This is a genomic window from Methanomicrobium sp. W14 (assembly GCF_017875315.1).
Classification (GTDB): domain Archaea; phylum Halobacteriota; class Methanomicrobia; order Methanomicrobiales; family Methanomicrobiaceae; genus Methanomicrobium.
Map to the genome: position 1 here is coordinate 686,812 of NZ_JAGGMM010000001.1, position 56,015 is coordinate 742,826.

The 56,015-nt window shown below is 39.8% G+C and carries 64 protein-coding genes and 2 tRNA genes (2 of these 66 only partly in view); 33 read left to right on the top strand and 33 right to left on the bottom strand.

Annotated elements, in window-relative coordinates:
* The 5 genes in view from J2128_RS03610 to J2128_RS03630 are tightly spaced (at most 51 nt apart) and all read right to left on the bottom strand, a layout consistent with a single transcriptional unit that may run on beyond the window.
* Positions 1-237 carry the beginning of a hypothetical protein gene (locus J2128_RS03610; protein WP_209689716.1) on the bottom strand. Its footprint begins 348 nt before the window's first position, so 237 of the gene's 585 nt are visible here — the first part of the coding sequence; it begins with the start codon at positions 235-237; the stop codon falls past the left edge of the window.
* A complete protein-coding gene (locus tag J2128_RS03615) occupies positions 234-1,667 on the bottom strand; it encodes an RtcB family protein (protein WP_209689717.1) in 1,434 nt (477 codons plus the stop codon). Before J2128_RS03615 ends, J2128_RS03610 begins: the two co-directional genes overlap by 4 nt.
* A gap of 21 nt (positions 1,668-1,688) precedes the next feature.
* Positions 1,689-2,099: an archease gene (locus J2128_RS03620; RefSeq protein ID WP_209689718.1), complete on the bottom strand. Its 411-nt coding sequence runs from the start codon at positions 2,097-2,099 to the stop codon at positions 1,689-1,691.
* A 51-nt stretch (positions 2,100-2,150) separates the two neighbouring features.
* Positions 2,151-2,420: a hypothetical protein gene (locus tag J2128_RS03625; RefSeq protein WP_209689721.1), complete on the bottom strand. Its 270-nt coding sequence runs from the start codon at positions 2,418-2,420 to the stop codon at positions 2,151-2,153.
* 50 nt (positions 2,421-2,470) lie between these two features.
* Positions 2,471-2,785, bottom strand: coding sequence for a DUF2551 domain-containing protein (locus J2128_RS03630; RefSeq protein WP_209690197.1), 315 nt, complete (start codon positions 2,783-2,785; stop codon positions 2,471-2,473).
* Between the two features lie 183 nt (positions 2,786-2,968).
* Between J2128_RS03630 and J2128_RS03635 the strand changes: the two genes are divergently transcribed.
* From J2128_RS03635 to J2128_RS03650, 4 genes are all read left to right on the top strand, one after another.
* Positions 2,969-3,835: a protein translocase subunit SecF gene (locus J2128_RS03635; protein ID WP_209689723.1), complete on the top strand. Its 867-nt coding sequence runs from the start codon at positions 2,969-2,971 to the stop codon at positions 3,833-3,835.
* Positions 3,825-5,306 carry a preprotein translocase subunit SecD gene (locus J2128_RS03640; protein ID WP_209689725.1) on the top strand — a complete coding sequence of 494 codons (1,482 nt, stop codon included), beginning with the start codon at positions 3,825-3,827 and terminating at the stop codon, positions 5,304-5,306. Before J2128_RS03635 ends, J2128_RS03640 begins: the two co-directional genes overlap by 11 nt.
* 76 nt (positions 5,307-5,382) lie before the next feature.
* Positions 5,383-5,652, top strand: coding sequence for a thioredoxin (gene trxA, locus J2128_RS03645; RefSeq protein WP_209689727.1), 270 nt, complete (start codon positions 5,383-5,385; stop codon positions 5,650-5,652).
* Positions 5,653-5,873: 221 nt separating this feature from the next.
* Positions 5,874-6,419, top strand: coding sequence for an aldolase (locus J2128_RS03650; protein ID WP_209689729.1), 546 nt, complete (start codon positions 5,874-5,876; stop codon positions 6,417-6,419).
* On the opposite strand, the gene aglJ is transcribed toward J2128_RS03650, so the two are convergent.
* Positions 6,383-7,309 carry an S-layer glycoprotein N-glycosyltransferase AglJ gene (gene aglJ, locus J2128_RS03655; RefSeq protein WP_209689731.1) on the bottom strand — a complete coding sequence of 309 codons (927 nt, stop codon included), beginning with the start codon at positions 7,307-7,309 and terminating at the stop codon, positions 6,383-6,385. The genes J2128_RS03650 and aglJ overlap by 37 nt on opposite strands.
* Positions 7,310-7,348: 39 nt before the next feature.
* Between aglJ and J2128_RS03660 the strand changes: the two genes are divergently transcribed.
* The gene (locus tag J2128_RS03660; protein WP_209689733.1) at positions 7,349-7,930 is read left to right on the top strand and encodes a DUF99 family protein; all 582 of its coding nucleotides are present in this window, start codon (positions 7,349-7,351) and stop codon (positions 7,928-7,930) included.
* A gap of 39 nt (positions 7,931-7,969) precedes the next feature.
* Here the strand turns inward: J2128_RS03660 and J2128_RS03665 are convergent, their stop codons facing one another.
* The 6 genes from J2128_RS03665 to J2128_RS03690 all read right to left on the bottom strand — a co-directional run bounded on the left by J2128_RS03665 (position 7,970) and on the right by J2128_RS03690 (position 11,697).
* Positions 7,970-8,485 (bottom strand): archaellin/type IV pilin N-terminal domain-containing protein, encoded by a 516-nt coding sequence (locus J2128_RS03665; RefSeq protein WP_209689735.1) that lies wholly within the window; start codon positions 8,483-8,485, stop codon positions 7,970-7,972.
* Between the two features lie 115 nt (positions 8,486-8,600).
* The gene (locus J2128_RS03670) at positions 8,601-8,954 is read right to left on the bottom strand and encodes an Lrp/AsnC family transcriptional regulator (RefSeq protein ID WP_209689736.1); all 354 of its coding nucleotides are present in this window, start codon (positions 8,952-8,954) and stop codon (positions 8,601-8,603) included.
* A gap of 17 nt (positions 8,955-8,971) precedes the next feature.
* A complete protein-coding gene (locus J2128_RS03675) occupies positions 8,972-9,208 on the bottom strand; it encodes an LSM domain-containing protein (protein ID WP_209689738.1) in 237 nt (78 codons plus the stop codon).
* A gap of 70 nt (positions 9,209-9,278) precedes the next feature.
* The gene (locus J2128_RS03680) at positions 9,279-10,169 is read right to left on the bottom strand and encodes a class 1 fructose-bisphosphatase (protein WP_209689740.1); all 891 of its coding nucleotides are present in this window, start codon (positions 10,167-10,169) and stop codon (positions 9,279-9,281) included.
* 140 nt (positions 10,170-10,309) lie between these two features.
* Positions 10,310-10,849 (bottom strand): ferritin, encoded by a 540-nt coding sequence (locus J2128_RS03685; RefSeq protein ID WP_209689742.1) that lies wholly within the window; start codon positions 10,847-10,849, stop codon positions 10,310-10,312.
* 107 nt (positions 10,850-10,956) lie between these two features.
* Positions 10,957-11,697 (bottom strand): hypothetical protein, encoded by a 741-nt coding sequence (locus tag J2128_RS03690; RefSeq protein WP_209689744.1) that lies wholly within the window; start codon positions 11,695-11,697, stop codon positions 10,957-10,959.
* A 184-nt stretch (positions 11,698-11,881) separates the two neighbouring features.
* Here J2128_RS03690 and J2128_RS03695 point away from each other — a divergent pair, with 184 nt between their 5' ends.
* Positions 11,882-12,349, top strand: coding sequence for a hypothetical protein (locus tag J2128_RS03695; RefSeq protein WP_209689747.1), 468 nt, complete (start codon positions 11,882-11,884; stop codon positions 12,347-12,349).
* 22 nt (positions 12,350-12,371) lie between these two features.
* Here J2128_RS03695 and J2128_RS03700 read toward each other — a convergent pair whose 3' ends face one another.
* The 3 genes from J2128_RS03700 to J2128_RS03710 all read right to left on the bottom strand — a co-directional run bounded on the left by J2128_RS03700 (position 12,372) and on the right by J2128_RS03710 (position 14,231).
* The gene (locus J2128_RS03700; RefSeq protein WP_209689749.1) at positions 12,372-13,058 is read right to left on the bottom strand and encodes a 2,5-diamino-6-(ribosylamino)-4(3H)-pyrimidinone 5'-phosphate reductase; all 687 of its coding nucleotides are present in this window, start codon (positions 13,056-13,058) and stop codon (positions 12,372-12,374) included.
* A gap of 353 nt (positions 13,059-13,411) precedes the next feature.
* Positions 13,412-13,750, bottom strand: a complete 339-nt coding sequence (locus J2128_RS03705) for a hypothetical protein (protein ID WP_209689751.1) — start codon at positions 13,748-13,750, stop codon at positions 13,412-13,414.
* 16 nt (positions 13,751-13,766) lie between these two features.
* Positions 13,767-14,231 carry a hypothetical protein gene (locus J2128_RS03710; protein ID WP_209689753.1) on the bottom strand — a complete coding sequence of 155 codons (465 nt, stop codon included), beginning with the start codon at positions 14,229-14,231 and terminating at the stop codon, positions 13,767-13,769.
* Between the two features lie 133 nt (positions 14,232-14,364).
* On the opposite strand from J2128_RS03710, the gene J2128_RS03715 reads away from it, so the two are divergent.
* Positions 14,365-14,901 (top strand): hypothetical protein, encoded by a 537-nt coding sequence (locus J2128_RS03715; protein ID WP_209689755.1) that lies wholly within the window; start codon positions 14,365-14,367, stop codon positions 14,899-14,901.
* 259 nt (positions 14,902-15,160) lie between these two features.
* On the opposite strand, the gene J2128_RS03720 is transcribed toward J2128_RS03715, so the two are convergent.
* Positions 15,161-15,328 carry a hypothetical protein gene (locus tag J2128_RS03720; protein ID WP_209689757.1) on the bottom strand — a complete coding sequence of 56 codons (168 nt, stop codon included), beginning with the start codon at positions 15,326-15,328 and terminating at the stop codon, positions 15,161-15,163.
* Positions 15,329-15,561: 233 nt separating this feature from the next.
* A tRNA-Phe gene (locus J2128_RS03725) sits at positions 15,562-15,635 on the bottom strand.
* Between the two features lie 181 nt (positions 15,636-15,816).
* Here J2128_RS03725 and J2128_RS03730 point away from each other — a divergent pair.
* The gene (locus J2128_RS03730; RefSeq protein WP_209689758.1) at positions 15,817-16,788 is read left to right on the top strand and encodes a DHH family phosphoesterase; all 972 of its coding nucleotides are present in this window, start codon (positions 15,817-15,819) and stop codon (positions 16,786-16,788) included.
* 12 nt (positions 16,789-16,800) lie between these two features.
* On the opposite strand, the gene J2128_RS03735 is transcribed toward J2128_RS03730, so the two are convergent.
* Positions 16,801-17,592 carry a hypothetical protein gene (locus J2128_RS03735; protein WP_209689760.1) on the bottom strand — a complete coding sequence of 264 codons (792 nt, stop codon included), beginning with the start codon at positions 17,590-17,592 and terminating at the stop codon, positions 16,801-16,803.
* 44 nt (positions 17,593-17,636) lie between these two features.
* Between J2128_RS03735 and metG the strand changes: the two genes are divergently transcribed.
* Positions 17,637-19,637, top strand: a complete 2,001-nt coding sequence (metG, locus tag J2128_RS03740) for a methionine--tRNA ligase (protein WP_209689762.1) — start codon at positions 17,637-17,639, stop codon at positions 19,635-19,637.
* 155 nt (positions 19,638-19,792) lie between these two features.
* Here the strand turns inward: metG and J2128_RS03745 are convergent.
* The 3 genes from J2128_RS03745 to J2128_RS03755 form a co-directional block, all read right to left on the bottom strand.
* Positions 19,793-19,867, bottom strand: a tRNA-Arg gene (locus tag J2128_RS03745).
* A gap of 91 nt (positions 19,868-19,958) precedes the next feature.
* Positions 19,959-20,351 (bottom strand): DUF473 domain-containing protein, encoded by a 393-nt coding sequence (locus J2128_RS03750; RefSeq protein WP_209689764.1) that lies wholly within the window; start codon positions 20,349-20,351, stop codon positions 19,959-19,961.
* Between the two features lie 5 nt (positions 20,352-20,356).
* Positions 20,357-21,079: a proteasome assembly chaperone family protein gene (locus tag J2128_RS03755; protein ID WP_209689765.1), complete on the bottom strand. Its 723-nt coding sequence runs from the start codon at positions 21,077-21,079 to the stop codon at positions 20,357-20,359.
* Positions 21,080-21,493: 414 nt separating this feature from the next.
* Between J2128_RS03755 and J2128_RS03760 the strand changes: the two genes are divergently transcribed.
* The 9 genes from J2128_RS03760 (at position 21,494) to J2128_RS03800 (ending at position 30,336) form a co-directional block, all read left to right on the top strand.
* Positions 21,494-22,012, top strand: coding sequence for a hypothetical protein (locus J2128_RS03760; protein WP_245323293.1), 519 nt, complete (start codon positions 21,494-21,496; stop codon positions 22,010-22,012).
* A gap of 1,182 nt (positions 22,013-23,194) precedes the next feature.
* Positions 23,195-23,626 carry a hypothetical protein gene (locus J2128_RS03765; protein WP_209689767.1) on the top strand — a complete coding sequence of 144 codons (432 nt, stop codon included), beginning with the start codon at positions 23,195-23,197 and terminating at the stop codon, positions 23,624-23,626.
* Positions 23,627-23,766: 140 nt separating this feature from the next.
* Positions 23,767-24,870 carry a hypothetical protein gene (locus J2128_RS03770; RefSeq protein WP_209689769.1) on the top strand — a complete coding sequence of 368 codons (1,104 nt, stop codon included), beginning with the start codon at positions 23,767-23,769 and terminating at the stop codon, positions 24,868-24,870.
* A 39-nt stretch (positions 24,871-24,909) separates the two neighbouring features.
* Complete coding sequence (locus J2128_RS03775) at positions 24,910-25,833, top strand: ABC transporter ATP-binding protein (protein ID WP_209689771.1); 924 nt, start codon at positions 24,910-24,912, stop codon at positions 25,831-25,833.
* 3 nt (positions 25,834-25,836) lie between these two features.
* Positions 25,837-26,853: an ABC transporter permease subunit gene (locus tag J2128_RS03780; protein WP_209689773.1), complete on the top strand. Its 1,017-nt coding sequence runs from the start codon at positions 25,837-25,839 to the stop codon at positions 26,851-26,853.
* A 12-nt stretch (positions 26,854-26,865) separates the two neighbouring features.
* Positions 26,866-27,855, top strand: a complete 990-nt coding sequence (locus J2128_RS03785) for an ABC transporter permease subunit (protein WP_209689774.1) — start codon at positions 26,866-26,868, stop codon at positions 27,853-27,855.
* 169 nt (positions 27,856-28,024) lie between these two features.
* Positions 28,025-29,140 carry a PepSY domain-containing protein gene (locus J2128_RS03790; protein ID WP_209689775.1) on the top strand — a complete coding sequence of 372 codons (1,116 nt, stop codon included), beginning with the start codon at positions 28,025-28,027 and terminating at the stop codon, positions 29,138-29,140.
* A 144-nt stretch (positions 29,141-29,284) separates the two neighbouring features.
* Entirely contained in the window at positions 29,285-29,464 is a 180-nt protein-coding gene (locus J2128_RS03795) for a hypothetical protein (RefSeq protein WP_209689776.1), read from the top strand.
* Positions 29,465-29,991: 527 nt separating this feature from the next.
* Positions 29,992-30,336 carry a DUF5611 family protein gene (locus J2128_RS03800; RefSeq protein ID WP_209689777.1) on the top strand — a complete coding sequence of 115 codons (345 nt, stop codon included), beginning with the start codon at positions 29,992-29,994 and terminating at the stop codon, positions 30,334-30,336.
* 17 nt (positions 30,337-30,353) lie between these two features.
* Here the strand turns inward: J2128_RS03800 and leuS are convergent, their stop codons facing one another.
* From leuS to J2128_RS03820, 4 genes are read right to left on the bottom strand one after another with little or no spacing between them, the layout of a single operon-like run.
* Positions 30,354-33,134, bottom strand: a complete 2,781-nt coding sequence (gene leuS / locus J2128_RS03805; RefSeq protein WP_209690198.1) for a leucine--tRNA ligase — start codon at positions 33,132-33,134, stop codon at positions 30,354-30,356.
* Positions 33,135-33,187: 53 nt separating this feature from the next.
* Positions 33,188-35,116 (bottom strand): PINc/VapC family ATPase, encoded by a 1,929-nt coding sequence (locus J2128_RS03810; RefSeq protein ID WP_209689778.1) that lies wholly within the window; start codon positions 35,114-35,116, stop codon positions 33,188-33,190.
* 33 nt (positions 35,117-35,149) lie between these two features.
* The gene (gene hisI / locus J2128_RS03815) at positions 35,150-35,509 is read right to left on the bottom strand and encodes a phosphoribosyl-AMP cyclohydrolase (protein WP_209689779.1); all 360 of its coding nucleotides are present in this window, start codon (positions 35,507-35,509) and stop codon (positions 35,150-35,152) included.
* On the bottom strand, positions 35,510-36,301 hold the full coding sequence (locus tag J2128_RS03820; protein WP_209689780.1) for an A24 family peptidase C-terminal domain-containing protein: 792 nt from the start codon (positions 36,299-36,301) through the stop codon (positions 35,510-35,512).
* Between the two features lie 219 nt (positions 36,302-36,520).
* Here J2128_RS03820 and J2128_RS03825 point away from each other — a divergent pair, with 219 nt between their 5' ends.
* From J2128_RS03825 to J2128_RS03840, 4 genes are read left to right on the top strand one after another with little or no spacing between them, the layout of a single operon-like run.
* Positions 36,521-37,135, top strand: coding sequence for a hypothetical protein (locus tag J2128_RS03825; RefSeq protein WP_209689781.1), 615 nt, complete (start codon positions 36,521-36,523; stop codon positions 37,133-37,135).
* 17 nt (positions 37,136-37,152) lie between these two features.
* Positions 37,153-40,284 carry a type II/IV secretion system ATPase subunit gene (locus J2128_RS12955; RefSeq protein WP_348632357.1) on the top strand — a complete coding sequence of 1,044 codons (3,132 nt, stop codon included), beginning with the start codon at positions 37,153-37,155 and terminating at the stop codon, positions 40,282-40,284.
* Positions 40,277-41,200, top strand: coding sequence for a type II secretion system F family protein (locus J2128_RS03835; protein ID WP_209689782.1), 924 nt, complete (start codon positions 40,277-40,279; stop codon positions 41,198-41,200). Before J2128_RS12955 ends, J2128_RS03835 begins: the two co-directional genes overlap by 8 nt.
* A 3-nt stretch (positions 41,201-41,203) precedes the next feature.
* Entirely contained in the window at positions 41,204-42,217 is a 1,014-nt protein-coding gene (locus tag J2128_RS03840; protein ID WP_245323296.1) for a type II secretion system F family protein, read from the top strand.
* Positions 42,218-42,300: 83 nt separating this feature from the next.
* Here J2128_RS03840 and yciH read toward each other — a convergent pair whose 3' ends face one another.
* Positions 42,301-42,606 carry a stress response translation initiation inhibitor YciH gene (gene yciH, locus J2128_RS03845; RefSeq protein WP_209689783.1) on the bottom strand — a complete coding sequence of 102 codons (306 nt, stop codon included), beginning with the start codon at positions 42,604-42,606 and terminating at the stop codon, positions 42,301-42,303.
* Between the two features lie 347 nt (positions 42,607-42,953).
* Here yciH and J2128_RS03850 point away from each other — a divergent pair, with 347 nt between their 5' ends.
* The gene (locus tag J2128_RS03850) at positions 42,954-44,402 is read left to right on the top strand and encodes a cobyric acid synthase (protein ID WP_209689784.1); all 1,449 of its coding nucleotides are present in this window, start codon (positions 42,954-42,956) and stop codon (positions 44,400-44,402) included.
* Between the two features lie 19 nt (positions 44,403-44,421).
* Here the strand turns inward: J2128_RS03850 and J2128_RS03855 are convergent, their stop codons facing one another.
* Together J2128_RS03855 and J2128_RS03860 are read right to left on the bottom strand one after the other, a co-directional pair.
* On the bottom strand, positions 44,422-44,688 hold the full coding sequence (locus J2128_RS03855) for a hypothetical protein (protein ID WP_209689785.1): 267 nt from the start codon (positions 44,686-44,688) through the stop codon (positions 44,422-44,424).
* Entirely contained in the window at positions 44,681-45,130 is a 450-nt protein-coding gene (locus J2128_RS03860) for a hypothetical protein (protein ID WP_209689786.1), read from the bottom strand. The genes J2128_RS03855 and J2128_RS03860 overlap by 8 nt, the downstream gene beginning before the upstream one ends.
* Positions 45,131-45,274: 144 nt before the next feature.
* On the opposite strand from J2128_RS03860, the gene J2128_RS03865 reads away from it, so the two are divergent.
* Positions 45,275-46,438 (top strand): NDP-sugar synthase, encoded by a 1,164-nt coding sequence (locus J2128_RS03865; protein ID WP_245323298.1) that lies wholly within the window; start codon positions 45,275-45,277, stop codon positions 46,436-46,438.
* 15 nt (positions 46,439-46,453) lie between these two features.
* Here the strand turns inward: J2128_RS03865 and J2128_RS03870 are convergent, their stop codons facing one another.
* Together J2128_RS03870 and J2128_RS03875 are read right to left on the bottom strand one after the other, a co-directional pair.
* Complete coding sequence (locus tag J2128_RS03870) at positions 46,454-47,239, bottom strand: CBS domain-containing protein (RefSeq protein WP_209689788.1); 786 nt, start codon at positions 47,237-47,239, stop codon at positions 46,454-46,456.
* 117 nt (positions 47,240-47,356) lie between these two features.
* Positions 47,357-47,827 (bottom strand): Hsp20/alpha crystallin family protein, encoded by a 471-nt coding sequence (locus J2128_RS03875; RefSeq protein ID WP_209689789.1) that lies wholly within the window; start codon positions 47,825-47,827, stop codon positions 47,357-47,359.
* Positions 47,828-47,978: 151 nt separating this feature from the next.
* On the opposite strand from J2128_RS03875, the gene J2128_RS03880 reads away from it, so the two are divergent.
* The gene (locus J2128_RS03880; RefSeq protein WP_209689790.1) at positions 47,979-48,659 is read left to right on the top strand and encodes a hypothetical protein; all 681 of its coding nucleotides are present in this window, start codon (positions 47,979-47,981) and stop codon (positions 48,657-48,659) included.
* Between the two features lie 198 nt (positions 48,660-48,857).
* Here the strand turns inward: J2128_RS03880 and J2128_RS03885 are convergent, their stop codons facing one another.
* Positions 48,858-49,442 carry an HVO_0476 family zinc finger protein gene (locus J2128_RS03885; protein WP_209689791.1) on the bottom strand — a complete coding sequence of 195 codons (585 nt, stop codon included), beginning with the start codon at positions 49,440-49,442 and terminating at the stop codon, positions 48,858-48,860.
* A 74-nt stretch (positions 49,443-49,516) separates the two neighbouring features.
* Between J2128_RS03885 and J2128_RS03890 the strand changes: the two genes are divergently transcribed.
* Positions 49,517-50,023, top strand: coding sequence for a DUF371 domain-containing protein (locus J2128_RS03890; protein WP_209689792.1), 507 nt, complete (start codon positions 49,517-49,519; stop codon positions 50,021-50,023).
* Here J2128_RS03890 and xseB read toward each other — a convergent pair.
* Both xseB and xseA read right to left on the bottom strand, forming a co-directional pair.
* Complete coding sequence (gene xseB, locus J2128_RS03895) at positions 49,959-50,174, bottom strand: exodeoxyribonuclease VII small subunit (protein ID WP_348632358.1); 216 nt, start codon at positions 50,172-50,174, stop codon at positions 49,959-49,961. The two genes, J2128_RS03890 and xseB, sit on opposite strands and share 65 nt — an antisense overlap.
* Complete coding sequence (xseA, locus tag J2128_RS03900; RefSeq protein ID WP_209689794.1) at positions 50,122-51,363, bottom strand: exodeoxyribonuclease VII large subunit; 1,242 nt, start codon at positions 51,361-51,363, stop codon at positions 50,122-50,124. The genes xseB and xseA overlap by 53 nt, the downstream gene beginning before the upstream one ends.
* A 221-nt stretch (positions 51,364-51,584) precedes the next feature.
* On the opposite strand from xseA, the gene J2128_RS03905 reads away from it, so the two are divergent.
* The 7 genes from J2128_RS03905 to J2128_RS03935 all read left to right on the top strand — a co-directional run.
* Positions 51,585-52,409, top strand: coding sequence for a sugar phosphate isomerase/epimerase (locus J2128_RS03905; protein ID WP_209689795.1), 825 nt, complete (start codon positions 51,585-51,587; stop codon positions 52,407-52,409).
* 149 nt (positions 52,410-52,558) lie between these two features.
* A complete protein-coding gene (locus tag J2128_RS03910; RefSeq protein WP_209689796.1) occupies positions 52,559-53,815 on the top strand; it encodes a hemolysin family protein in 1,257 nt (418 codons plus the stop codon).
* A gap of 36 nt (positions 53,816-53,851) precedes the next feature.
* Positions 53,852-54,454 carry a phosphoribosylglycinamide formyltransferase gene (gene purN / locus J2128_RS03915; RefSeq protein ID WP_209689797.1) on the top strand — a complete coding sequence of 201 codons (603 nt, stop codon included), beginning with the start codon at positions 53,852-53,854 and terminating at the stop codon, positions 54,452-54,454.
* 101 nt (positions 54,455-54,555) lie between these two features.
* Positions 54,556-54,876: a ribonuclease P protein component 4 gene (locus J2128_RS03920; protein WP_209689798.1), complete on the top strand. Its 321-nt coding sequence runs from the start codon at positions 54,556-54,558 to the stop codon at positions 54,874-54,876.
* Positions 54,873-55,118 (top strand): YhbY family RNA-binding protein, encoded by a 246-nt coding sequence (locus J2128_RS03925; RefSeq protein WP_245323300.1) that lies wholly within the window; start codon positions 54,873-54,875, stop codon positions 55,116-55,118. Before J2128_RS03920 ends, J2128_RS03925 begins: the two co-directional genes overlap by 4 nt.
* Before the next feature lie 195 nt (positions 55,119-55,313).
* Positions 55,314-55,763 (top strand): 30S ribosomal protein S19e, encoded by a 450-nt coding sequence (locus tag J2128_RS03930; RefSeq protein WP_209689799.1) that lies wholly within the window; start codon positions 55,314-55,316, stop codon positions 55,761-55,763.
* A gap of 14 nt (positions 55,764-55,777) precedes the next feature.
* Positions 55,778-56,015, top strand: partial view of a DNA-binding protein gene (locus J2128_RS03935; protein ID WP_209689800.1) — the 5' portion only. 101 nt of this gene lie beyond the right edge of the window; the window shows 238 of its 339 coding nt (coding positions 1-238); its start codon is at positions 55,778-55,780; the stop codon falls past the right edge of the window.

Sequence of the window (56,015 nt, forward strand, 5' to 3'; positions counted from 1 at the left end):
CCCTCCTTTCATAACGAACTTCTTTATCCTGTCCGATGAAGCCCGTAAAGCCGGAAGAAGATTAGAATACATCTTGTTTCCAAAACCGGTAGGCACAATAAGAGTTACGATATCCCCTTTAAAAAAGGGTGTACTCAGCATATTGGGCGTTACAGGCTCACAGCCTACACCGCACTTTTCGATGTACCTGTTCATAAAACCTGAACATTCCCATGCAACTCCTGCCCTGCACTTCATCCTTTTATCACTCCAAGCGGTTCCAGTCTTGCAACTTCCCTGGAAATCCCTGAATCATGTACAACTCTTACAACTTCGCTGCTTGATTTGTATGCACCGGGCGCCTCTTCTGCAATTACGTTATTGCTGGTGGCTTTTACGAATATTCCTTTCATTTCAAGCTCCTCCTTTATTTTGAGACCGTCAATATTTTTTTTCGCACGTGATCTGGAGTATACCCTTCCGGAACCATGACACGTACTTCCGAAAGTCTTCTCCATAGCAACAGATGTTCCCTTAAGAAGATATGAAGATGTGCCCATGCTTCCCGGAATTATTACTGGCTGTCCTATATCCGATAGATCAGGCGGGATATCCGGACAGTCCGGGCCAAAAGCACGTGTTGCACCTTTCCTGTGAACACATACCTTCATTTTTCTTCCGTCCACGAGATGATCTTCATATTTTGCAACATTATGAGAAACATCGTAGATAAGCTTTAAGTCTTCATATTCAGTTTTATATATCCTGGAGAATACTTTCCTGACAAAATGCGTTATCATCTGCCTGTTGGCCCAGGCATAGTTTGCCGAGGCTGCCATTGCACCGAAATAAGCCTCTCCTTCAGGACTTTTTACAGGAGCGCAGGCCAGCTGTCCGTCAGGGATTTCAATGCCGTACTTCTTAGTCGCCGCTTCGACTTCCTTAAGGTGATCAGTACATACCTGATGCCCCAGGCCCCTTGAACCGCAATGAACCATTATACAGACGCTGTCTTTAGATACGCCGAACCTTGACGCTGCCTCCTCATCCATTATTTCCCTGACTGCCTGAACCTCAAGGAAATGATTCCCGGAACCCAGGGTTCCGCACTGTGGCATCCCTCTCTGTCTGGCCTTTGAACTTACAAAATCAATATCAGCACCACTCATGCAGCCATTGTCTTCGCATCTGACGAGGTCCTCTTTTACTCCAAAGCCTTCACGAACCGCCCATCCGGCACCTTCGAGCATCATTTCATCAATTTCGGCATTGGAATATTTTTTTTCTGCCTTTGTACCTACTCCTGTAGGAACTGCATGAAACAGCTCGGTAACAACCCTTTTTATTTTTCCTATGTCAGAGACATGCAGGGGTGTCGAGATAAGGCGGACACCGCAGTTTATATCAAAACCAACACCTCCAGGTGAGATTACACCTTCATCCATATCAAAAGCTGCAACTCCACCAATTGGAAAACCGTAGCCCCAGTGAATATCCGGCATAGCAAGGGAATATTTGACAATGCCCGGAAGCATCGCAACGTTTGTAAGCTGTTTTACAGCTCCTTCCTCCAGAGTTCCTGAAAGACTGTCAGAGATAAATAGACGCGCAGGAACACGCATACCGGGCGCAAAACCCTTCTTTATCTCCCATTCTACCTCACTGATTCTGTCAATACCTTCTCTCATAAAACACACCTGACCTTGTTTTCAGACATCAAAAATAATATCCGTCTGGTACATATTATCTGACTTTACAAGTTTAAGGCCTGACCTGGATATCCCCTTTATTTCCGTGCCTCCGGAATGACGGGAGATGTTAAACTCTTCACCGTAAACTACGGCAGAAAGGGAGTTATCCCTGATATCCACATCAGCCCTTGAAAAAGCAATATCATCTATTTCAAACACAAAAAGAAGCTCTGAAAGAAAATCAACCAGAAGGTTCTCCGGGGAGTCAGACGACAATGTAATTTCCTTTTTAATTAAGCAGCTTTTAACATCAGAACCAAACATCACGGAAAACATAGCCGACGCTGCTTCAGAGAATAATTCATTTAATGTTTTTCCCCTGCACCGGAAAAGGAAATCTGCCGTATGATCAAGTTCTTCAAAGGACATACAAAGATATTACATCAAAACACTTATCTCTTGCACGCATAACTTTTTTCGTTATACGTAATCGCCGAATTTTGGAAACATATTCATATCAATCCTGTCAATAAAGCGCGCCTGGTACATTGATACATACAATATGTAATCTCCAATATATATCTCAAGGTCCGAAGGTTTAGGTGGTTTTGCATGGGTTGATAAGATAATTGGTCCGCCACATGATGTACACACCCTGAAATTGCACTTTTTTCCCAGAATATAACGCCGGACTTCTTCTGAAACTGATATATCAGCGGATTTTGGATCTTCAAAAATATCTGTATTCATTCTTTAAAGTTTGGAAACCAAAATAAAAATAGATTGTGATAAGGCAATAATCAGGTTGTTTTGACGATACGCGCCACCAGATCTGCGTACTGGTCTTTCAGCCTGTAGCAGTTCTGATCATTGTCTTTTGACTTTATAACGTGAAAAATTCCAATTTTTGAAGCTATCGTCCCCACCATCGAAGCCACGGACTGGTAACTTACGTTAAATTTTTCCTTAAGCTTTGCGTGCGTCTCCGCAATGGTCATTGATTTCGTTTTTACAAAAATATTCAGCAGCGTCCGGCGAATGCCGTTCTTATCTCTGGATAGATAATTACGGAGACGTTTTTCTATCTCTTTTTTTAGATCTGCCGCTGATCTCATAGCTTTCATTATTTACCGGCATTTATATATATCTTTTGCCTGTTAAACATGGATAAAAAACAAATGTCAGTCTTCGGTGAAGATATCTCATACAACACATTATCTATTGCAAAAAAGAAGAATCTGTGTTTCATTTAAATTATTATCATAACAATTAATCATAAAGGATACAAACTTTAATGCATGGGTAAATATACCTATGACATAAACAGGTACAAACCCAGGCAGATGGTTGCTCTGCCTGTCGGTCTTCTTATTGTATCCATAATCTTTCTGGCATTTAATACTGTAACTACCGGAATGCCGGTGGAGCCAGGAATAGATTTTGCGGGGGGAGTTGCAGTGACTCTTTTTACAAGCGACTCCCCGGAGGATGTCTTGACTTATTTTAGTGATTATCCTCTGAAAAGTATAGGAGAAAGCATCAACAACGGGTATTACATCGTCTTTGACTATCTTGACGACGACTCATTTAAGGACCTTACTGAGCATGTCCTTGAAAAATATCCTGATGCAAAAGTGGATCAAATAGGTGAAACATTTGGAAAAACCCTTCAGACACAGGCATTGTGGGCCATATTTATAGCTTTTATTCTGATGGCTGTTGTAGTTTTTTTTGCCTTCAGAAACTTCGTTCCGTCGGTTGCTGTTGTCCTTTCGGCATTTTCAGATATTGTGATAACGGCATCTATCATGGATGTCCTGGGAATCACACTGTCTCTTGGAACAACCGCCGCACTTCTGATGCTTATAGGATATTCAGTAGACAGTGATATCCTGCTTACAACAAGGCTTCTTAAAAGGCAGGGCAAACTTGACGACAAAATGTCAGGTGCATTCCGCACCGGGGTTATTATGACAACAACAACAATAACCGCTGTTGCGGCGATGTTCATTGTAACAGCCATAGGTCAGGTTACTATTATACGGGATATGTCTGCTGTTTTACTGATAGGTCTTTTTGTTGATCTTATGAATACATGGATGCTTAATGCAGGGCTTTTAAAGCATTATATTCTCAAATCAAAGGGTGTTAAACATGTCAGATGAGGAGAGCACATTCAAAAAAATCTTCAAAGACTGGCGTGTCATGGTAATGATGGCACTGATAATATTCTCTTTGCTGAGCATATACGTTATACCTCCGGCATTTGACAAAGGCATAGAGGGCAACCTTCAGCTTGGACTCGACCTCCAGGGAGGGTCATGGATTCAGATATCATTCCAGTCAGAAGTCGCTAGATTCTCTTCAGATAATATGTCAGCTTCGGAAGTTGCCGAAGCACTCTCAAACGAGATTGGTGCAGACGTAATTGTTGTCAGCAATGATCAGGTCGAGATAAGGAAATATTATACTGAAGAAGAATTAAGACAGATATTCAATGATATCGGGGTCAAAATGGTATCCTACGAACAGGGTGTATCAAAGGATACGGCTGAAGATATCAAGCGCATTCTGGAAGACAAAGTAAACAACCTTGGAACACAGGACGCAAAGATAAACACTCTGAGCGGTATCAATGACGTAACCAGTTATATACGCGTTGAACTCGCGGGAACAGATATAAACACCGCACAGGATCTTGTCAGTTCACAGGGTAAATTCGAGATCAGGATCATAACTGAAGGAAACAAAACTGAACATGTCCTTTACGGAGACTCAGTAACAAGCGTATCCACACCAAGCCAGAGTCCTGCGGGAAGCCAGAACTGGGGAGTAGGATTCACACTTGACGAGGTTGGAGCTGAAGCGTTCAGGGAAGCTGCAATAAAATACGGTGCTGTAGACGATCCCAAAAACCATAATCTTGTAATGCTTCTTGACGGAAACGTCGTTTATTCCGCACCTCTTTCGGATACTCTTGCAAACAAACTGATGTCAGGGACTGTCCGTGACCTCAGCGCATCAACAGGTACAGGTGAAGACGCACTCGAAGAAGCCCAACTCCTGGAAATTCACCTGCGCGCAGGGGCTCTTCCTGTGGACGTATCGATTGCAGGTTCTGGCTCTGTTCCTGCCGAACTTGGAGAGTACTTTAAGATTGTATGTATCGTTGCCGCGATACTGGCACTGATAGCTGTCGGAATTACGATTTATTTCCGTTACAGGGAACCTTCAATTGTACTTCCGATGATGCTGACAAATGTATCAGAAATAATAATCCTTCTTGGAATTGCAAGATATATTCAGCAGCTTGATCTTGCAAGTATAGCAGGTCTTATTGCAGTTATAGGAACAGGAATCGATCAGCTGGTAGTAATAACGGATGAAGTTCTTCATGAAGGAAAGGTACCATCACCTAACGTCTATCTGAAAAGATTCAAACGTGCACTGGGTATCATAACGGTTTCAGCGTGTACCACGATATTTGCTATGCTGCCTCTTGCAATGATGGACCTCTCGACACTGAAAGGATTTGCAATAATTACAATCCTTGGTGTTCTCGTGGGGGTTATTATAACAAGACCGGCATATGGAAAGATCATAATGGCTATACTGTCCAAAAAACCGTCAAAATGATCTGAATTCTTTATCCCAAAAACAAAATTATATATCTTTTTCTGACCTTTTCTCTGTAAAGAGGTACAACAAGATTATGTCAAAACCAGTATTAATGGACTTTTTCGCAGAATGGTGCGGGCCATGCAAAATGCAGACACCGATTATTGAACAGCTGAAAGATATGATGGGAGACTCGGTCGAGATCAAAAAAATAGATGTCGACTCAAATATGCAGCTTGCAATGAAATACGGGATTCAGGTTGTTCCGACTATAATAATTGAAAAGGACGGAAAAATCGAACACAGGCTTGAAGGTGTAACTCCTGCCGATACATTGCAGGCACTGCTTAATCCTCTCTTATAGACCGGATATTAATAGTAATTTAATGTCCTGACTTAAAATACAAAATTTCGTTTTTTTAAACTTCTCAATCTTTTTATAAAACTGCATCAGGCTTTCCTGTCGATTTCTAAATTAAACCAATTGCAAATGAAAACCAAAGACAAAAAACAATTAAAAAACAGCATAAATATATTTTATCTGAAACATTAATTTTACAAAAAAAGTTGAAAAAAGGTATTTTAATGCAGAATAATGAATTTGAAAAAATCGGGAAAAGACTCCTGCAGGAACGCCTTCTGGGCGGAAATTTTGGGAATATGAGTATCAGATCAGAAACCGGATTTTATATCACGAAATCAGGCTCATTTATGGACGAACCCGGAGATCTTAAATACGTATCAATGGACAAGATTCCCGAAGAAGGAGCCTCCAGCGAGTGGCGCGTTCATTTTGATATCTACAACAAAACCAACAAAAAGGCTATAATTCATGCACACCCTGTTTTTTCTGTGGCGGCGTCTTTTTGCTATCATGAAATAATCCCTGAAGACAGTGAAGGAAAAATGCTATGCCCTGTAATACCTGTAGTCACTGGAGAACCGGGAACTGATGATCTTGCATGGAATATATCAGAAGCGCTAAAAAAATCATCTGTTGCAATTGCAAAAGGCCATGGAACATTTGCAGCCGGAAAAGATCTCACCGAAGCGTACCTTCTGACATCCATTGCGGAGTACTGCTGCAAAATTATTTATTTAAGGGGAGGTTTGGGAGGTTTAAGTCCCTGAATTTCAAGCCTTAACTCCCTGTTAAAGGAAACAATCATGTCGCCAATAACGCCAAACATAAAAATCTGAAATCCCAAAATTACCAAAAGGACAGTGACAATGGCAAGCTCAGTGTGTGTGATGTCTTTAAACCAGTCATAAGTTACATAAATTCCAAGACATATCCCTGCAAGGGATACAAAAATTCCTATGACTCCAAAATAAAAAATTGGATTGCTGACCCTTGCAAGTCTCCACAATGCAGATATTATTTTTGCCCCGTCTCTTACCGGGTGAAGCTTTGTAGGAGTACCCGGTCTGGGTTTATAGCTTACAGGAACAACCGTTATCTTCTGGCGGTTCCTTACAGCTTCAACAGATATCTCCGTTTCAATCTCAAAGCCTTTCTCACGAAGATTCATACCTTTAAGGGATTCAAGATTAAATGCCCTGTAGCCTGAGAGGATATCACTGAGGTACTGACCGTGGGCCACTTTAAAAAGATAATTAATTACTTCATTGCCAAAATGATTGAACCTGCTTAAGGATCCCGGATCATAAGAGTCAAGGCGGTTACCTATAACATGTTCATACCCGTCAAAAAGCGGACTGAGCATTTTTTCCGCTTCTTCAGGCAGATAAGTCCCGTCACCGTCAAGCATGAGAACATACGGCCTGTCAATATAAGAAAGAGCTTCAATTATTGCCAGACCCTTTCCTTTCCCCTTCTGAATTATTACATTTGCACCTTCGGACCGGGCTATTTTAACTGTATCGTCGGTACTGTTGCCATCCACTACGAGTATATGTTCATACCCCATGTCCCTGAAAGAACTTATGAGATTTCCTATTGTCGGGGCTTCATTAAGTGTCGGGATGAAGATGCATACTTCATCCTTTATAACATCCATTGCTACATTATATTAAAATCTACATTCATAAGTGCTTTCATGCAGACTGCAAAATCCGGAATAAGAGTATTAGGTATAGCAGAAAGCTTTGTAAGGGGCGCAAAAAAATCCGTTTTTGCCGGAGTGGTTATGAGAAAGGACCTCATAACTGACGGTGTATCCTTATCCACTGCAACCATAGGAGGATACGATGCTACCCAGGCAGTCACCAAAATATACAGAACCCTCAAAAGGAAAGATATCCACTGTATTTTTCTCTCAGGATGCATTGTATCATGGTTTAATGTAATCAACATCGAGGAGGTAAGAAAGGCTACAGATATACCTGTTATATGCGTTACATATGAAGATTCTGAAGGTATCGAAGATAAAATAAAGCATTATTTTCCAGAAGATGACAGAAGGATTCAGGAATACAAAAGAGTTGGAGGAAGATTTTCAGCCAGGCTAAAAACAGGTTATGATGTCTTTCTGCGCACTTCAGGAATATCTGTTGAGGAAGCTGAATGGCTGTGCAACGAATTTGTAAAAGACGGAAGAGTGCCTGAACCTCTGAAAGTTGCAAGACTTACCGCAAGAGCTGCTTTAAAATTCATAACAGGCGAAGGTTACTCTATTTAATTAATTGAATATTAAAGATTTGCTGAACTGTCTGTCTAATCAGTTGAAATCATAAGTATCCGTTGATATAACCTTATCGTCCGGCTTGGTAAGGATCTCAACTTTTATTCTGTCACCTGGTTTTATCAGCCCGTCGGTCAGGTCCAGCCCTGTTTTCTCTCCCGGATTCCAGTAAAAATCGCTGCACCCTAGGCCCCACATGGTTTTGACGAAAAAATGTCTTGTCGGTATAAAATCATGCCCGTGCATTGTATTAATTACGCACCCTAAAAGATTACCATTAGAGTAAATCTCTGCTTCAAGAAGTGAGTTGTCGTATGGTTTCATCCCGCTGTTGATAAGAATTATTTTACTCTCGTACTTGGGTGGATCGCTTGAGATTTTTCTTATCTCAAATATCGTGGGAACCTCATCAGAAGGCGTATATCCAGGTATATGAATATTCATACAAAAGAGATATACCAGAACAGCAAGAATTACTGTTATAGCCACAATAAGAATAACTGCAACAACCGGTGAAATTCCGGATTCTCTTTCGTAATTAAAGGACAACAATTATATTCTATATGTAATGAAAAAAGAATTTGTCGTTTTATACCTGTTTGTGCACTGTAAATAGAAAAACCGTGCACAACACGTTATTAATAATTTTAAATTAAAAAAATAAAATTTAATCAGGATTCTTTTCTGAAAATTCATCAATTGCAAGCTGATACATCCAGTCCATAAGGTGCGGACATTCTTCAACACTGCATTCCTCCTCGCATCCTATGCATGGAAGAAGTTCTCCGCCCGCAAGGAGAAGTTCAGGTTCAATTGCCCTTCTCTTCGCTTTTAGAAGATATGTCTTCACACCGTCCGACTTGTATTCAATTCTCTCAACCTGATCGGAATCAATCAGCTTCTTTACAATTCTCGAACATTTCCTGCTGTCTATATTCAGAAGTTTCCATAGTTCACTCTGAAGTACTCCTTCCGGTTTAGACTGGATAAGCCTGAATGCTTCCTCTTCAATTTCTGACATAAATACCCGGGTAATTTTCAGATTAAAGGAGCGATGGTCAGAATATTGCTCCCGCGGATAACTACGGTTCCAAGATTTCTGCCCCTTTCACCGTTAAAATATTCTGTAGCCTGATCCATCTGAATGTTTAAATGCTCGTCAACTGCAACAAGCTTTCCCTGAAGTTTTTTGCTCTCATCCTTTATTTCTACAACAATTTTGGAATCAACAAGAGCTGACACTTTTTTAATTGGAAGAACAATGCTGTTAACCATCGTCATTTATATGGTCTGCAATGTAATTAATCATTTTCCCTGATATAAAAATCTGTTAAAAAGAGTATAATTATTTCATTATTCTTTCAAGATCTTTTATTATCCCCCTGCTTCCCACATAAATTGGTGTTTTGTGATCAGGTTTTTGCGGAACTATATCCAGAAGGTCGTTTTTCCCGTCAGAAATTAAGCCCCCGGCCTGTTCTGCTATAAAACCTATGGGGTTGGCTTCATAGACAAGTCTTAACTTACCCTCAGGCTTATCTTTTGTTGCAGGGTAACAATAGACTCCGCCATATTTAAGAATCTGGTGAAAGTCAGCCACAAATGAACCGGAATACCTTAATTTGCCGCCGTCTTTTTCAATCGCAGAGATAAACTCACTGTGTTTTTCAGTCCAGTCCTTCTTTAATGCCCCGCTTCCGTAAAGATTTCCTTCCGGCATTTTAACAGGGCCGTCAAGAAGCGTATATACTCCTGATTTCAGCGCGAAAATATAAACTCCTTTTCCGACTGATACTGTAAGAACAGTCATAGGCCCGTAAAGCATGTACATGGCCGCTTTCAGGTCTCTGCCCATGCTCAGAGCATTGCTGTTATCATAAATTCCTACAATCGTTCCTACACAGAGATTCACCTGAATCAGCGACGACCCGTCAAGAGGATCCATAACGACTGCAAAACCTGTTCCGGCTTTTGGATTTCTGACGATATCAGGCTTTTCCTCCGATGCAATCTCACTGACAAGACCTGATCTCATTAAAGCATCTGTTATATGCTCGTCCGACCATACGTCAAGTGCAGCCTGCCTGTCACCGGATGTATTCTCAGTACCTGAATATGACTGGTTATTTATGAAAGCTTCCCGGATTGGTACGGCCTGCATCGAAATAAGACCTATCAGTTCCTTTAACTCACTGCTGCAACCGGCAGAATCAAGGTATTCATTTAAAGTTGTCATAACGGATTCAACCAAACCTTATCTCTTTTCAGGATATTTGGATGTTGTCCGGTAAATTTGTTTTGTAAATATATTGCCGCTCCAGAAATATCCGGCTTTATATCCCCTGAAAAGACTACAAAAAAGAATAGAGAGATAAATTACTGGGATGCAGGAGGAGTTGTTGCAGTAAGAGGCGTATAAACTCTTGTTGCAAGTTCCTTGTCCAGCATATATAAAAGACCTGAGCCCCCGCCATCCTTTTCAATCATTTTGAGCTGTTCTACAATCTGGCCCGCATCACTCTCTTCTTCTATCTGTTCATCAACAAACCACTGCAACATATTGTTTGTCGCGTGGTCCTTTTCCTTTATTGCCAGATTGACAAGCTCATTTATCAGTGAGGTTACTTTCTGTTCATGCTCCAGAGCCATTTCAAACGCTTCAAGCGGAGATTTCCACTCAAAGGGCGGTGCCTCGACAGGTTGCAGTTTCACCCTTCCTCCTCTTGAAATGACATACTGGTAGATCTTTATTGCATGGTCCCTTTCTTCCTGGGCCTGAACATACTCCCAGTTGGCAAATCCGCGAAGACTCCGGGACTCATACCACGAAGACATTGAGAGATACAGATACGAGGAATAAAACTCCCAGCGAATCTGATCATTCAAAGCTTTTTCAATACTTGGTTTAAGAGCCATAATAACACCTAAATTTTCTATTCTCAGTTTCAAACTGATCAATTTTATGCTATTTTTACTTTTTGGTAATGTCAAGGTTATAAAGTCTTTAAAAAAAGTAGAAATGATCAGTCATTTATTACAGGCGAGGCTTCTGGACTGAAAGGGTTCATTCTCATCTCCAGCGAAAAAAGGTATGGATAGTTTCTCTTCAGGTACCTCATATAATCCAGCCACTCAACGACAATTGATTCATATACACGCCTGAGGTCTCCTGATAGATGATCATAGTCCGCAACAGGAAGACAGTCGAATTCTCCCCTGCACTTTAGTTCTTCCGCCATATGAAACACAGCTCTTAAAAGCTCGGTGAATGATTCATGCTCAAGTAAAACCGGGTTTTCAAGCATACGAAGCAGAAAGTCCCTTTTTACCGATAAAAAATCGTTCAGCTTTGGTATATCTATTCGTGAGATATCTGCTGAGCTGTTATAAGAGAGAAGAAAATTCCTTACACGTGCAAAATCACCGTCATTCCACTCATTTTTCACCAGAAGTAAACTGTTGAATTTTTCAGAGCCGGAATCACTCTCTGATAAAACCTTTATCAGATGATTTCCGACTTCAGTAAAAAATGTGCCTATCACCATGTTCAGCTTATCGAGTTTCTCCCGCTTTGCACGCATTGTAAGCAGATCATTTATTACAATCGTAACAAGCAGGACGTTCAAAGGTAAAAATCCAAGAGAATTGAATATATAATTCAGAGTGTCCCCCATGTTGTGGAATACAAGATATTTCAGGGAATAAATCACAATAGTTACTCCGACAAGGAGTAAAGACAGTTTCATTACCCATCTGCGATCCATAAATAAACCTACATAGACAGCATATAATAAAAGGTCTCTGTTTTTTTAATTTTGAACGGTTTCTGTTTCTTTGAGACTTTAAAGCAATAATAGTTATAACGGATGCTGACCTGCACCGGCATTTAACGTTATGGATATAACAAACCAAAAAAATCATATATATTTTCAGAGCAATTCATCACTTATGAAAAAAATTTTCTTCACGGCTGTTCTGGTGGTTCTGGTTATGTTCGTATTCTTATCGGGATGTACCGGAGACAGTAGTTCAGGCTCGAAGCCTGCGGCGACGCAGACCCCGGAACAGACCACACCTTCAGCCACATCTACGGAATCAGATTTCTCATTGACTCCTACAGCTACTGATAAAATGCCATCAGGCCTGGGAGTAGTCGTAAACGCGGAAAAAGATCCGATTGACGGCAAAGTTACGGTAATCTCAAGAGGAGGACCAGGACTTTATATGGCAAACAACATCAACGTAAAATTATATCTATCTACAGGTGAGACAGTAGAGAAAAATATATCGCCTGACGTCAATTCAGAGGCTGTATTTACAGAAGGAACGAAGGGCGACGACAGGGTGGTTGCAGTAGTCTCTATGGACAACGGGGAATCGTATAAGATTCTTGATGAAGTCTTAAAGTACAGATAAAGATCAAATAACAAATAAAATATTAAATCTCTTTTGAGATTACTTTCCATCTCAGCAGGACACCGTCGTCAATTTTGTCCATGTCTATGAGAGAGAGCTTTGGAAACTCTTCTTCCTTTAAATATCCGTCCCCGTCAACCGGAGTGGGAGACTTTTCGCCTCCGATTATTACATTTCCTATACATGTGTAGATCTCATCAACAAGACCTTCCCTAAAAAGTGACCATATGAGAGTGCCGCCACCTTCGACCATAACTGACCTGACACCGTTTTCATACAGAGCCTCCATAAGACATGCAATGTCAACTCTATTTTCTCCTCCGACAAATATATCCGCAAATTCATTTAATGACTTAAGATTCTCTCCCAAGGCATTTTCAGATACTGCTATGACCCTTGGTCCTTCCCCCTTGTGAAGGATTTCAGCATCAACCGGAGTCCTCGCGTTGCTGTCAATAACAATTCTCAGCGGGTTCTCATCACGCCCTCTGGCGATTCTCCTGTCTTTATGGGACTGCGATTTCACAGTAAGAGAAGGATTGTCCGCAAGAATTGTCCCGACCCCGACCATAATGGCGTCTGCATCCGATTTAATGACATCAACACGGGAAAAGTCATCATTTCCTGATATTTTTACCTGCCTTCTTTCTACAGTAGAGAGTTTCCCGTCTGCACTCATTGCTAAATTCACAAAAACAAAAGGGCGCATAATAACCTGTTTAATTAATAGGGCATTATCTTTATCAATCTTTGTTACCCGGACTAAAAAATAATCTAGGGGAATATCAAAAAAATCCACAATAAAAAAGAAGGTAATTATAACATTTTTTGAAATTAGATTTAATGTAAAAATTATTTTCTGAATTCAGGGTTATGTAAATAAATTACAATAGGCCTTCGCAGGGATAGACTGGCATCCCTGCAGAAGACTGAGATAGATATTATATAATGGATAATGGAGATTCTTGAGAAGATTACAAACAGAAGCTATCTATAATAATCTCTTAAAAACACATGAGATTATTTTTAGAGAACACTAAATAAGAATTATCCAGAATAAATTTATTTATTTAAGGATGTATCATTTTCTTGTAATCTTTTTAAATTGTTTATTTTTAGATTATTCAATATCTGTTCTGCCAAAATTTTGGCATTTTCACTATTCATCATGATTCTATTTACAGAAACTATTCTTTCTCCGTTTACTACTATACCGGGCAATGTTAAAAAGTCAATAAAAAAATCATTGCCTGTATTCAAAGTTGAACTCCCGTTACTATAAATAATATTTTCGTATTTTGGAGTGAAATCCTCTGAATCTGTAAGGTATAATTTTTCAGTAGATATTTTGAATAGACCTGTTCTTAGTTCCTTTAGATTTTTCTCATTTTCCTTTGCCATATATAATCACCCGTTCTTAAGGACTGCATCCTGCAATATTCGGATCATATTGCATAGTTTTATCCAGTTCCTGTTTAGTGAATCTATACTCACTACCCAGTACAGGATTAAATTGAATCGAAATCTCCTTTTTAGTCCTCTCAATGTTTGGTTTTACTAATAGTTCCTCCAATATTCCTCGAATTAATTTTTTTCCAATATTTGTTGATTGATAATATGACTTTTCTGAAATGCCAATGTCATCCATATTTTTTGATATTCTTCTAACTAATCCTGCTCTTGAAAGTTCCTTGAGATAACGATCTATTTCACCCGATGATGAAGTACCAAAGCATTTTTTAATCTCATTAAATTTCAACTCCTCATTTTTCAGAATTGCAATGTATATTGCAAATGCTTTATCCTTCGCTAATGGCTTTAATGAATTTCTAATCTCTAACGGAATCTCCGATAGGTACTCCTCAATTGCCTCATCTTTCATAATAATCACCTCTTTACTATGAAATGTTCTTCCCACAGAAATCTATAGATTGAAGTCTCAAAATTGAGACTTCTTACATATATGTAAGTTAACAAGAGATAAAAATATTATCACATGGTATTAATGGTATATCATGCCAGATAGAAAAGAGGATTTCTTTTCTCCATATAAATCTGATAAAATTTTCTTAGCAAGGGATAAATCAAAAGTAAAAATAGGTATATTTGGCTCATTTGATGACGATAAAAAATATGTTCTAGTATCAGTTAGAGATTTCCTAAAAAAAGAAGGATATAAAAATACAAAAATGTCATTGGATTGTCCACAACCCAAATCAAAAATAACAGACGAAGAAAATCTAGAGATTAGCGAAAAATTAATAGAGTATTCTAACATTCACATAATATTCTTTTTTCATGATGATAAAAATCCCCAATGCAATGAATCCGCAAAAATAGAATTATCAAAGATCGATGAGAGGCATAAAAAAAACGTTTTAATTTTCGCAGAGAATGGAACAACAAACGGTTCATTATGCAGAGGGATAATTGCACGGGGAAAACAAAATTCATGGGACAATGAAGACTTCAAAAAAGGAGATCTTGATTTTGTATTTGATACTGCAATTTCTTATTGTTATAATTGCCTATTAGAAGATTGCAGTGGATAAAAATTTAAAATTTGTATTTACTATTTAGTTAAAAGACCGAATTATGATTTATTTAAATCACGACTTTCGCCTTATTATAACGATTTTTACCGACTTTGAGCCTTATTTTTTTCAATCAGATTTTTCTGAACAAGCGTTAACGCCTAGGCTACAGAATCAGGGTCCGTTGCCATCTTTTTGTTCATAATGTAGATTTTGGCACCATATTTATCGAAGACGATATCACACCAGATCAGGGCGGCAGACTATGAAATCCTTGTCACGGACCATGCAATGCCGAAATAATCACACGGTCACGCGCAGGAACAGCCTTTTTGATAAGGTCCTTAACCTCACCGTAGGATTTCATCAGGTCCAGTTGTGTCCCTGTTGACGTCAGGCACTCTAGTATCCCTTCAGGATCTATATTCCCGGAAATCCGGGTCATGGAAGGTCTTTCCTGTCAGGATATAATCATGCTACATATTCTCTGCATACAGTTTACCAATGTTAAATGATTTTTTGCGGACTGCATTATCCCTATTTATAGATTTCAAAGGTATTCTGAAATCAGAACAAAAAATATTTAGAAGAAATCCTTTAACGGTTATTCTTCTAACAAACAGACATAAAAAAATTGCGAAGTTAAAACCGATAAGGCTTTAGACCTCAGAATCCTGATGCCTCAACCCGGATTTGAACCGGGGACAACCAGATCTTCAGTCTGGCGCTCTCCCAGGCTGAGCTATTGAGGCACTCAAATACCATTTGAGCAAATAATATTGGATATTCTGACTAATAAATGATTTGATTTGATGAAGATATAATAGTCAGGGAATTAATCTGTGTAAAAGATCTGACATTTTACCTGATTGAACAGACATAAATTTACATTATCTATAAATTATACTGAGATTGAAATATACAGGAATACCGATGTGCAGCAACAGAAGTAACAAAAAGGACAAAAACAATTTTTTTAAAGCGATAAACGAGAGAAAATCAAAGATTGTCCATCTGACACATAATGACCTCGATGCAGCCGGGTGCGATGCCATACACAGGATAAAATACGGTAAAACATTTACGATATGGTCCTCTGTCGGAAAATTTCTGACAAATCTGTCAGCCGTAAGCAAGGTCTCAGGAAAAGGAGATACCCTCAGTATATCCGATCTCGGGTACCAGAAAGGAGCGGCTGAAATAATAAAAAGCGCAAAGAAAAACGGTTGGGTTATAGAGTGGCGCGACCACCACAGGTGGAGTGACGAAGAAATATCTGAAATAAGTAAAATTTCAGATTACCTGTGCGTTGACACCGGGACATGTGCAACAGGGGTTGTTGCGCGTGATCTTATGCCGGAGGACAAATGGTCAAAAGATATCGCCCATGTAGTCTGCGACTACGACCTGTGGAGACACAACGACCCCAACTCGAAAATACTCGGGGAGGTCTGCACAAAAAGGAAATACCTCGACATGGTAAGGGACTGCCTTGAAAAAGGTAGTGTCACAAACGAAAAGATCCTGGAAATATATGAAAGTATATCGAAAGAAAAGAACGATTCAATAAGAAAAAGCCTTAAGCATACCAGAATTCTTGAGGGCAGATATAAAATCGCTTTTGCACCACTTTACGGATACCCCAGTGAAACAGCTCATGCAATAAGGGAAAAGCTTCACACCGATATAGAAGTAATAGTCTCCGAAAACGGTAAGTTTTCAATAAGGTCCGTTCCCCCGGTAAGCCACCTTATAGCAAAAAGCTTCAACGGCGGCGGACACCCCCCGGCAGCAGGTGGCAGTTTTAAGTTCACGCTTGCTGACAAAGTATCATTTCTGGTGCTGAAAAAGAACAGATATTACCAGATGCTTTTTAATGTGGCAGAAAAGACAAGCGAAGAATAAAAACCCAATCTGTTATCTTAAAACATAAGCCCTCTCCTTTAATTTTTTCCAGTAATCTTCTCCATACCCACTTACAAAACCGCCCATGCAAATGTTTTCAGGATCAAAACGGCTCAGGCACAGGTCAAGATCATCCCTCTCCCCGTCAATTACAGCCACATTTTTGATGTCATACTCGTTCATCAGCTCAAAAATTACACGCAGCCGGTTTTTACTTACGGCTATACTGTCCTGGTATTCAAGAACTGCTGCATATGTGCGGGAGTTCCCGTCGGGCGAAAAAAACAAAACATTGTCCTTCGAAAGCTCCTCCAGTTCGACTGCATCAAAATGATTTGAGATTACAATATGGCCTTTTATACCGAGATCTCGCTGTTCACGCATGACTTTTTGGTATTCATCGCAGAGAAACCCTATAAATTCATACCTGTCCCTGTAAAAAGCATCCTCTAAAGGCAGGGAAGAAGGTGAAGGGAAGGCAAAGTAGGAACCCTTTGACTGCCTGAAAACCCTTTCAGCGTCAAGTTTAAAATATGCAGTGTCCACGTAAGGCTCGGATGTCAGAAAACCCGACTTAACTCCAAAGAGAGATTCCATAATTCTGGAACTGTAAAACATACCCCCTGCACATGGGATATCGGCATATTTTTTCTGATCCTTTATCAGTGACTCAATTTTGTATGATATAAGATCACAGCAGGTATTCTTCTCTTCCCTGACCCATTTTAAAAGTGCGCTCAGCTCCGGGTCACGCAGACTGCCGGCCCCAAATGATTTTAAAAGAACATTCTGCCTTTTTTTCATTGAATATTATGTATTTATACCCTCTAAAAGCTAAAAAGATAGGCATGAGTAATAAGCCTTTACTTGTGACATGCGGACTTCCATATACAAACGGCCCGTGTCACATCGGCCACCTGCGCACATATGTACCTGCTGATTTTTTTGTAAGATACATGAGGCACTGCGGAGAAGATGTGGTTTTTGTCTGCGGTTCCGACAATCACGGAACACCTATCGTGATAAGCGCAGAGGCCGAAGGGATTACCCCGCGTGAGATGTCCGAACGTTATAACGAACATTTTGATACAACATTCAAGAGGATGAATATCTGTTTCGACCGTTTCGGAATGACCGACGACCCCATAAATCACGATATGACAAAGGAAATAATACAAAATCTCATTGATAACGGATACATCTACAAAAAAACAATAAACCAAAGCTACTGTCCCCATTGCAAAATGTTTCTTCCCGACAGATATGTTGAAGGAATATGCCCGTACTGCGGGGAGAAAGCAAGAGGTGACGAATGCGACCAGGGATGCGGCAAACACCTTGAACCCGGAGAAATTATAGACCCGGTATGCAAAATCTGCGGAGAGAAAGCTGAACTTCGCGAACAGGAACACTATTTCTTTAAACTTTCAGACTTTGCTGAATTCCTGAATGAATATCTTCCCGGGCTTAAAGGAACATTAAACGCCAGAAATTATGCCTCAGGATGGATAAAAGAAGGCCTTCACGACTGGTGCATAACAAGAACTCTCAACTGGGGTGTAAAATTTCCAGGAAGAGACGACCTCGTTGTATATGTCTGGGTCGATGCTCCTATCGGGTACATTTCTTTCACAAGAGAATGGGCCAAAAAAACAGGTGGAAACTGGGAGCAGTTCTGGAAAGGAGACGCTCCGGTAATCCATTTCATAGGTCAGGACATAATATACCACCACTGCATATTCTGGCCGTCCCTGCTAAAAGGATCAGGATTCAGGCCGCCTGATGCAGTCATTGCAAGCGGAATGGTGAAAATAGACGACAGGAAATTTTCAAAAAGCCGTGGCTATGTCGTATGGACCAATGAGGACTATCTGGACCTTGGTCTTCCGGCGGATTACCTCAGATATTATCTTCTCTCATACACCAGTCACACAAAAGAGCTTAACTTTTCATGGAAAGAGTACCAGGCAAGAATAAACAATGAAATTGTGGACACCATAGGCAATTTCTTTTACAGGACACTGCATTTTACATCCAGAAAAATAGGCTCCATACCAAAAACCGAACCTGATAACGAAATAACAGAACAGATAAAGAAAACAATTGAGGAAGTTGACAAGTCTGCCAGGAATTATGAGTTTAAATCCGCCGTAGAATCCGTAATGTCTCTTGGAAACTTCGGCAACACTTATATCCAGTCAAACGCCCCGTGGAAACTTATCAAAACAGATAAAACCGCAACAGAACAGGTTATAAGAAACTGCCTCCAGGTCGTAAAGGCACTTACAATACTTCTGGACAGCGTTATTCCGCAAAAAGCCCAGGAATCATGGGAACTGCTTGGGTTTAAGGACAAAGTAAAAGACCACAGCATAAATGACGCTCTGACCGGGTTTGAGTCCGAAGTTCTTCCGGAACCAAGAATAATATTTAATAAAATAGAAGATGAAAGGATTGAGGAGTTTGAAAAAACCCTCAGAAAAAGGGTTAATGAAGCGAATCTAAAAGAAAATTCTAATATCAGGGATGAAAACATGATTACAATTGACGAATTTGCCAAAGTAGAGTTAAAGACAGCAACAGTTCTTGAAGCAGAACCGATAGAGGGGTCAAAGAAGCTTCTCAGGATTCAGGTGGACCTTGGTGATGAAAAAAGACAGATTGTGTCAGGTATCGCAAAATTTTACAAACCTGAAGATCTCAAAGGTCAGCAGGTAATTGTCGTTACAAACCTGAAGCCTGCCAGACTATGCGGTGTCGAATCAAACGGGATGATACTTGCCGCAGGAGACGAGGCATCTCTTCTTACAACAAAAAGAGACGTCTCACCGGGAACAAAAGTTCTTTAAATTAAATAAAATATTTTTAGCTTCAGATTTTTTTTAGTGCACTCCTCTTTAAGACATTATGAATCGCAAATGATGATATTGTTTTGAGAATTCTCTCAAAATTTGTCTTTTTAAAAGCAATTAAAACAGATTTTTTAATATCAAATAATAAAAAGCGGACCTGGAGGGATTCGAACCCCCGACATCCGGGTTAGAAGCCCGGCGCTATGTCCTGGCTAAGCCACAGATCCAAAAACACCAATATCTTTGCTCTATAACATTATACATTCAAGATATTAACTCTTTGCAAATGATTCCAAAAAATTGAATTAAATAAGATTATTACCCAGCACTATATACACATGACCTGACAATATCTACAACAGTAGGCTTAGACCAGTCTTTTCCTTCAACACATTTTGCAAAGGTTTTGTCCACGTACTTCACCTTAAGGCGCACCGACATTCTCTCACGCTCTTCACAGTAGTAAGGGTGAACGTACTCGATTGTCCTTTTCATATTGATTCCAATACTCAAAACCTCAACTATTATACCGGGATCACCGACAGACAAGTCATCCGGGTCAATGTCTGTCATGAAAACATGATCTCCCGGAAGAACGTCTGTAAGGGTGATTATGTTGTGCGCACTCTGCAGCTCAATAGTCCTCGGTTTGGATTTTTTCAGCTCTGAGATTACAGCAGGTGAAATTCCGGTTAATGCATTTATTTTCACTTGTATCACCCGTACATCGGAAGATGTTCCCTTTTTGGCACATCTGAATCACTTTCATTTTTCTGGACCTGTTCTGCCATTTTCTGCATAGATGCTTCAATCTCTTCAGCCTGTTCTATAAGAGGCTCAATGTCAACATTGAAGTTATATACCTCATTTAATACTTTCAGAACTGATACCGAAGACCTTGGATCAGGAGTAGGGACTGTTTCCCCGAGAAAACCTACGGCAGGAATTCCTAGCGACTTGCATTCAGTAAACAGACTTCCCGGCATCCCGGATATACTTCCCATAGGAAGGACCTCGGTTTTGTCTTTCAGCTCTTCAAGATACGAAGGTTCGGATGCAACTCCAAAAACCCTCTTCTCAGGGGTATTTGTTACGATACCAGCAAGAATAACAATCTTTTTAACATTATAGTTCTTCAGCCATGACAATATTCCCTGTGTAACCTCATAACATATCGAAGCATGAATCGGGATGTCTGACACGAATGCAACATATGAATCCTTGCTGTAAATCCTGATAGGAGCATTGATTACTCCATCAACCATCATAGCAACGGGGGGAAAATATTTACTGGTTATGCTCCCGATATACTCAAAACCTGCATTATCCACGAGGTACTGCATCGAAATGCTCCCCACAAGGCCGCTACCGGGAAAACCCATGAGGGCAATCACCTCATCGCCTTTGGGAGACTCTGACACAACTCTTACATCATCCATAATACACACCTGAATTCCGATTTCTAATTATTAAAATAACAATTTGATACTGAATATCAATATAAACAGCTCTGCATATAGCATTATCGGAAAATCAGGCAAAAACAATTTCAAGGTTTTGGTATTGCTATTATATTGTACAGTTGATTAATATTTCATACATTATAATACCCGTTTTACGCTGGAATAAAGTACTTCAACATTCCGGATCATCTCATTTTTGTTTTTTTGCCCATTGTTCATAACTTGGCTCTGTAGAAAACCTATTCATCTTTTTCAAGAACCATATTGTGAAGAATTATCCTGGTTTTGGGCTTCTGTAGAAATCCTCTTGTAAAATAGCGACCGAAAGATCGATCGTACAGGAGTTCCAATATTATTTATCCAAAAAATAAAAGAGGAACTCCCAAACAAATGTCGCAGAACAGGTACATCAATCTTGTGAAAATTTCTCAGGAGATTATAAAAAAGTCAAGAGTACCTCTTCGTTCATCAATTTATTCCAAAAAGAAATTTAACCAGCATCAGCTTCTTTCACTGATAATTTTAAAGGAAGAAATTGGAGTTGATTATCGCGATTTCTGTGACATTTTAGAGATTTTAACTCCAATACAAGATCTATTGGATTTAAAAGAAATCCCACATTTTAAAACTCTTCATAAGTTTTTCACCCGTTTTTCCGGACTTTTATTCAACAGAATTCTTGCGAAAACAATCAGAAAATTGTTGCAGAAGGGACACAAAATCCCGGTTACGTCAATTGATGCAACCGGGTTTACCAGCGCTTATGCAAGCCATTATTATTCAAATAGGATCGAAAAAAAGCGCAGAAGTTTTGTGGAAACGTCAATAGCGGTTGATTCTAAGAGTTTGCTGGTCTCCAGATGGAAGTTTTCAAAATCTCCAGTAAATGACAGAAAACATGCAAAATAATTGATTCTTCAGACTCAAAAAGCAACAAAGAGCCGTTGTTTTGCAATGGATAAAGGCTATGACGCAGATTCACAAATTCCTGTGAGAAAATGGGACTGAAAGATCCGCTCAGGAAAATTCCGGTTTGAAATTATGGCGACACACTACGTTTGAGAAAATATTACAACCAACTCAAAGAAATTAAGACAAGAATTATCATTCACAATATGCTTCTTGAAAAAAGCGATTAAGGGTTTCTACAGGGCCAAAATTTACAATTATTCTTTTATTATAAGTCCTTTACATAAATGTTGCAATTAATTCTTAAAATAAGAATTTTAATTTTTTTCCCGGTGCGCTTTGCTATGGTATATTCTGATCTTTGTTTTTTATGCATGTGCATCCTTTATATTGAATAATATTTTTGTGTACAGATATTCCTATTTTAATCTGTTTCTTTTATGATTTAACAAATTTATATTGTCGAATAAATTTTGGAGCATACAGTATTTTTATGATCCTGAAATATCCTTTATCAGTACATTATGTCAGAATAGTTGAATATCTTCTTTAATCAGAAAAAACGTGTAGAGAGTTGTGCAAAAAAAGGTTTAAATGAATACTCAAAATGGTATATCTGGAGACAAAAGAAGAGAAAAATAATGGCCGCAGACCTGATATTTTTGTCCTGCTGCCTGAAGAAAAGAACGAAATTTCATAAAAAGCCAAAGTAGTCAGATTGCAATTTCATCCTTTCCTTCTGTCTTCAATGGAGATACCATTTCCATCGAAAGACACCATAAAAGGGGGGGCTTAAAAGAACTGCGAATCTTTAAGACTTTTGAAGAGAGTCTGAAATGAAAGTTTATGCAGTCTGCGTGAAATCATCCAGATTTAACCGCCCCTTTTAAAACTGCATGTTCACCAGTTGCAGAATGTGAATATGCAGAAATTCAAACGGTTTTCTACACAGCAAAACACAAAATCTGAAATGACTAGAGAATGTAAAAATTTTCATCTGAAATTCACGGATTAAATTAGTGAAAATCTGATGGATAAATGCAGAAGAAAATTGACTGTTGATTAGAAAACCGGAATCTTATGGAAAAAAAAGTTAAGCTAAAAATCCGGGTTAAAGGCCGGATTGAAATTGAAATCTAAAAAAAATGAAAAATTCAACAAAAAATTAAAAAGACCAAAAAATTGAGAAAAGGAGAAGAAAAAATGAAAAAATTCAATTCAAAAAAGCTTGGCATTTTCCTTGTAGTAATGCTTCTTGAGGGTGCCGCGATTGTTGGGCCTGCCAGTGCAGCTACAACGGTGAGCTCAGTAAACTCTAATTACTGGGTAACTGCTGATGGCCATTATTATAACCAAAATTATGCAACATATTCCGGTTCGGCAGAAATGAAGAATGGTGAAGATGCAGAAAGAATTATTCTTGCTGTTACTTTGTATAACGATGACGGGTATTACATGGACGGTGGCAGTGATACTGAAATTAGTGCCAGTTCAGCTTCCGTGAGTGGTCATTATTCCAACAAAATGAAATTGGATAATCCATACACAGAAAGCAGCCTTGATTCAGTTAACCCAAGTGACCACAAATACCGGGTACAATATCATCTTCTTTGATGATTCTAATCTACCCCTTTTTTAGTTACATTAGAGAAGTGATGTTTATGCGGTGCAAATATAATTTTGTAAGTCTGGCAATTGTATTCCTAGTTTTTTTTGTTTTGATATCCGGATGTTCGGAAAGCGGCCAAAATGTCTTGAATGTAAATAATATTTCAAAGGAAGATGTTTCGATGGCACCAACCGCTGAAGAAACGGAAATAGTACTTGGTGAAGATTCATCAGACATTTCCGGTGGGACTTCTTTTAACATTTCCTGGCCTGATGTGAATCCTCCTTATGATGATAAAACAAAAAATGAGCTTATCGAACTTGCAAAAAAGGAAATCCTTGGTATTTTTCCGTATGTAAAAGAAGAGTCTTTGAACGGTTCGTTTGATGAAAATTACTTGTGGACTGACATGTTTTCGTCACATTATGGTCATCCTCGTATTTCATTTGAAAGTGCGGATGCAACTACCGATAATTTCCTTTCGGCGATGTCTGCACGTGGTGACTGGGAGGATGAAGATTCAGTTGAAATATTAGTAGACGGAAAAACGGGTGAAATTGTTTTTTATGGTTCAGTTGTCTGGGACGCACCTTCAAATAAAGAAGTCCAGAGAGTTACATTTGAAGAAGCTGAAAACAAATCCATTGAATATGTCAAAAAGCTGAAAGGCGAAGATTATGTAAATAAAGCGGGGCCTGATTTTTTCACCGGAAAGAAAAATCTTGATGCAGAAAACGGCTGTGGATATTCGACATTTAAAAGAGTTCAGATGTACGGTAATGGAGTCAGTGATTTGGATGACGAGATATTTATCAGATACGACATGTATATTGACAGACTTCTCTACTATAAGGACAATTCCAAAAGTGAGGCTGAGCATGAAAATATAAGTTCTTTGATTGAATCACCGTCAGTCACTTTTGACGAGGCAAAGAATATTTTTGAGTCAAAATTAAAGGAGGAATACCCTGATGAAGACCTTGGGATCTATTACCTCAAGTATAACTCCAAAAATAATCTGGCGGTTTTTGATGACTACGGGACTTCAACAGTAGGCTGGTACATTTATTTCAACGACAAGTCTATGCGTGAAGTAAATGGAAAGAGTATAAATCAGGTCGTGATTGATGCAAACACGGGTGGAATTCTTTCTCTGAGATACAGGGATATTGTAATACCCCCGTATACAAAAGAGGAAAAGGAAATTATGGGTCAGATTCAGGCAGATATGGCTAATAATGGATCATAACCATTTTTGGCTTTTTTGATGGGAGTACGGGGTGAAATAATGATAAAAACAGAAAATTTGACCAAAGAATATAACGGAAAAAAAGCTGTCGACAATTTAAACCTTGAGGTTGGCGACGGAGAGGTTTTCGGTTTTCTGGGCCCGAACGGTGCCGGAAAGAGCACAACAATCCTGATGCTTGCCGGAATGATTGAGCCTACCTCCGGGAGCTGCACGGTTGACGGTATCAATGTCGCCTTAGACCCGCTTAAGGGAAAGGAGATTTTAGGTTATCTTCCGGAAGACGTCGGTTTCTACAGAAATCTGACGGGGTATGAAAATCTCGATTACCTGGGAAAGTTCTACCCTATTACGAAAAGTGAAAGGGAGGAGAGAATCGAGACCCTTTTAAAGAGTGTGAGGCTAAACGACGTCCCGCAGAAGGTAGGCGAATACTCCCGCGGAATGAACCAGAGGCTTGGACTTGCACTTGCCCTTTTAAACGACCCGAAAGTAATAATTCTTGACGAACCGACTGCAAACCTTGACCCCGAGGGTGTGTTAAGATACCGTGAAATCATAAAAGAGCTTGAAAAAGAAAAAAAAACGATTCTTATCTGCTCGCATGTCTTATCGGAAGTCCGTGCGGTATGCAACACTCTCGGCATAATTTCGCAGGGAAAACTTGTTGCGAGAGGGTCTGTTGAGGATGTCGAGGACGAACTGATTGTACAGAGCAACACCCCTCAGAAAATTGTAATAAAATCAATCAATCCTGACGTCTACGGTTTCGTCGAATCAATCTCAAATCCTGAAATCCTCGGTGTTGACAGGACTGAAAACGGCGTTGAAATCAGGGTTAAAAAGGATATCAGAGAGGAGATAGCAAAAGAGCTTGACGGTAACTGCTGCGGTATAACCGAGATGTACCTTGACAGACCGGGCCTTGAGGATTTGTTCCTGAAAGTATACAGGAGGGAATAAATAGTGGATTTAAATCGCCTTAAGGTAATATCCCAAAAGGAATTTTCTGATCAGATTACAAGTAAAAAGTTTATAATACTCTTTTGTATCACCTGCATAGTGCTTGGTGTTGCAGGTTCGAACGGTGTGACCAATTATAAAAATTCCCTTGAAAGCTACAATAACGGTGATGAGGGAGTTCTGTTTTTTCCTTCGGTCCTTGAAGTATTCAACAGTATTACAAACGTAGTAGGAATAGACGGGCTTGGAATCATCATAGGAATTGCTATAGGTTTCGATCTGGTATCAGGTGAAAGAGAGGGGAGGTCCCTGAAGACCATACTTTCAAGGCCGGTCTACCGTGATGAACTCATAAACGGCAAGGCAATAGGTGGAATTGCCGCGATTGCGGTAGTGACTCTTGCAGGATTTATAGCCGTATGCGGTGTTCTGCTTGTTTTCGGGGTTGTACCTTCAGTTGACGAAGTCCTCCTTATAGGGTTTATCTGGCTTCTTACAATGCTTTTTATGACATACAGTTTTTCTTTGTCTCTGATGTCGTCCGTTTTTGCCAGAACAAGCGGTGGAGCACTTGTATTGTCTTTTCTTGTAGTTCTCTGCCTGGTGTATGTCATCCCTTCCGGTGGTGGAGATGTTGGGACATACCTTATCCTTGGTCAGGAGCCTTCAAAAGACAACTACGACATGGGATCTTACATGCAGTCTGAGGCGTTTGATGAGGCAAAATATCAATACGAAAAAAACGAACTTGAGGTCCATGATTTTTTCAATATGTTCTCTGTAGGAAGTGTCTATAACGACATAGCAAGTGCGATAACACTTCCGTCAAGCTACGTTATTTCAGAAAAGATTGGGTTTCTGAGCTATTCCCTTAATCCTGACCTTGGTGCAGATATTGAAAAACCGACGTTCTGGGAGACTCTTGGTGACAAATGGGTAAAACTGATTGTTTTTATCGCATGGCCGGTTCTTTTCTTTGGAATAGCCTATGTTAAGTTCATGAGGATTGACCTTCGGTGAGGTGGCGTTTTTATGGATTTTAAGAGAATTACCTTAATCGGGATAAAAGAATTCCGCGACAACATTACAAGTTTTCGTTTTCTTGCACTTCTTGTCGTAATGCTGGTACTTGCTGAAATTGATGTTTTTGGGGATATCGGCTCTTATCTAAAGACCCTTGAAAGTCTGAGCAGTCCGGGCGGTTATTCTTTGTTCGGTCTGCCGCTTGCCCAGAATATTTTTGGAGGGATTTCTTCAGGTATAGCCGGAAGTTCAATATTCGGATCTGTCATAGCGATAGTTCTGGGATTCGATCTGATTACAAAGGAAAGAGAGACAGGTTCGATGAAAGCGATATTATCTGTTCCTGTATATCGTGACGAGGTAATAAACGGAAAGGCACTTGGGGGCATAGCCTCGATTGTTTTTGCAGTAACTGTTGTTTTCGTCCTTACTTTTGGCATTCTTTTTGTTTACAGCATAGTTCCTGACTTCAGCCAGATGGAATTTATATTTGTATTCTGGCTTGTAACTGTTCTTTATCTGTCAGGAGTATTTGTAATGTCCTTAATGGTCTCTTCTTTTTCCAAAACAAGCGGGATGTCTTTTATTTATTCACTGCTCCTCTTTCTTCTGTTAACAAATGTCGTATATTCAGCAGGAATTTATACTGTCGATTCTGTACTTGGCCCTAAACCCTCGGTCAACACGAATGCCCTTGATTCTTCGGAGCTGAATGATTACAATTCGCAGGTGAAAGCGTATTACCAGAATGAGATGGAGCTTACAAATCTTGTCTATTATATCTCATACGATACGAATTACAGGAAAATTTCTTCGGCTCTTACCGATCCTGTAAGGTATGTATGGACCCAGTCGTTTGAAAAAAGCGATTCGGATTATCAGCCTGATTTTTCCGACATAATCGAAAAGGTCTGGGGTAATATCCTCTTTCTTATTGCATATCCTGTTGTCTTCTTTGGGATAGCCTATGTGAAGTTTATGAGGCTTGATCTGAGGTGATTTTTTAAAATAAATTTTTCAGGAGAAATAACGTGTAGAGGATTGTGGCGTAAGAAGTTTTGTCTTTTAATTTAAATCATAATCTCTGGTTAAAGTGAAAAAAGACTTTCAAAAGCCTTTATTAAATATGATCTGTGAAAACTAAAATAAACTATAATTTGAGGTTAAAATGATTAAATCCAAACGTGTTTCAGGTAAATTTAAATTAATAGTACCTATTGCAATATTAACCTTATTCTGTATCTCTTCAGGTTGTACTTCCCAGACAGAGAATACAGATACAAACGTAGTTACCACAACAACAACCGCTACACCTGTTGAATCAGTTGTTGGTTCTGAAAATACTCTTACAGAAACTCTAAATCCTGAAAAAAGCACAGGAGAGCCAAAAAGCTTAAGTGAAATTTTTGACGGGTATAGTGATTACATTCTTGAGTTGTTCCCTGATTTTATACCTGAAACAGTAAAAGGAAAAATACCCTGGGAAGAAAATGATCCACAGAACCCTGCAATTGATGTTTATACATTTAAGGATATAGAAGAAGCATCCGATGGGAGTGTTTATGAGGCGAGAATTGATGCTAAAACAGGCAAAATACGTTCTGTCTATGAATCCTCAGGTTATATCGAACCTTCCGGCAGTGCTAAATTAACTCTTGGAGAAGGAGAAGAGATTGCAAAATCATTTGTAATGAAGGCCTTTGGTAAAGGCCCTGATGATGTGGGTGATCCTGAGAATAAATTTTCAATAGTAAATACCTCAAATTACGTAGGTCTTGAGAAATTAAAAGAAAAGGGCAGAGCTGCAGAAATTTTTGTAAGGTACTACAATATGTATGAAGGACTAAACGGCGGTCCTATTTTAATGATGACTATTAATTCAATTTCAGGTAACGTAACATCATGTCATTTTACTGTTCCGGATCTGTGTAATCATACTTTTTCCTCTTCAGTACCTTCTGTATCATTTAATGAAGCTAAGAAAATTGTTGAGGATGAAATAAACACTAATTACCCCGGGGAAATAAAAAAATACGATTTTTTAGGTAATGAATCTGAAGCTTTATCCTGGGATACGGGAATTTCAGTGTATTATGACAATACTACGCCTATACGCCTGATTTGGACACTGGATTTTAATGTAGAAAAAGATTCCGATAAGATGTCTGATACTCATACTTATCAGGCTATAATTGATGCACATACCGGGGAGGTTCTTGCCCTTCACTATAAGGACATTGACATTGATTATCTGGATAAATACTACAACTCCCTTTATATGTGACAGTGAATATGTTTGAATTAAATAAGATTATATGGAAACTAAAATTTTCCGTAATAATTTTTGTAATTATATTCTCCTGCTTTTTTTCAGGTTGCATGAACTCTTCAAATGATGAAAATACCTTGGTGGCATCGGATTCTTTGGATGAAAACAGAGTTCAGGGATTGCAGGGGTCAGACTGGTGAATTAAACGAAAGTTTTAGGAAAGATGATACTGGACCAAGAGCAGGTCCTGATTTAACCGAAAAGACAAAAAAATTAATTTCTGCATTATTTTCTCAGATAATTCCTGAAACTATTAAGGACCCCAATTACGTCAATTGATGCAACCGGGTTTACCAGTGATTATGCAAGCGACTATTATTCAAAGCGCATAAGAAAAACACATAAAAGTTTTGTAAAAACGTCAATTGCAGTTTGATTCAAAGAGTCTGCTGGTCCTGGATAAAGGCTATGACGCAGATTCACAAATTCCTGTGAGAAAATGGGACTGAAAGCTCCGCCCAGAAAAAATTCCGGTTTGGAATGATGAAAATATTGATCGAGAAACGTATGGACAAGGAAATCTTGTTGAATGCGTTTTTTCAATGATTAAACGTAAATATGGCGACACACTACGTTCGAGAAAATATTACAACCAACTCAAAGAAATTAAGACAAGAATTATCATTCACAATATGCTTCTTGAAAAAAGCGATTAAGGATTTCTACAGAGCCACATTCTCACCAAATATTAATTCCGGATGTCTCTTAGGTTACAAAAAAAGATAATAATGTATGCATCATCTAAGGCGCTGATTATGATATCCCATCCAAAAAAAATTAATGCAGGCTGTGTTAAATAATAAACCATGCAGGAATACTCTATAAAAAGAGGATTTAAAGAGGGCCTGAACGAAAGGGCCAGAGACGGACTCATAAAATATTTTGACAAAGAGCCTGATGAAAAATCAGGTCATTTCAGTATAAATTATGGATCTTTCAAATATCTTGAGGCGTGGATAAACGATAAAGGAAGCATGCTTTGCATAGACACTGAGTCCGACAGTGAACTGTATGACAGTCACCCGGAGGATGAAGCAGACAAAATTGTACTTGACACAAATTCCAGATTCAGGAATTATCTGGAATACGTAACAGGGTACAACACAAAGGAAAGGAAAAAGAAAACTACCACAGCAGTAAAAAAGAAATAATTTTTTTAAATATTTTTTTATTCAATTAATATCGCCGGTTTGAACGGAAGTGCCATACGCGCTTTCTGGTGACTGCTCTCATCAGGGCATACAATGTTTAATTCGACTCCGTATTCATGCTCAATAAACTCCTTGGCCGAATCAAAAACGGATTTTTCATCAATACCATACTCGCACAGCCTGCTGACAAGTTCCGGCGGGAACCTGTGAATCAGGTTTGTTATCTGCTTAATTGCATCGGCAGCCTCCTTTCCGCGTTTTTTAATGGACTCATCTTTCATAAGAACAGAGAATATTTTCTTTTTATCATCTGTCATGGCAATTCTTCTGAATATCTCAAATTTCCAGGCGGGTGATATATAAAGAGTCACCGAAGGGGTTTTTGAGTCAACCTTTATAAGCTTCAGAATCGATTCGATATCTTCTACCGTCCTTTCCAGAAGTTCCTCTGCAAGTTCTGTCTGGATATCTACCTTTGATTCATCACTGACGGGCCACTGTGCAAACGAGATGTTTCCGGAATTACCTGTGGCTTCCCACAGATTCTGGCATGTAAACGGTATGAAAGGTGCCAGAAGCCTTATCCAGATACTGTTGACTTCCTTAAGAACTGCCGATCCCTGCACATCTGCAGGCAGACGGCGGCGGTACCATTTAAGGTCTGATTCAACTCCAAAGTATGCCTCCTGAAGGGCCTGGCGGGTCTGGAAGGATGAAAGGGCTTCAGTGGCATGAGCAATTCTGTCCTGCATTCTTGACAGAAGCCACCTGTCTATAGGATACTCACCCGAAGGTGCCTCATCGTTATCATGGACTGTATTCCAAAACCTTTCTATTTGCTTCTTAGTTGATGAGACAAGCTCTTTTCTCCAGTCAAAGTCCTGCCACGGCTCTGCACTTCCGACCAGGAACATACGAACCGTATCCGCACCTACTTCATTTATGGCGTCCTCCAGAAGGACCACATTCCCTTTCGAAGAAGACATCTTCGCCCCTTCCAGAAGTCCCATTCCAAAGACCACCATTCCCTTCGGCTGAAGATCGTCAGAGAACAATGCCTTATGGTGGAACAGCTGGAAAGTCAGGTGGTTGGATATTAAGTCCTTTGCCGAGAACCTGTAGTCGTAAGGATACCAATACAAAAATTCATTTCTTAGATCCTCTGCTGTCTCTTTTGGAACAGGAAGCGAATCAGGTGAACCCTCACCCCTGTAAATATAGTCAAAAACTTCAGGAGTCAGTTTTTCCGGCTCTATTTTCAGCAGTTTGTGGGCAATTGTATAAAATGCCATGTAGATTGTCGAATCCGAAAGGGGCTCAACAAGCCAGCTCTTATCCCACGGGAGATAAGTTCCAAGACCAACCTTTCTTGTACATGCCCAGTCATTCAGCCAGTCAATAGTCCTTTCAAACTCCGCACGTACTTCAGGAGGGACAAGACTTATTTTATTCAGTTGTTCATGAATCTGCTTTTTCCATTCGGGATCGCTGTACTGCAAAAACCACTGGTCCTTAAGAATTCTTACGTAAACTCTGCTCCCGCAGCGGCACATTACATTCCTGTTGTCAAAATCATACATTATGAGTGAACCGTACTGTTCAAGCATGACAGAAGAAAACTCTTCTCTGGCAACTTTCACAGGTTTTCCACCATACTGGGGAAGCATCCTCCCTTTGGAGAATTCGGCACTGTACACTTCCTGCGTAAGGGTCTCGACTCCGGGGTCGTTCTGGTCTTTTATTCCTGACTTTTCCACGGCGTCCTTTGCCGGAAACTCGCTGTAACCGGGAACGGAGATAAGAGACACAGGAGTAATATCTGTATACTTTCCACTGTTTTGGAGATCACGCAGTGCAATGTAGTCAAACGGTGCATGGGCCGGAACACTCATGACAATTCCCGTTGCCATATCGGGGTCCACAAACTCAGCAGGCAGGACTTTTATGTCCCCGCATAAAGGATGCGAAACTGTCTGGTCTACAATGTCTCTTCCTGCTATTTCACCCTCTTCGACAACATCATGCTCCTGGTATGATATCTTTAATGCAGCCTGCGGTGACAAAATCCATTTGGACCCGTCAACTTTCACTTTTTTGTAGATTACATCAGGGTTTATCCAGAGATTTGTAACACCGTATGTGGTCTCAGGACGAAGTGTAGCACAAGGCAGACTGTACTCCCCCCACTTAAACATTATAAGGACATACTTTACTATTTCTGCCTTTTCTCCTTCCAGAAGGTCATGATCCCCGACAGGGTTGTCGCACTGCGGGCAGTATTTTACAGGATGTGCACCTCTTACAATCCGGTTCTGCTCCATCAGGTGAAGGTACTGCCACTCTATGAATTTGCTGTACTGCGGATAGACTGTAGTAAACCTGCGCCTCCAGTCGATGGAAAGACCGCAACAGCGCATAATTCTTTCATATTCGTCGCTGAAATACCTGACAATCTCCGTCGGCTCGGTAAATTTTGATATTATATCCTGAGGTACACGGTAAAGGTCCCTGTAAAGTCTGATTGTCTTCTCGTCTCCGTTTGCAATTCTTTTGGAAATTCCTATTACAGGTGACCCGGTAACATGGAATGCCATCGGAAAAAGGACATGCTTACCCTGCATTCTCTTGAAACGTGCAATAACATCAGGTACGATATACGTCCTTCCGTGACCTACGTGCATCGCGCCACTCGGATACGGGTAAGCAACGTTGAGATAAAACTTTTCAGCACCTTTTATAGGATCAGACTCAAAATCATGAGCCCATTCCTCACGGTATTCTTTTTCGCAATCTCTCATATCATATTTACTCAAATTGAATCACTCCATAATTTAAAAAAGAAAAAAAGTTATCAGACCGGTCTGAGCCGAATATCCTCTCCGTCATTGTAGCGGCGGATCATCTCCATAGCTATGCTGTTGTTTTTGGACATGTGAATCTCACCCTGATCATTTACAGTTGCCGTGAAGAGATATTCTTTCCCGCCAAAAACATCCACAATTTTTCCTTTATGCTCTTTGGCACAGATAGAAAGGAATTTTTTATCGACCTTTATTTCAATTCCGTGATCTCCCGATGCAGGTGCAGGGGGTACAGGTTCAAAGGAAGAAGAAATCTCGGGAACAGTCTCCTTAAGATTGTTTTTGGGAAACTCAGAACGAGGACGGATATCTATGCCTATACTAAGTTTGTTTACTATTGAAGCGACATTTTTTCCGCCTTTTCCTATTGCAGCCGGCACGTCCTTGTCATCAATGTAAACTACAGCTTTGTTTTCACTCTGCATTTTCACTTCAACAGGGCCGTCAGTAAATCTTCCTATTTCCCTCTGGATTTCTCTTTCAACAAGTTTTGTGGATATGTCCTCGTCAGGCATACCTGATGACTTTTCAGCTGCGGAATTCTCATTTTCACGGGCTGAGGAAAACTTCAAAACAATAGGTTCGCTGTCATACCTGAATATTTCTGATTCCAAATCTCCGCTACCGCTGTTTATTACAGATATAACAGGCCTTGAAGACAGTTCCTCCTCTTCATCGGGAATACTCTCAGGAACCTTGAATTCAAAGGCTATGTCGTATATTTTTGAGATGTCCCCGTCTTTTACAAATATCACAGTATCAATAATCTGTGGAAGGAACCCGAACTCTGTTTTCCCAAAAAACCTCTGCAGAGCATCATGGGCATCATTTGCATGTACAACACCCACCATACCGATTCCTGCAAGACGCATATCCGCAAAAACACTGAAATCAGTTTTTTTTCTTAATTCATCAAAAATAACATAGTCAGGGCGCATAAGAAGCATTACTTCAGCGGTATTCTCCATGCTACCCTCAAGAGCAGTGTACTGGGTAATATTATCCGGAACCTGAATATCCCTTAGGGCTTCCATGGTCTTCACTGAAAAGTTATTATCTGACAAAAACAGTGCAATACTCTGGGCAAGGGTCGTTTTCCCCATACCTGGTGTCCCTGTAATTATTATGCCTCTCCTACCATCAAGAAGCCTTTTTTTGACTACACAAGCCATGCTGTAATCATCAATGGACATGTCGGCAATAGGCCGCACCGCAATAATTTCCATACCGTCCGAGAAAGGCCTCCTCGCTATCGAGATTCTCATGGAACCAATCTGAACTATCGTTATTCCGCGCTTTTCCATCTCAATAAAGCCGTCGGGATCACGTTTGGCACGTTCAAGGATCTCCTGTGCGATATGCCGCAGCTCATACTCTGAGATGGGATTGTCTGAAAGGACTATCTTTTTGCTCTCTTTAAGCGTCCCCTTCTTCGCAACAGGTTTTGCGCGCTCTTTTAGAAACACTGCCAGTGTGTTTTCATCAAAAAAGTTGTCAATTGTAAGCGGTGAAAATTCACCTGTCTGCGGCTTTAAATAAAGTACATCCAGTCCTTTTGCCTTTGCAACTTCTGACTGGACAATATCGCTTGTTATAAATTTTGCATCTTCATAATCCAAAGCCACTTTTCGTATCAGTGCATCAATCTCTCCTCCGCTCGCAAGTTTCACCTGATCAAGACTCGGTCTTTCTCCGACATATTGCAGTTCTATAACTCCTTCTTCTGCAAGCTTTGAGAGCTCCTGAAGCTCTGTAAGACCACTAAAACCTATTTCACGTCCCTGGTTGGCCTGTGCTTCAAGTTCTGCTATTACGGCCTCCGGAACAATTATTGTGGCCCCTTTATATTCACCAGACTCCTGTATCATCGAGGTGATGCGTCCGTCAATGACGACGCTTGTATCAGGTATAAGTTTCATTAAAAACCTCCCTTTAAATAATGTATTCAATACCTAATTAGCATATACCTTATCAGGATCAAAAATTTTGTTTCCTATAATTTTTCCATCCAGTGTCCTGTAAAAACAGCTGTCATAGCCGGTGTGACAGGCACCTCCGGTCTGAAAAACCCTGTATAAAAGCGTATCACAGTCACAGTCTATTAATATCTCATCTATTTTCTGGACGTGCCCGCTTTCCTCACCTTTTTTCCAGATTTTATTTCTGCTTCTTGAAAAGTAATGTGCATATCCGGTCCTGACCGTCATATCCACCGCATCCTTATCGGCCCATGCTACCATCAGAACCTTTCCGGTCCTGCAATCCTGAACGACTACTGGAACAAGGCCGTTTTTATCAAAACTGATCTTCATTCAGATAACTCCTGAAATTAATATAAAAACCTCGTATAAGATATCACCTGCAACAAGAGCTGTTACGAAACCAAACAGAATAGGTACTATAAAAGGAACGCCAAAGGATATCCATACACTTTTGCAGCGTTTATACAACCTGATCTCTTTTTCATATTCCTCCGGATGATTTTTTAAGTCTCCCGTGTACATCCTTCTTTTACCTGAGATCATTCTCTTAAGCGATTCGGAGAAGGAAATATATCTTCTTTTCAAGCCCTCATCGGTCTCTTCTATGTCCTCCATAATAAAACCAAAAGAATCTGTTATGTTTTTTCCTTCAACCGGAAAGCCTACAAGCATATAAAAAAGCGGTGCTTTGTTGCCTTTATATAAATTGTATAACAGTATTCCCAGAGGTGTCACAATGTTAAGTACAACCGCATTTATCAGAACTGTCAGCGGGAAAAAAGCTATAGCCGGATAACCCCATAACGGTTCAACCGGATACAGGGGTATCATCATAGTTATAAAAATGAATGCCCAGGCATCCGCTCCCCCGAACAGATGCAGATACGCCGATGAAAAATAGAACATAAAACAGAGTAATGCCGTCAGAAAAATATACCCAAAAATGCTCCCGGAACCGGTCATAAACAAAACAGTATATGTCCAGATAACCATCGGTATTCCTACCGCAACCATGGGATACCAGGTTTTAAATGGCACGCGTCTTTCCCTTAAATCCCTCACAGATGCATATAACAGTGTGATTATAACAGCCACAGACGAAATCAGAAGTGGTTCTATCATTAACAATAAAGATTGTATGGCACACTTTTTATGTCTGGCGATGATTATTGAACGAACCGGATAAAATAGATATATTCAAATGCAATGCATCCAATAGAATCTTAATATCATAAATAATGTCATAAAAATACAGATATAATAATATAGTCATCCACATTACAGAGCGACGGCAGTCACTTCAGCTTTTAAAAGAATTTGAAAACGGGGATTTCAGGATTTATGGATATATCAGAACTCTTTAAAAAAGCGATATCAGGGTCACAATATTCAGGAAGGTTTGAGTATAACAAACTTCTAAGTTACGAAAATGAAAAAAAATACAATGCCATTGCAACAGGAAGCGATGAAGAAAAAAGTATTATCCTTCTTTTTATAAACGGGGAAATAGAGGGTGCTGCCCAGATTGATGAATACGGAATGCTTTACGGCGACAGCGTAATTTATAATCTTGACAAAACAGGATTTTTTGAGCTTTTTGTAACCGATAAAAGAATTGCTGATTCTCTCGTATCAAGGATGCGTGTTTTCAACAAAAAGTACCTTAAACCCGAATCTGTCTCCCCTGAACTTCAGGAGATCAGGAATTTCAGTACAAAACCCTCGAAAGTGTCTGTCATAGTAAAAAAGAATGACGTTCCAGTCCAGGGACTTAAAATTATAATGAAAAAGGACAACAACCTGCCTTTGCACGATTACACATCTTCCGACGGAAGTGCAGGTTTTTTTCTTCAGGGTGGAGATTACCTTTGCAGTATAACAGAAAAAGACAAAACTGAACATGAAATTCATTTAAAGCTGGACGGAAAAGAGACAATATTTACAATAAACATTTGAATTCAGGGTGAAAAGAAATGACCGGAAAAGATAAACAAAAAAGGAAAGGTCTGTCAGAATTTTTAAGAAAAGAAAAAAAAGAAACAGAAAAAGGCCATTCTTCAAACGAAATTTTCCCAGACAGCAACCTGAATATCAAAGACAGTGAAGACATAAAACAGATATTTTCCATGGACAGGGGCAGGTACAAAGCAGAGGAAGACCTGTCTGAACTTTTGAAAAAGATCAAATCAGAAAGAGAAGGATTTGATTTTTTAGAGAATAAGAAAATAAATTCACAGAAAAATGCCATAGATACCGGATTTTTGGATAATGAAACTGGAAATATTGGGAATACAGAGAAAAAGCCGGCTGAAAAAGAACCAGATATTCCCGATATAAATATTCCAGAATCTGAGATCCCTGAAAATAAAACCAATGAAGACAAAACCCGTGAAGAAAATCCTTTTGAACCCAATTTGTTCAAAGGTGAAGTAAATAATAACAATCTACCTGACAATAACATCCAGAATAATAATATAAGCGCAGCCAAAACCGAATCTTTCACTCAGCCGGAGATTAACGACTTTTTTGAAGAGGTTCAGGATGAAAAAGGAAAAAAAGTGTCTTTTGAAGAATTATCTGAAAAAAAGGATAATAAAAGTGACGACGACAGTAAGAACAGTCCCGGTGGCATCAAAAACAGTGAGTACATAAATAAAATAGTAAAAAGGCTTCAAAATGCCGAAAATATTGCAAAGTCTGATATGACTGACATTGCCGAAACTTCAGGAGAGAAAAAGGAACCAAAACCTGAAGGTTCTGCCCAGATTACGGCAGGTATTGATGTCAGAAAACTGCATTCAGAAGAACAGGTGCCAGCGGTCGGTACTGGAAATAGGACCGTTGAGACAGGCCCTGAAAACAAAGACACTGTTTTTCAGAAAAATATACCAAATGATTCTGCAAATGACTCAGATGGAATCATAGCAGAAGAAAAACCGGATATTTCAGCAAAAACAAACGAAAAGAAAGAAAATTCTGGTGAAAATAGAAGTCTGAATGAAGATAACAAAAAAGAGATATCAGAACCGGATATTAAACAGGGAACACATGATACTGAACCTGATCAGACTCCTGCAGGAAAACCCCGGGGTATAAAAAAAGCGAGTGAAGAATGCACGGAAAAACCCGTAAAAAAATATACTCCAAATAAAACTATCTGGTCACAGCCAGAACCGGCTGAAGACAAAACAACAACAGAGGAAGAAAAAGACAATCAGGAGAAAAAAACAGCATACTCTGCCAAAAAAACCATATGGTCTGAAAACGATTCAGAAAATGATGAGAAAAAAGCCGGGCTGAAATCAGTTAACGAAATAAATGAGAGTTTTTCAGGTCTGATTCTGCCTGAAGGCGCCACTTTTAAAATAGAGGATTTTAAGGTAAAATCCATTAAAAAAGAAATTGAACCTGATGAGCACAACAAAACAATATCAAAAATTGATAAAATATATTCTGAATATTTTCCCCCCATAGACCTTGAAAAATTAAATGGAATTGATCTTTCGGAGACAAAAAATAAAGAGAACACAGGATTTTTCAGCAGGAAAAAAACTGAAAAAAATAGCAAATTTGAATACAACCCATCAATACACGGACCTTTGGTTGACCTTTCATTTGATGGTTCAGGCGGGCTAAAAGAGGTTGAATTATACCCTGTCAACGAACCGTACGCATACGTAAGAATCGTTTTTGACAAAAATACAAACGAATACCTGTACAATGTAATAGAACCCAAATTAAATGACGCCGAGTCAAAACTTCTACACGAAATAGAACAGCGCCTCTTTGAAACTCTTGACGTGAACACGAAAGATTTAACAAAGGAAAGGGCGTCAGAAATACTAAAAGATTCCATAAATGAAATCATCAGTGATTACGGATTAAAACTAAATCCAGAGGAAAGAGCCCGTATAATATACCAGCTGAACAAGGAGTTTCTCGGGGACGGACTTATCGACCCTGTAATGCATGACAAATACATAGAGGATATTTCATGCGACGGCCTGAATACGCCGATTTTTGTATTCCACTCAAATTATGAATCTCTTCAGACAAACCTGATATACAAGAAAGAAGCTGTTCTGGACTCATTCGTTACAAAACTTGCACAAAAAGCCGGGAAATACATCTCAATCGCAGAGCCCATGCTTGACGCCACTATGTCCGACGGTTCACGTATACAGATGACCCTTGGAAAAGAAGTCACGGCTCACGGTTCAACGTTTACTATACGAAAGTTTAAGGATGAACCGATTACACCAACTGATCTTACGGAGTGGGGGACATTCTCCCCCCTTTCAATTGCTTATATCTGGCTTGCAGTAGAGGCAGGGAAGTCCTGTATATTTGCAGGGGGCACAGCCTCTGGAAAGACAACATCCCTTAATGCAATATCACTTTTTATTCCGCCGCTTGCAAAGATAGTCACGCTTGAGGATACACGTGAACTTAAGCTTCCCCATCAGAACTGGATACCCAGCGTCACGAGAGAGTCCTTTGACAAAGAAGGAAAAGGCTCTATAGATATGTACGAACTTTTAAAGGCGGCACTTCGGCAGAGACCTGAATATATTCTCGTAGGTGAGGTAAGGGGTGCCGAGGCGCAGACTTTGTTTCAGGCGATGAGCACAGGCCATGTCACGTACGCAACAATGCATGCGGACTCAGTTGCAAGTGCAGTCCACCGTATAGAAAACCCGCCATTAAATGTTCCGAGAAATATGCTCAGTTCACTTGATCTTATGAGCGTGCAGGTCCAGGCGAGAATAGGCGGACAGAGAATAAGAAGAAACAAGCAGCTTATTGAAATTCTTGACATAGACCCGAGGACACGGGAGCTTATCACAAATGAGGTTTTCAGGTGGCACCAGTCAATTGATGAAATCAGGTACTCCGGAAAATCATACATTTTAGAGGATATCATGGAGACAAGGGGATGGGACGAAGCACGTATGGTCGAGGAGCTGAAAAGACGCCAGGAGATACTTGAGTGGATGCGACTGAAAAAACTGAGAAACTACAAAGACGTAGGAAAAGTCCTCATGTCATATTACCGTGACCCGGAGGCCGTGGTAAAACTGGTAAGGGAAGAGCTTTATGAATAGTTACGAGCGTTTTTGCTTCAACGTATTCGGCGAGAGGATGAAGAAAAAAAGAGACGAATATGCCTCTTTAAGAAATGACATGCTGAGAGCAAGAATGAGGACTTCGTTTGAGGCATACCTTTCAACAGCATATGTAAGTTCATTTCTTGCCGGAATTACTGCATCGGTATTTGCAGGAATTATCACATATCTACTGAGAATCCCGGAAAGAATAGTTTACAGGGGTAACCTTCCTGACATATTCTTTGAACTAAACAGGTACAGCCTGATAATTGGGACCGTTGCAGTGGTTATTTTATCTCTTATCATTATAGGAGGAATGACATTCGCGATATTTCTAATCTACCCGGGCATACTTTCCGGAGACAGAAAAAGGAACATTGATGCAACGCTTCCATATGCAATAAATTATATCACAGCCATGTCTACGGCAGGAATTACACCCGCCGAAGTATTTAGACTTCTGGGTGAAAGTGAAATTTACGGTGAAAGCGCCGTTGAAGCAAGGTACATCACAAGAGATGTAGACATTTTTGGAAAAGATCTCCTTGAAGCGCTCAGAACTGCCGGACAATACACTCCCAGTAGCAGAATGAGAGATTTTTTACAGGGCGCTGTTGCAAGCATTTCAAGCGGCGGCAACCTGACGGAGTATTTCAGAAACAAATCCGAACAGTACACAAGAGAAAACAGACTGGAGCAGAAGACATTTCTTGAGACACTCGGTCTTATTTCCGAGTCATACGTGACAGCACTTGTAGCAGGCACACTGTTTTTGATAATACTTCAGTCGATTATGTCATCAATAAGCGGATCGTCAAGCCCGGTCTTTTTGTATGTGGTAATATACGGAATTATTCCTCTCGGAAGCATTATGTTCGTGATACTTATAGATGCAATGACCCCGGAGGTCTGAAAAATGGATTTTATGAAGAAAAAAAAGACCACGGAAAAAGAGACCTCTGAAAATGACAAAGAGCAGGAGATTATTCTTGAAAAGATAGAAGAAAGAAAAAAATCCAGTGAAGGATTTAACAGGATATTCAGTCATCCTCTTCAGGTTTTAACTGAAAAACCGGAGAACATACTGATAGTTTCGGTCCCTGTAGCACTTATTGTTTTTTTTGCAGGTTTTATAGACTCAACGGTCCAGTACGGGCTGCGTTCACTTATAACCTCTACTTTCATAGATGACATTATCTTCTTTTCGATTATAATAGCCCTTTTACCATACGCTATACTTGATACAAAAGAGGCCTCAAGGAGGAGAAATATTGAAACCGCTCTTCCAAACTTTTTCAGGGATGTAGCCGGCATGAACGAAAGCGGGATGACACTTCCTAATGCAATAAGTACAGTCTCGAATGGCGATTACGGAAGCCTGACACCTTATGTTAAAAAAATGAACAATGAAATCTCATGGAACATCCCCTTTATAGATGCAATCTTCCGCTTCGGTGAAAGGCTCGGAACACCCCTTGCAAAAAGAAGTGTTGACCTGATAGCAAAAGCAAGCCTTGCAGGAGGAAATGTCAGCGAGGTTTTAAAGGCAGCTGCAAATGACTCCTACGAATTTGTGAACCTTGCCGCCGAGAGAAGAAACAATATGATGATCTATGTTGTAATAGTAATTGTATCATTCCTCGTTTTTATGTTTGTAATCGCCATTATGGCTGGAACATTTTTGAGCACTATGGCGGATGCAGGCGCTGCGGTTGCATCATCGGGGACAGAAGTTGCATCGGCAGGAACATTTGGAGGCTCAATTGACATGGACTTATACAAAAGAATCTTCACTCATGCCTCAATGATACAGGGATTTTTTTCGGGCCTTGTGGCAGGACAGATGGGTGAAGGAAGGGCAGCAGCAGGACTGAAATATTCATTAATCATGCTTGCAACTGCATGGGTGGCATTCAGATTCTTTATCTGAATAAAACTAAAAGAAACCCGTTTAAAAAAAATACAATCTCAAAATATAGGGATATAATATCAGAGATGTTTCATCTGAATTAATTAACTGATATTGTCAAGTTTATACCCTTTATCCATCAGAAGCTTTTTTACTCTCTCACGGTGGTTACCCTGCAGTTCTATTGAATTGCCTTTTATAGTACCGCCGCAGGCCAGTTTTCCTTTCAGGAATTTCTGAAGGTCATCCAAATCTATGTCATATGGATCAAGGCCTTCAATAACCGTAACTTCTTTGCCGTAACGCCTTCTGTTGATCTTAACGCTAATCTGTTGTTGTTCCTTTGCTACTTCTTCGCAAATACACAATTCTTTTGGCAGTCCGCATTTTGGACAAATACCACCAGTCATTACCATGTACCTTTCAAGTATGGTTATATATTTGTTAGCATGCAGATTACACGTTCCTGGCAATAATGCTTATATCAGACATTGCATAACATATTAATAAAAATTTAATTTGTGGTTTTTTTCAGGAACGCGCAATATTGAACCATTATATCTGTATAAAAGCAACAGGATTCCCGCATACATGTACTGCCATTATAAATTGTTTTTTATTTTTCACCAAAACACCTTTAAAATATAACTAAAAACCAGAATTTCATCAGATCATTGTCTGCCAGCTATAAAAATCCGGTGAATACACTGTATGAATACTCAGTTTATTTAGTCTTAGCTCAAATTTATATTGTAACATGTCACTTATGATTCTCGGGACATCTTCCCATGCAGGAAAAAGCACAATTACGGCAGCAGTCTGCCGAAGCATGTCAAAACGCAATATAAGTGTTGCTCCATTCAAATCACAAAATATGAGCCTGAATTCGTATGTGACAAAAGACGGAGCTGAAATAGGCATTGCCCAGGCCATGCAGGCATTTGCCGCAATGACAGAGCCTCAGGCCGAGATGAACCCGATTCTTCTTAAGCCAAAGGGGGACAAGACCTCACAGATAGTGCTTCTCGGAAAACCATACAAAGATGTCTGTATCGGCGATTACTACAAGGAAACACCGTGCTTACTTGATATAGCAGCAGAAGCCTACGAAAAATTAAGGAAAAAATACAAAAACGTGGTTGTCGAGGGGGCAGGAAGTGCCGCCGAGGTAAATTTATACGACAGGGACATTGCAAATATTCTCCTTGCAGAAAGAATCAATATTCCAATAATAATTGTCGGTGACATCGAAAGAGGAGGAATATTCGCCCAAATCATAGGGACTTATGACCTTCTTCCGAAAGACGTAAGAAAAAATGTAGTCGGATTTATAATCAACAAATTCAGGGGAGACAAGGACCTTTTCAAAGATGGTATCAGAATTATAGAAGAAAAAACAGGACTTTCTGTATTAGGGGTTCTTCCATACATTGACATTCCAATCCCAAGCGAAGACTCCCTTTCAATAAATGATAAGACAGCATCAGACTCCCCTGTAAAAATTGCCATTGTAAGGCTTCCAAGAATATCCAATTTCAGTGATTTTGAAATTCTCGAGAAATTCGCATCAGTTGAGTATACAGAACCCCACAAAAGTCTCGAAAAATATGACTGCATAATAATTCCCGGAACAAAGAACACAGTTGAAGACTTTGAAGAGCTGCAAAAATCCGGTTTCGGGGAAGAACTGAAAAAAGCACGTATGAGAAAAGTCCCGGTAATAGGTGTATGTGGAGGCTACCAGATGCTTGGAAAAAAAATCAGGGACGAAGGTTTTGAATCGGGAGAAAAAAAAGTTCTTGACGGTTTTGGTCTCCTGAACATAGAAACGGTATTTGACAGCTACAGCAAAACAACTGTTCAGGTAAAAAGAAAAGCAAATGCTGTCGGGCCAATACTATCATCAGTCGGCGAAACTGAAGGCTACGAAATTCATATGGGAAGAACAATTCTGAACGGCACAGAAGAAGCCTTCAGCGGAGACGGTGCTGTATCGGAAGACGGTCTTGTCATAGGAACATACATGCACGGGCTGTTTAAAAACGTAAACTTTTCGGATGCCCTCCTAAAATATCTTTATTCCAAAAAAAATCTTCCCTTTAACGGAATTAATGACGAAAATCCGGACGAATCATATGACATGCTTTCGGAATATTTTGAAAAACATGTTAATTTTGACAAAATACTTCAGTATTTTGAGAATTAACAATAAATGAATCTATTTTTCAGCTGATTATATTCATAATGCTCCTAAAACCCTCTTTTCTGTCATCATCACAGACAACCTCTTCAACTTTTTTGAGATTGACACTCTCCGTAGACCGGCTCATAGTGCAGTACGCACGCGCCGGAGACTTTATCTCTTTACCGTTTTCAATAAAATAAACAGAATGCACGCAGAAACGGCACTTTTCAATATCTTCACTTTTGGAGGGCAGGCACTGGACACTCTGTTTTTCTACCGGCAAAGTCCTGAGTTTTTTTTCAGTCATAAAATTCCACCCTATAACCGTTTTTATTCAGTATCAGTTCAAGGTTTTTGCGCCATTCTGACGTATTGTCGGGATTTATACCTGTGACTTCATTCTCCCATATTTTTTTAAGATGTTCATCAGAAGACTCAAGTGATGTCTTCCCTTTAACTGATCCTGCAAAATCACCAGATAAATTATTGTATATTCTGCATATGCAACACTTGAAGTCTTTGCAGAACTTTGGTGCCGTATCATAAACAGCACAAAGATAATGACCCGACTCCGGGTCATGGAAAAGGAATGGGCACCATCCATCTTTTTCGCGATTCGGCACGTGAAATTCATCCCTGTAACGCTTATCGATAACCGGATAGAACACTTCACCTGAAATCTGGTGTACAGCAGCATACCTGCCCTGCCCAATCTGCCCCGTCACCTTTACGTATCTTCCCATTCCCATACAGCACCTTCCACAGAGAGTACAAACAAATTTGGCCATATTAAATACTTTTTAACTTAAGATATTAATCAATGTTCAGCAACAGGCGATCGACTGCCTTATTAGAGAATACAGACTAAAACTGATTAAATGAAGGTTTGTATTATGTGCGGCGGCGAAGGGACAAGACTTCGCCCGCTTACATTTGAACGTCCAAAACCATGCATACCAATTGTAAACACTCCATCCATACAGCACCTGGTATCCCATCTGTCAAATCTCGGATTCAGCGATATCATAGTGACAATAGGATACAAGGGAGACGAGATACAAAAGGCGCTTGGAGACGGCTCTTTATTCGGTGTAAATATAACATATGTCAGGGAAGACAAAAAATTAGGTACAGCCGGAAGCGTAAAAAATGCCGAAAAATACCTGAAAGGGTCACCTTTTCTTGTTGTCGGAGGGGATCACGTAACAGACGTTGATCTTCTCTCATTCTACAGAGAGCACATAAAAGGAGAAAGCATTGTTTCAATCGGTTTAATAAGCATAGACGAGCCCTGCGACTATGGTATCGCTGAAATTGACGTAAACTATCATCTTAAAAGATTTCGCGAAAAGCCATCTCCCGGAGAGATCTTCTCAAATCTTGCAAGTACAGGAATATATGTCTGTGACCCTGAAATTTTTAATTATATCCCTGAAGCAAAGAAATTCGATTTTGCAAAGGATTTATTTCCCCTTATGATGCAGAAAGGGATAATCATAAAGGGCTGGCTTGCCAGGGGAAACTGGACGGATGTGGGAAGCCCGCAGTCATTAAGACAAGCCGAACACTGGAAACTTCAGGATATGCATTATACAAATATCAAAGGAAACGTGACAATTAAAGGCGCCCATGTCCTTGGTCCTGTGCAACTCGGAGATTCAGTCATAATCGGTGAGAACTCAAGAATCATAGGCCCGGTATCGATAGGGTCAGGGACTTGCATCGGTGAAAACGTTCTTATCGGTCCTTATACAAGCATAGGCGAGCACTGCAGGATTGCCCATGATTCCAAAATATTCTCGTCGTCAATATACAACCACGTGGATATAGGCTCCCAGACAACTATCTCAGGCAGTATAATAGACGATGATGCAAAGACCGGTGTTTTATGCAGTATCGAAAATGACACGGTTATCGGCCCGAGAACTGAACTGAAAAACAGGGTGATAGTGCATTCTGGCACAAGAATCTGGCCTGAAGTCGTTATAGAAGAAGGACAGGTCGTAAAAGAGTATTTATTGAATGAAAAATTTGATACATCATACTCGGGTTCCTGAACTTTTCATTATTTTTTAGTCGTGCCGTACAAGCCGGTGCGTTATCGCCATAAGGGGATGTCTTGCATAATCTAGAACACGAATATCGTCAAGCGTTTTTAAGTTCATTTCATGTGCAGTCTTTTCAAGGCCAATTTCAATATCTTCATCAATTTCTATAACATAAGCGTCAAGATCCTTTATTCCGAGCCTTTTTGCTGCAACAGCCCTGTGATGTCCGTCCACAAGTATTAACTTTCCTGGTTTTCTCACAACAATAATAGGTTCTGCCAGACCTTTTTTTATCTCGTAAATCCTTCCTTCAAGTTCATCTTCATATATTTTGGACTGCGTGGGCAGGAGTTTGTCTACTGGTACAACCTCCCTGCTCATCCTTGGATTGATGTCATGAAGCATTTTCAGTGTTTCAATGAACTTGAAAACTTTTTCAGGTGAGACATGCTCAATCTGTGATCTTATTACATCTGCATTGGATATTATACCGATAAGATTTCCCTCTTCGTCGACTACAGGAAGCTTTTGTATCCCCGATCTGAAGATTACCCTGGCTGCATCATTTACATCCATATCAGCATCGGCTACGATAAGGTGCCTTGACATAGCCCTTTCTATTGGCGTTGATGGATAAACAAAAAGAAGATCCCTGGCTGCAATATATCCCACCACTTTCCTGCCGTCAACAACAGGAAAACCATCATGTCTGGTTTTTCTTATTGCCTCAATAACATCCCTGGCAGTACCGTGGACATCAATTGTAACCACATCGGATGTCATATAGTTTTTGACCTTTTTTTTATCCATTGCTTATGAATAATTGATCTTTAACAATATGAATGACTCGGTAATTTTTCAGTTTATAGAGTAGAGAATAAAAGAAGGCCTATTCTTTTATTAAAAAAGGTTTAGTTGTGTGAAATTTCATTCTATTGATATTTCACTTATAGCTGCAGGCTCCGTCTTTTTCAGGTGTATCTCCAGAACTCCGTTCTTAAAGCTTGCACTGGAACCTGCTTCCGATACGTCTGACGGAAGAGAGACTATTCTTTTCATCGTTCCATAGGACCTTTCACGCATATAATATCCGGTATCTTTGTCCTCTTCCTCGGTTTCCTTGTTTCTGTCACATGATATTTCAAGTGTTTTCGGGTCCATAAGTTTTAGTTTTATATTCTCCTTTTCAACACCCGGAAGGTCTGCTACAACCACTTCCTCGCCTTTATTGTCGATAACGTCAACACGGCACTCCCCGGTTATTGCAGGAAGTATACGCTGTGAAAACTTATTGTTATATCCTCCGAGTGTCTGTGCAAATCTGTCCTCCATCTCTGCCATAAGTTCATCCACCTCATTCCACAGTGAATGAATCGGGTATATACTTCTTCTAATCATAGCGCTTACTCATCTCTTTCTATCAGGCCACTTTAATGTGCCTAACTATAAGTAAACATTCATAGTATATAATATGTTATTTGATGACAACAAAACCCCTCAAAAATAAATAAGACATTTATTTATCTGATCCAAAGAGAAATATGTATAGATGAAAAAACAGGGGAAAAAGAAGAACAACGACTGGCAAAAGACGTTTTCTAAAATATTCATAGTGGCTATTCTGTTACTGTGTGTTTTAGGCTTTTCACTGACATATTCTTTTTTTTCGATATTCAACAAAATCGACGAAGGAGAATATGCGATTGTTGATTATACGTTAAGCTATGAAAAAGGTGCACCAATTATCTCATCATCACAGTCAGTGGTCCAGAATGCATACAAGAGTGGCTATTCAGTTGCATTAAGCAATCCTCTTAAGCTTAAAGCAGGAGCTGTTCAGACTGAAAATTATACAGGGGTTGATGCATATGTTTACCCTGACGGGAAGGAAAAATTTGAACTTCTGGACCTTGAACTCAATGCGATAAGCCAAAATATTGTAGGAATGCATGACGGAGATGTAAAACAGATTAATTTGGATTTCGCTAACAACCTGACATTTAAAATGTCCTCCATTGTATACAATGCATTGCACAATGACTCTGATGCATTTGACAACGCGGAGGTTGGAATGCTTGTTCCACTTGAATTTTATCCAAAAGGCAACTCGACAACAAACACATCAGAGGCTATTCAGAGACCTGCTGTAATCGTCAACAAAACCAATAACAGTCTTGTATTCAGATATGGTTACGCTGTAGCAGATATTGAAATCTCTGAAATCCAATAAAAAACATTAAAATAAATTAAGGCAGATTATCAGGAATAATTCCTGAAAACACACCTTAAACCGTATTTTAAGAGATATTAAAGATTTTTTAATTTGTTATCTAAATTTTTTCCGTTCGGTAACGTCATTTACCAGGATTATCTTCAGAATGCATAAAACTAAAAAACATAAAAAAGAGACTATTTTGTTAAATTATTTTTATGACCAGTTTGACTTTATTCCATAAACACGCTTGATTTTGCGCGCATAGGCTTTCCATCCCTCTTTTCTCATCATTGCACCGTTTCTCAGCTTCATATGGGTCACTTTGAACCTGAATTTCCCGATCTCATAAACTTCGCCTATTACTATATCGTCCTCACCGTTGCATTTAAGGTACAAAGGAATGGTTTTCCTGCCGTCATGATACGAAACCTTAACGATAACATTATCGATACTTCTTGTCCACAGCGTATCAATATCGCAGGCTGTGGCGCTTCTGACCCTCTTGTCGTCAATTTCAACAGATGTCACTTCAACGCCAAAAGTATTATCGTCCGCCTCTGCAACAAGCAAATCACCAACAGATACCATTTCATCATCATCAAGTTCAACAAAACCTGGATTCGACTCTTTTTCACTGCTGATAATAGCCTTAACCTTAATCTCCTCAGGCTCTTTCACCTTTTCCATATGATAAACGCTGCCGCAATTTTTGCACTGCACAAGAAGGTCATCAGATTCCTTCAATATGACATGCTCATACTCTCCATTGCAAACAGGACAAAAAAATTCAGTATCCATTAGGTACCTTATGGGTAATATAATGAGATATATTCTTTCAAAGTATAACATTTCTATACGAACGGATAATGAATATGTCAACAGAAAACAGACCGCCCCTAAAAGAAACAGAAATTATCAGATGCAAAGGGCATGTTAATGTAAGGGCGGAACATAAATCTACTTTCGAAATAACCAAAGATGACAATCTTAGCGTTAACGGTACATGCATAATAGGAATCTGCGCCGACAAAGGTGCAGCTGACCTTAGTGAAAATTTCAAAAGTATTCTTTCAGATGACAGGTCTGTACTTAAAACTACACTTATTGCAGGAGACCTGAAATATTCATTCACATCATATGGTTCATCAAAAATGACACTCAGCCACCCGACAGACCTCGTGTGGCGACGCAGCAGCTATGTATGCAACAGGACTATAGGGATTTACTCAGATAGCGCTGCAGTGCAGATCCCAAGGGAAATAATTGATTTACTGAAAAATGAAGAAGATATGACTGTTATTATGGAACTTACCCTTAACCCTGAAGCTCAGTCACCTTCAATTCCGCCTCTTCGAGAATTTTTTGACAGCTTTGAATAATAGCGATTCCGCGTTCATATAGTGCCAGACTCTCATCAAGTCCGGCGTCCCCGTTTTCTATTCTGGATATAATCTCCTTCAACTCATCAATCTGATCCTCATAGCTCTTTTTCATTGCATACCTCCAGTATCTCTGCCTTTGCAGAACCATCCTTCATTACCATTGACACATGCTGTCCTTCTTTCAGTTCGGATGCTGATTTTATTAAAGTTTCACCTGACCTCAACATGCAGAACCCTTTATCAAGTGGAGAAAAAGGGTTTAACAGTTCAAGATTTTTTCTTAAAACCTTTAATTCATAATCTTCTTTTCCAACGCGATGATCAATGCATTTTAAAATGCGGCTGTGCAGATCATCCAGCCTTTCGTACTCAGTATTGATGAGCTTTGAAAGCCTGCGGGGATGGAGATGAAGCCGGCAATTTTCAAGATTCTGGTTTTCCTTTTCAATTTTTTCTTCAAGTCCCTTTAAAAGAGAATGCCTGTATTGGGTAAGCTCCCTGAGCAACTCACTCATATCAGGAACGACAATTTCAGCAGCAGCAGAAGGTGTCGGGGCACGAACGTCGGCTGCAAAATCACACAGTGTAAAATCTATTTCATGACCGACTGCACTTACAACAGGTGTCCTGCATTCATAGACGGCCACCACAACATCAGGGTGATTAAATTCAAAAAGATCTTCAAAGCTTCCCCCGCCTCTCCCGACTATAATGACGTCAACCATTCCGTCTATTCTTCTGATGGCTTCTGCGATCTCTGTATGGGCATTATCACCCTGAACTGCAGCGGGGGATAAAACTATTTCAACAGGGTACCGTCTTGAGATTACGTTTTCAATATCCCTTCTTGCCGCACCCCCCAAAGCCGTGACAACACCTATCTTTTCCGGATACTTTGGAAGAGGCTTTTTTCTGGACTCATCAAAAATTCCAAGTGTCAAAAACTCTTCTTTCCATTTCTGAAGAAGAATATGTTTGTCTCCTTCCCCGCATACAACCATATCGCGGGCTATAAACTGATACTTCCCGTGAGGTTCATAAACCTCAACAGACCCGTATATTTTTACCCTGTCTCCGTTTCTCGGGATATACGAAATCTCCCTTGCAGAACTTCTCCACATTGCACAATTCAAAACGTAAGTCTTTGAATTTCTTTCCTCTGCAACGGAAAAATAAAAGTGACCAGAAACATGCCGGTGAAAATTGGTTATCTCCCCTTCAACCCATATTCCCTTGAGGGATTCATCGTCAAGAAGCCTGCTTATCCGGGAAGACACTTCGTAAACCGATTTTACAGGGTCTTTGCCATTATCCTCACCAGTTCCGAACCAGTCCATGCTAAAATTATTTATGTACCGCTGAAACTAAAAACATGATGAGTCGGAAATATATACAAATATATACCTCCGGCAAAAAACGACGATACATAAAATCTGATCTCCTGCCTGAAACAGATCTGTCAGGCGAACTGAATAAAAAGAACTATAGTCGATTCAAAAATTCCCCCAATACGGCTTTTAAAAAACATTTTAATAAATTCAGGATGCACGTTTCAGATATGCCAAAGTACTCCGTTTCAAGTATGTTTTTTCACGAGTACACGATAGAGAAAATATTTGACTTTGTTTCAGAGGCAGGTTGCTCATCGATAGAATTCTGGTTTGAAACACCTGATTTCTGGATTAACGGACTTCCTGTCGAAAAACTAAATGAAATCCAGGAAAAACATCCGTCACTTCTGCCGATAACCGTTCACTCTCCCGTTCTGGATCTTAATCCCTGCTCAATAAATCCAGGGATCTCTGAAATTTCAGTAAAAACCACACTAAACGCAATAAAAATTGCGGAAGAGGTAAACGCGCATGTGATTACAGTTCATCCCGGAAGAAGAACAGCGAAAAGGACTCCGGGAGAGATGGATATAGAAAGACTCTACAGGTACCTTGGAAGAATTGAAAAGTCATTTTCCGGCTGCCGCACAAAGATTGCAATAGAGAACATGGAACCAAAAATCAATTCGATTTTATCTACACCTGATTTTGCATATGAACTCCTTAAAAAAGAACCGTGGCTGTATTTTACGCTTGATACAGCTCATGCAGTCCGTGCATCAGAAAAGGATGCACTACAGTACATAGACTTACTTCACGACAGAATACAGAATGTCCACGTAAGCGGCGCTGATGAATCAATGACACACATACTCCCGCACAAAGACAAAAGAATTGAAAAAATACTAAAGTATCTCAAAGACTTTGGGTATGACGGACACCTCACTCTGGAGATAGAAGACCTGAATTTCAAAGGGAATCTGGGCAGTTATGAGAAGATAAAAATAATATCAAAAGAAATAAAATTTTTGAAATATATATTCGGAGAATAAAAACCAGTAAATAACAGAAAAATTAGCAGAAAAAAATGAAATTCAGTAAAAAGACGATCCAATTTATATTATTCCAAAATCATATATTTATCTGATATTGCATTTATGAATAAAGGATTGAGTTCAGCCGTATATCCGGCGTGGAAACAATGATAGAATACAGCTTAGGTCTTTTTCTATTCATCCTGTGCCTGATGCTGTCAGCCTTTTTTTCCGGATCAGAAATCGCACTGGTGTCGATTAATCAGGCAAAAGTAAGAACTTTGCTTGAAATAAACAAAAAAGGGGCAAAAGCTCTCTCAATTTTAAAGGGAAACGTAGATCACCTGCTCATCACAATTCTGATAGGCAATAACATCGTCAATATTGCCGCAGCCTCCATTGCAACAGCAATAGCCATCGATGCATACGGTGATATAGGCATAGGTATTGCAACCGGTGTAGTGACAGTACTTATGCTGATTTTCGGTGAAATCGGTCCAAAAACCTACTCTGCAAGATACCCTGAAAAAGTGGCGCTTTTTGTTTCAAAATATATTCTGATATTCTCGTACATCCTCACACCGGTTCTCTGGGTATACGACGGAGTAAAAAGGGTTTTCAAAATCGAGGCCGACTTTGCGCACCCTGTTGTAACAGAAGAGGAAATTAAACAGTGGATTGACGTAGGAGAGGAAAGCGGAACTATTGAAGAGGAAGAACATGAAATGCTCTATCGTGTATTCAGATTTACCGATACCATTGCAAGGGAGGCCATGACACCCCGCGGCGACGTAAAAATGGTAAACGACCAGAGCTCTCTTGAAGAGGCAATCGACATATTCAACGAAACGGGATTTACGAGAATTCCCGTATACCACGAACAGGTAGACAACATTACAGGAGTCCTGAATGTCAAGGACGTATTTTCTGCAATATTCAACAAAAAGAAGGATGCAACAATACCTCTCCTTAAATACGAGCCCGTATTTGTACCTGAAAGCAAGAAAATTGATGAGCTTTTAAACGAGCTTCAGATAAAAAAAACACACCTTGCAATAGTAGTTGATGAATACGGAACATACGCAGGGGTCATAACAATGGAGGACATTCTGGAGGAGCTTGTCGGTGAAATTCTTGATGAATTTGACGAAGAAGAACCGCAAATCCAGAAAATAGATGCAGGAATATACCTGATAGACGCCGGTGCCTGGGTTACAAGGATTAACGAAGAGCTTGAAATAGACCTCCCGCCTCATGAATCATATGAGACTCTCGGGGGACTTCTGATAGACAGGCTTGGACATATCCCGAAACGCGGAGAGGTAATAACCCTTGAAAACGGAATTAAACTACAGGTAATGAAAATGAGGGGAAGAAGAATCGTCGATATCAGATTAACTCTTCCTGATGAGGATGAAAATTAAAGAATAATTTTCATATCAAAATTTCAAAAAAATATTATGAAAAGCATTGCAGTTTTAGCGTCAGGCAGGGGGTCCAACTTTCAGGCCGTTATTGATAAAATCACTGAAGGATCAATCAATGCAGAAATAATATGCCTGATAACCGACAACCCTGATGCATATTCAATAAAAAGAGCAGTTAATGCAGGAATTCCGGCAAAAGTTATAGACTACAGGTCTTTTAAATCACGGGATGAATACAACATAAGCCTCTGTCAGGCTATGAAGGAGATAAATCCTGATCTCTTTGTTCTCGCCGGCTATATGCGCCTTCTTGACAAAAAAACAGCTGGAGAGTTTAAAGACCGGATGATAAACATACACCCTGCACTTCTTCCTTCTTTCACTGGTCTTCATGCCCAGAGACAGGCCATCGACTATGGGGTCAAAATTGCTGGGTGCACAGTCCACTTTGTTGACGAAGGCATGGACTCAGGACCGATAATTCTGCAGCGTGTCGTCCCGGTCTACTTTGACGATGATGAAGACACCCTTGCAGAAAGGATACTCAAAGAAGAGCATATTGCACTTCCCGAAGCGGTAAGGCTTTTTTGCAGTGATAAAATAAAAATAAATGGCAAGAAAGTAAAAATACTTTGAATAAAAGTAATTTTTTATCCTTCTCCATCTGTATTATAAATCTGAATATCCTAATAAAATGAGAATTGTTTAGGTTATCTGGTTTTAACGGAGTTTTATATTTGGCCAAAAAAAATGACAAATCCGGACAAAGGATACTGGCTAGAGAAAGGATTGTCTGCCTTTTTGAAAGCGCTTTCGAATTCTATGAAGATAACCCTTTGTTAAGTAAAAAATGCATCCTGCACGCCAGAAAAATATCAATGAGATACCGTGTAAAAATACCGAAACCTTACAACAGGCGTTACTGCAGGAAATGCTTCAGCTGTTTTATTCCTGGAGTAAATATGACAACACGAATTAACAGGGGAAAAGTTGTAGTTACATGCAAATCATGTGGCAACATCCGCAGATATCCGGTAAAGGAGAAAAAGTGCAGATGAAAAACACAGAATCCAAAAACAAAGATATGAACTGCCTTAAGGCAACTCTCTGGATAGGGAAAAAAGGCTGTACTGAAAGCACCATAGAAGAAATACGCCGCCAAGTCGAGGGCAGGAAAACAATAAAAGTGAAATGGCTCAGAAATACTGACATAAAACCTGAGGATATAGCAGAAAAAAGTGGCACAAAACTTATTCAGACCCGTGGAAGGACCATGTTACTTGGAAGAAAACAAAACTGAATTTTTCTGGTTATTCCACTTATGCTATCACAAATTTCTGTTTTTGAACGGGCAGAATCTCAAAAGATATAAAAGCATATCTGCCCAATATATAGAGACTGCTAATTATCATGGACATCACACAGTGATTAACATGTATAAACGTCGCAGACATCTTGTTTACGACGCTTAGCATAAATTTGAGAGTGGTTAAAAATGACAACAGTATATGATATCCCGCCGGATGCCTTGATTTCCAAAGTGGCTGGCGAGCTCAAGCAGCTCGATACGATTAAGGCTCCGGAATGGGCAGAGTTTGCTAAAACAGGCGTTCACAAGCAGATGCCACCTAAAGAAGAAGACTGGTGGTATACACGCGCTGCATCAGTTATGCGCAGGGTATACATAGATGGTCCTGTAGGAGTCCAGAGACTCAGGACATTTTACGGCGGCAAGAAAAACCGCGGCTCAAAGCCAAACCAGTTCAGAAGGGGTTCAGGCTCGGTCACACGAAAAGTTCTCCAGCAGCTTGAAGCAGCAGGATACATCAAAAATACCCCTGAAGGGCGCATAGTCTCTCCAGAAGGAAGAAAATTTATTGACGGTGTTGCCAACGAACTTAAAGGCAGCATTGCAGAAAAGATTCCCGGAATAGGCAAATATTAATCAGGTTGATTTTAATGGTTGACGACGAACTTGCAGAAATTCGCAGAAGGCGTATGGCAGAGCTCCAGCGCCAGCAGATGGAACGCGGGGCTATGGAAGAAGAGCTTCAAAAGCAAAAACAGGCTGAGGCACAGATTCACCTTGCTCTGATGCAGATTCTCGAACCTGAAGCACGGGAACGTTTAAACACCATTAAGCTAACCAAACCTGAATTTGCAAAAGCTGTCGAACAGCAGCTTGTAATGCTCTCGC

Bases quoted from the DNA above. Each gene is read 5' to 3' on its own strand.
- J2128_RS03615 (WP_209689717.1), bottom strand. From the start codon at position 1,667: ATGAGAGAAGGTATTGACAGAATCAGTGAGGTAGAATGGGAGATAAAG.
- J2128_RS03620 (WP_209689718.1), bottom strand. From the start codon at position 2,099: ATGTCCTTTGAAGAACTTGATCATACGGCAGATTTCCTTTTCCGGTGC.
- J2128_RS03625 (WP_209689721.1), bottom strand. From the start codon at position 2,420: ATGAATACAGATATTTTTGAAGATCCAAAATCCGCTGATATATCAGTT.
- J2128_RS03630 (WP_209690197.1), bottom strand. From the start codon at position 2,785: ATGAGATCAGCGGCAGATCTAAAAAAAGAGATAGAAAAACGTCTCCGT.
- J2128_RS03635 (WP_209689723.1), top strand. From the start codon at position 2,969: ATGGGTAAATATACCTATGACATAAACAGGTACAAACCCAGGCAGATG.
- J2128_RS03640 (WP_209689725.1), top strand. From the start codon at position 3,825: ATGTCAGATGAGGAGAGCACATTCAAAAAAATCTTCAAAGACTGGCGT.
- trxA (WP_209689727.1), top strand. From the start codon at position 5,383: ATGTCAAAACCAGTATTAATGGACTTTTTCGCAGAATGGTGCGGGCCA.
- J2128_RS03650 (WP_209689729.1), top strand. From the start codon at position 5,874: ATGCAGAATAATGAATTTGAAAAAATCGGGAAAAGACTCCTGCAGGAA.
- aglJ (WP_209689731.1), bottom strand. From the start codon at position 7,309: ATGGATGTTATAAAGGATGAAGTATGCATCTTCATCCCGACACTTAAT.
- J2128_RS03660 (WP_209689733.1), top strand. From the start codon at position 7,349: ATGCAGACTGCAAAATCCGGAATAAGAGTATTAGGTATAGCAGAAAGC.
- J2128_RS03670 (WP_209689736.1), bottom strand. From the start codon at position 8,954: ATGTCAGAAATTGAAGAGGAAGCATTCAGGCTTATCCAGTCTAAACCG.
- J2128_RS03675 (WP_209689738.1), bottom strand. From the start codon at position 9,208: ATGGTTAACAGCATTGTTCTTCCAATTAAAAAAGTGTCAGCTCTTGTT.
- J2128_RS03680 (WP_209689740.1), bottom strand. From the start codon at position 10,169: ATGACAACTTTAAATGAATACCTTGATTCTGCCGGTTGCAGCAGTGAG.
- J2128_RS03685 (WP_209689742.1), bottom strand. From the start codon at position 10,849: ATGGCTCTTAAACCAAGTATTGAAAAAGCTTTGAATGATCAGATTCGC.
- J2128_RS03690 (WP_209689744.1), bottom strand. From the start codon at position 11,697: ATGGATCGCAGATGGGTAATGAAACTGTCTTTACTCCTTGTCGGAGTA.
- J2128_RS03695 (WP_209689747.1), top strand. From the start codon at position 11,882: ATGAAAAAAATTTTCTTCACGGCTGTTCTGGTGGTTCTGGTTATGTTC.
- J2128_RS03700 (WP_209689749.1), bottom strand. From the start codon at position 13,058: ATGCGCCCTTTTGTTTTTGTGAATTTAGCAATGAGTGCAGACGGGAAA.
- J2128_RS03705 (WP_209689751.1), bottom strand. From the start codon at position 13,750: ATGGCAAAGGAAAATGAGAAAAATCTAAAGGAACTAAGAACAGGTCTA.
- J2128_RS03710 (WP_209689753.1), bottom strand. From the start codon at position 14,231: ATGAAAGATGAGGCAATTGAGGAGTACCTATCGGAGATTCCGTTAGAG.
- J2128_RS03715 (WP_209689755.1), top strand. From the start codon at position 14,365: ATGCCAGATAGAAAAGAGGATTTCTTTTCTCCATATAAATCTGATAAA.
- J2128_RS03720 (WP_209689757.1), bottom strand. From the start codon at position 15,328: ATGACCCGGATTTCCGGGAATATAGATCCTGAAGGGATACTAGAGTGC.
- J2128_RS03730 (WP_209689758.1), top strand. From the start codon at position 15,817: ATGTGCAGCAACAGAAGTAACAAAAAGGACAAAAACAATTTTTTTAAA.
- J2128_RS03735 (WP_209689760.1), bottom strand. From the start codon at position 17,592: ATGAAAAAAAGGCAGAATGTTCTTTTAAAATCATTTGGGGCCGGCAGT.
- metG (WP_209689762.1), top strand. From the start codon at position 17,637: ATGAGTAATAAGCCTTTACTTGTGACATGCGGACTTCCATATACAAAC.
- J2128_RS03755 (WP_209689765.1), bottom strand. From the start codon at position 21,079: ATGGATGATGTAAGAGTTGTGTCAGAGTCTCCCAAAGGCGATGAGGTG.
- J2128_RS03760 (WP_245323293.1), top strand. From the start codon at position 21,494: ATGTCGCAGAACAGGTACATCAATCTTGTGAAAATTTCTCAGGAGATT.
- J2128_RS03775 (WP_209689771.1), top strand. From the start codon at position 24,910: ATGATAAAAACAGAAAATTTGACCAAAGAATATAACGGAAAAAAAGCT.
- J2128_RS03785 (WP_209689774.1), top strand. From the start codon at position 26,866: ATGGATTTTAAGAGAATTACCTTAATCGGGATAAAAGAATTCCGCGAC.
- J2128_RS03790 (WP_209689775.1), top strand. From the start codon at position 28,025: ATGATTAAATCCAAACGTGTTTCAGGTAAATTTAAATTAATAGTACCT.
- J2128_RS03795 (WP_209689776.1), top strand. From the start codon at position 29,285: ATGAAAACAGAGTTCAGGGATTGCAGGGGTCAGACTGGTGAATTAAAC.
- J2128_RS03800 (WP_209689777.1), top strand. From the start codon at position 29,992: ATGCAGGAATACTCTATAAAAAGAGGATTTAAAGAGGGCCTGAACGAA.
- leuS (WP_209690198.1), bottom strand. From the start codon at position 33,134: ATGAGAGATTGCGAAAAAGAATACCGTGAGGAATGGGCTCATGATTTT.
- J2128_RS03810 (WP_209689778.1), bottom strand. From the start codon at position 35,116: ATGAAACTTATACCTGATACAAGCGTCGTCATTGACGGACGCATCACC.
- hisI (WP_209689779.1), bottom strand. From the start codon at position 35,509: ATGAAGATCAGTTTTGATAAAAACGGCCTTGTTCCAGTAGTCGTTCAG.
- J2128_RS03820 (WP_209689780.1), bottom strand. From the start codon at position 36,301: ATGATAGAACCACTTCTGATTTCGTCTGTGGCTGTTATAATCACACTG.
- J2128_RS03825 (WP_209689781.1), top strand. From the start codon at position 36,521: ATGGATATATCAGAACTCTTTAAAAAAGCGATATCAGGGTCACAATAT.
- J2128_RS12955 (WP_348632357.1), top strand. From the start codon at position 37,153: ATGACCGGAAAAGATAAACAAAAAAGGAAAGGTCTGTCAGAATTTTTA.
- J2128_RS03835 (WP_209689782.1), top strand. From the start codon at position 40,277: ATGAATAGTTACGAGCGTTTTTGCTTCAACGTATTCGGCGAGAGGATG.
- J2128_RS03840 (WP_245323296.1), top strand. From the start codon at position 41,204: ATGGATTTTATGAAGAAAAAAAAGACCACGGAAAAAGAGACCTCTGAA.
- yciH (WP_209689783.1), bottom strand. From the start codon at position 42,606: ATGACTGGTGGTATTTGTCCAAAATGCGGACTGCCAAAAGAATTGTGT.
- J2128_RS03850 (WP_209689784.1), top strand. From the start codon at position 42,954: ATGTCACTTATGATTCTCGGGACATCTTCCCATGCAGGAAAAAGCACA.
- J2128_RS03855 (WP_209689785.1), bottom strand. From the start codon at position 44,688: ATGACTGAAAAAAAACTCAGGACTTTGCCGGTAGAAAAACAGAGTGTC.
- J2128_RS03860 (WP_209689786.1), bottom strand. From the start codon at position 45,130: ATGGGAATGGGAAGATACGTAAAGGTGACGGGGCAGATTGGGCAGGGC.
- J2128_RS03865 (WP_245323298.1), top strand. From the start codon at position 45,275: ATGTGCGGCGGCGAAGGGACAAGACTTCGCCCGCTTACATTTGAACGT.
- J2128_RS03870 (WP_209689788.1), bottom strand. From the start codon at position 47,239: ATGGATAAAAAAAAGGTCAAAAACTATATGACATCCGATGTGGTTACA.
- J2128_RS03875 (WP_209689789.1), bottom strand. From the start codon at position 47,827: ATGATTAGAAGAAGTATATACCCGATTCATTCACTGTGGAATGAGGTG.
- J2128_RS03880 (WP_209689790.1), top strand. From the start codon at position 47,979: ATGAAAAAACAGGGGAAAAAGAAGAACAACGACTGGCAAAAGACGTTT.
- J2128_RS03885 (WP_209689791.1), bottom strand. From the start codon at position 49,442: ATGGATACTGAATTTTTTTGTCCTGTTTGCAATGGAGAGTATGAGCAT.
- J2128_RS03890 (WP_209689792.1), top strand. From the start codon at position 49,517: ATGTCAACAGAAAACAGACCGCCCCTAAAAGAAACAGAAATTATCAGA.
- xseB (WP_348632358.1), bottom strand. From the start codon at position 50,174: ATGGTTCTGCAAAGGCAGAGATACTGGAGGTATGCAATGAAAAAGAGC.
- xseA (WP_209689794.1), bottom strand. From the start codon at position 51,363: ATGGACTGGTTCGGAACTGGTGAGGATAATGGCAAAGACCCTGTAAAA.
- J2128_RS03905 (WP_209689795.1), top strand. From the start codon at position 51,585: ATGCCAAAGTACTCCGTTTCAAGTATGTTTTTTCACGAGTACACGATA.
- J2128_RS03910 (WP_209689796.1), top strand. From the start codon at position 52,559: ATGATAGAATACAGCTTAGGTCTTTTTCTATTCATCCTGTGCCTGATG.
- purN (WP_209689797.1), top strand. From the start codon at position 53,852: ATGAAAAGCATTGCAGTTTTAGCGTCAGGCAGGGGGTCCAACTTTCAG.
- J2128_RS03925 (WP_245323300.1), top strand. From the start codon at position 54,873: ATGAAAAACACAGAATCCAAAAACAAAGATATGAACTGCCTTAAGGCA.
- J2128_RS03930 (WP_209689799.1), top strand. From the start codon at position 55,314: ATGACAACAGTATATGATATCCCGCCGGATGCCTTGATTTCCAAAGTG.